This is a genomic window from Marinomonas pollencensis, assembly GCF_003387375.1.
GTDB classification, from domain to species: domain Bacteria; phylum Pseudomonadota; class Gammaproteobacteria; order Pseudomonadales; family Marinomonadaceae; genus Marinomonas; species Marinomonas pollencensis.
Window position 1 is genome coordinate 1 of the sequence record NZ_QUNG01000005.1, and the last position, 57,303, is coordinate 57,303.

Sequence of the window (57,303 nt, forward strand, 5' to 3'; positions counted from 1 at the left end):
GCGGTAAACATAAGTCTTTCGTTCCAATTCAGAGAGAGCAAGAGACTTTATGGTGTTTGGTGGAGATTTCTATGTGGGGGTTAGCCGACGCTTACAAGAAAAGCGGCAGTCAAAACTAAAGCTAGAACAGTATCGAAATTTGAGAGGGTGATAATTTTCATCTGACCCTAAATATCCACAAGGGCTTGGCAATAGCTTTGTCAAAGCGTCCTGTTCGAATATTGAGTGACTTTTAAAGCCGAAAAACCATAAACGCCTATCACAGAAACTTATGGGGGATAATAATTTAAATCGGCACCTAAATATCATGCAATTTTAGAGAATAATAAAAAATAAAACCTCCCCCTCTTTAAAAAGAGGGGGTATAATCAAAAGGGAAAATCAGGAAATCTCTTGAATATATCCACCTTCATCAACTATTTTTCTTATAGCATCACCCAACTCACTCAATGGTTCTAAATTACAATATCTGGCTAACTTAAACTTGAACCCGTCATTATGAGGATAATTAGCACCTTTGTAACCCAAGTAATCCCTTAGCGCTTTTAGAAGATAGTCTTTTCCTGATACTGCATATAGAGGATCCCCTAACCCCTCAATAGATTCAGATACCTTACTATAAATTTCATCAAAACCGTCTTCACCAATGGCTTCGATAATCTGGTTTTTTATCTCAAGAATGAGATCCGAAACTTTATTTTCGCAAGGCACACTGCCCCTACGATTACTGATTTTTTTACAGAGTTCATGATAACTATTAGAAACAGTAGTAATATTAGGTAAAACCTTCCAAGAAACAGCATAAATTTTAAACAATTCTAGCAAATCACGTTCTAATTGCCTTTTGAAATCCAACCACTCTAATTGAGCATAAGCATCTTCTTTTAAAATATTACCAAGTGAGTCTTGTAATAACTCAGCACTTGCATCCTCACAAAACAAATAATTTTCTATGCAATATAACCTATGTTGAAACAATCCATTATGTGGAGCTTCTCTTTCTCCAAGCAACAGATCTAAATCACCATCAATCACGAATAATGCGGGGAACTCTTCACTATATTCCTTACACTTATTCACAACTTTACTTCGCCCACCTAATGGAATTATTTTTTTTATTCTTACTTCATCATTTACAACTCTGGAAAAAAGTTTTGTATAGAACGCTTCAGACCCTAAATCTTCTACATAAATCTCAATGTCCTGCAACTTTCTATAATGAAGGCCTATACTGTCTAATGCTGGTTCTGACCATACAGGAAGCTGATACATCTTCATTTACGCTCTCCATCAAGTGGAACGTACATGTGATTTCGCCCTCCAATAATTGCAGGAGAATGTGTTGCTAATATTAGTTGCAAGCCTGAGTTTGCTTCTTGAACTGCTGAAACGTACATATCTTGCCAAGAAATATGCAAAGACAACTCAGGCTCATCGACTATAAAAATTCCGCTCCTCAATGTTTTATCTAAAATAAGGTGTGTAAACATTATTAATATTTGCCGCTCGCCAGAAGATAAAATTGACAAGTTTTTTTTATTATTGTTTATGTATACACTTATATCTCCAAATTGATCAATGTTTATTTTTTTCTCTGTCTCAGAAAGAAATTTATTAATAATATTTGTTAGCTTATCTAGCTTTCTATAAAATGTTGTTTTTGAATATTGATATTCTTCGACCAACTCAAAAATTCTATTAATTCTATTTAATTGATTCTGATTAACAAACCAAGCAACCATATCTTCCTGCTGTTCAGGCGTTAATTTAGAGTTTCCTTTAAACTCTTTGTCCATTGCTTTTGCTAAGTTTTCAAATTTTGTAAAAAAATCATTAAACTTTGTTTCAAACCCATCTATAGATAATTCTAAGTTTTTTAACGTATCTATAATTGTTGATTGTTTTTTCTTTAACAAAGCTAAAGCATCAACATTCGGAAGTTGAGCACTTTCACTTGCATCAGTAAAAGACAATGAATCAAGTATTATTTTATCTCTTAATGTATTTTCTGCTCTAGACTGACGCACCCTTGCTACTCTAAACTCTTCAGATACGAGTTTTAAGACCTCATCTATACTAGTGTCACCAGTTTTTCTTTGAAATCTATCTCTTTCTCTAGATGATGCCGAATTAAAAGCGCTTGACCACCAATCTTCTTTATTTTTCTCTTGAGATGTTTTTATAAATCGACGATCAAGACTTAGAAACATGGGGGATGTTATTTTACGTATTTTACTAATAACAGAACTTGCACTTTCATTAGATTCATCAGCAAATTCCATTTCATTATGTTCAAGTCTAATTTTATCACTCTCATTCAAGAGACAAGAGAAAAATTCGCCATCTATATCAAGATAAAGACAAATTGTTTTTTTATCTTTATCTTTTTTATATGCAATTGATATTTTTTTATTCTTTTCCTCCAGAATAATGGTTGCACTTTCAAAACCTATAGACCTTATTTCTTTAATATCTGGGGATATCATGGAAACAATCAATTTTAAGACTGTTGTTTTTCCACTACCATTTAATCCAGCAAAAAAATTTACATCATCTCTAAATGAGACATCAAAATCTAAATATCCATGAACCTTAGATGCTTTAAAACTTATTAACTTCATAATAAAAAACTATCCTTTAAACTGCGACATAGCAGCATCATTTAATGCCATCTTTAGGAGATCAAGAGTCAGTGAGAGACCTTTGGATTTGATGGATTCTTTGGCTTTGCTCCAGATAGTGTCGTTCCTAGAAGCATCTAAAAAATCATGCCCTGAGAAAGTTAAACTTTTTATAGACCACTTAGTACCATCCGCGAGAGTAGAAGAACTTTTGCTTTCTACAAGGCCTGCTTGATCTAGTAACTGAATATGATAATTAATCTGTTTTTTATCGTAATTTTCTATGGCTGGTACGAAAGGAATGACATGATCATCCTTTTCTTCGACGGCTAGTAAGATTTTCCTAGCCAAATCCATATCTCGCTTCATATCCCTTATTTCCCTATAGCTATACTGAAAATTATTTTACTATGTTTTATTTGTCTTGAATTGTCACCATTTGAAAACATTTTTATTGTCTTCTTTTTCTGGCCATCTGATCGCTCCAGTGTTGGCAAATCCTACACTGGAGCGATCAAAACTACACAGGCGCACATCACCGTCGCGTCGCGGTTTGCGTCGAAGGTCACACTCCTTTATCTATCCAGATGCTTAACGGCTTTGTCTTTTCTCTAGGCGGTTTATCCGATCGCTAAACACAATAACTGACTCATCTATCTTCTGATTCAATCAATGCCCGAGTACACTTTCACACACGACTTCAACATGAATTGCGGAAATGGAAATACCACAACACCAAATAAACCACTTATTTCGTTAGCCAAAGCTTCTGAGCTGCGTTCACAAGGGAATATGGGTATGTTCAATAAGAATGTGGAATTTGACTTAAAACGGCGACACAAAGCTTGAGAGACAACGGTGAGCCATCAAAAAAGAGGTCTGAGAGCTTTAGGTAGTAAGAAGTTAACAAAATACTGAGGATGGTGCCCAGAGACGGAATCGAACCGCCGACACGAGGATTTTCAATCCTCTGCTCTACCGACTGAGCTATCTGGGCAAATCAAGAATTCATGGTTTTTTGGGAATAAACCATTTTTGCCAAAAAAAAGGCCACCTACTAATAGATGGCCTTTCTTTTTAATCATGGTGCCCAGAGACGGAATCGAACCGCCGACACGAGGATTTTCAATCCTCTGCTCTACCGACTGAGCTATCTGGGCAAGTGCGGCGTATTATAGAGGAGTCACTTTGTTCGTCAATAGTTTTTTTAATTTTTTTAACAAAAACTTAGAAAAGCGCTGAGGTCTGTTATTATCTCCTGATATCAAGGAGATAATAAATGCTTCATATTGTTTTATACCAACCAGAGATTCCACCTAATACAGGTAACGTCATTCGCCTTTGTGCCAACACTGGCTACCAGCTTCATTTGATCGAACCATTAGGTTTCGATTTAGAAGACAAGAAGCTGCGCCGCGCAGGGCTGGATTACCATGAGTTCGCTAATCTGAAACGCTACCCTGATTTTCAGGCATTTGTGGAACAGAATGATATCGGCACAGTGTACGCACTCACCACCAAAGGTAGCCGCCCTCACAGTGAGGCTGAGTTCAAAGAGAACGATGTTCTCGTATTTGGTCCAGAAACTCGAGGCTTACCTGCGGAGTTTATTGAAGCACTGCCTAAAGAGCAGCGCTTGCGCTTACCTATGCAGGCTAATTCACGCAGCTTAAATCTGTCTAATACGGTTGCCGTTATGGTCTATGAATCATGGCGTCAGCTTGGCTATAAAATGCCGAATGGCGACCAATAATAAAGCAGGGACAAGATGAATTCGCTTGGCATACTTTTAAGACGCAATAAAAAAAATAACCGTTATCGGTATCGTAGCGAGGTTTATCTTCACGATAAACAAGACTTAAAAAAGCGCTTCTTGTTGCTGTTACTTGTTATTGGTATGCATTCTGTCGCGATGGTGTTCTTTGAAGACCTGAACTGGTGGCAAGCGTTTTGGCTGACCATGACCTCCACCAGCACCACGGGCTATGGCGACATATCTGCCGCTACCTTTTGGGGACAACTGTCCACCATCGTACTCATCTACTGCATGGGCATTACTCTGTTAGCCCAAATAGCCAGTGATTACATTGAACTGCGGATAACACGCAAAGAAATGCGCATTAAAGGCCGCATGGAGTGGAATGCTATGCAAGATCACTTACTCATCATTAATACGCCAAAATACGATGCCGAAAGGTACCTTGATTTACTCATAACACAGGTGACTAACACACCTGAGTTAGCCGATATTCCGATTCAAATTCTCACCCCTGACTTTCCAGAAGGTTTGCCATTAAAGCTGCGTTCTTTAGGTGTCGTTCACCAGACCGGCGATGCGACCACAAACGGTATGCTGTTGTCTGCTGGAGCGGATAAAGCCAAATACATTATTCTCCTTTGCCCAGATTATCAGGCGCCACACTTCGACAGTGTGTTGTTTGATACGCTGCATAGAATCCAAGCGCTGAATTCCTCGGCCTTTGTTCTCGCAGAAGCCATCGATGACAGCAACAGAGGGCGTTTCAAAGCCGTTGGCGCCAATGCGGTCATTCGCCCAGTACGCGCTTATCCAGAGATGCTAGTGCGCTCACTGATCGCGCCAGGGACAGAACAAGTATTAGAGAATTTGTTTCGTTATGAGGGCGACCACACGATCCGTGTCACGATCCAATTGGAAGGGTTCTCTTGGGCGGATATTGTCACTAAGCTGATCCAAAATAACATAGGAACTGCCTTAGGGTTTGAGAACCCCGATGGGGACATAGTTACTCACCCCGAGCCAACGGAGAAGGTCTCAGTGCGTTCGTTGATCTTGCTGGTAGGGGACAAACAAGTGCTGCCCAGCCAAGCCGTCATTCAGGGATTTTTTAAGCCCTGCTAATAAGCAAAAAAAACGAGGCAAATGCCTCGCTTTTTTTAACGGCTATGGGAATTACAACTGACCGGTCAATACTAGGTATTTTTCCATCAATTGCTCTTCTGTTTCTTTGTGATTTGGGTCTAATGGAATGCAATCCACAGGGCAAACCTGTTGACACTGCGGCTCATCATAATGACCAATACATTCAGTACATTTAGATGGCTCGATCACATAAATCTCTTCGCCTTGAGAAATGGCCTCATTCGGACATTCCGGCTCACAAACATCACAGTTAATACATTCATCGGTAATGATTAGAGACATCACTCACTCCTAACGATCAGCAAGCGCAACCTTGCTAGATCCAAATAACTTAATTTCGTTTTAACGCGTTATAGTGCTCTCTTAGAACACTTGCCACTTCAGGGTTCACAAACTGACCAAAGTCACCTTCTAAAGACGCTATTTCTCGTACCAAGGTAGACGAAATATAGGAATGCTTTTCAGAAGGCGTCAGGAAGATGCTTTCTACGTCTGGCGCAATCGCACGGTTCATATTGGCCAGTTGGAACTCGTATTCAAAATCTGAAACAGCACGCAGCCCACGAACCACAACCTGCCCGTTAACTGAACGGGTAAATTCAGTGAGCAAATTATCAAACCCAACCACTTCCACATTAGGCAAATGCCCTAATACTTTTTTTGCCAAAGCAATACGCACTTCGTGTGAAAGAGCAGGCTTCTTTTTAGGGCTCGCCGCTACAGCCACGATAACCTGTTTAAACAGTTTTGACGCACGTTCAACCAAATCAGTATGGCCATTGGTAATGGGGTCAAAGGTACCCGGATAAACCGCAATCGTACTCATAGCTTTCATCCAAACAATTATTAAAGAGAGAATAACTCGGCAAGCTGATTATTTACTGTCCACTTTGTATTCCCATTGAGGGGTCGCATCATATAGGAATACGCCCCCTTTCTCAATTCACTGATCACATTACTAACATGCGCAATATGTATACAGCTAATTGAGTTTTGTTATATTGCATATGGTGCTAAAAATTGCTTCACCAATGAAATCGCCAAAAAGAGAAAAATAGGCGATAAATCCAGCCCACCTAAAGTCGGAATAACACGATGACAGGCTTTATATAAGGGCGCGGTAATCTGCCCTACCAACATTGCGCCAGGGTGAGTAGCTCCCGGCGCGACCCAACTCAAAATCACCGAGATTAGCAACGCCCAGAAGTACAAATCCAATAGATGGTATAAGGTGCCGACTACCGTGAATATCGCATAATGAGCCGGTGTCGCACTAAACCCTGCCATCATGAAAATCAGTGTCGTCGTTAATAATTGTACTGCCAATGCTAACACCAGGCATGACGTATCTAAGCGGCCAATAGGCGGAATAACCTTACGTAAAGGCAACAACAAAGGACTCGTTGCCTTTACTATACCTTGGCTAATCGGGTTGTAAAAATCCGCTCGACTAAACTGCAATACCAAACGCAGTAAGACGATAAACAAATACAAGTTGGCAATGGTTTTGATCAAGAACACAAATGGATCGGACGTCATGGAAAAGTTCCTTGTTAATCTATTGGCCAGAGAACTGGCTAGCAAGCTGTTTCGAACGATTGGCGCACGCAGTCATCGCATCGTCCACTACTTTATCAATATTAGCGTCTTCAAATGACAACAAGGCTTGTTCCGTTGTGCCATTTGGTGAGGTAATGTTTTTGCGTAACTGACTGATTGGCGTGTCCAATTCCGTGACCATCTTAGCCGCGCCTAACATGGTATAAGACGCCAAACGACGACATGCCTCTTCGTTTAATCCCTGTTCTTGGCCACTTTTAATCATCGCCTCTAAGAAACGGAAAAAGTAAGCTGGTGCACTGCCAGACAACGCAGTTACTGTGTGCATATGCGCTTCATCATCGACCCAAACCGAGTCTCCGATACTGGCAAAGACACTCGAAACCCATGCTTTTTGTTCATCACTGGTACGCGCGTTTGCGATCAAACCAGACATACCTGAACCCACTTGTGATGGTGTATTTGGCATACTACGGACCACGGCAACAGGTTGATTTAGCCATTTTTCAAGCGCGGCTAACTCCACCCCTGCTGCCACAGAAAGGAAGATTTGGTCGGCGCGTATATGGTCAGAAAAGTCTTCAATAACCCCTTGAATTTGAGCGGGTTTTACACATAAAACAACCGCATCGGCCTGGTCCAATGCCGCGTTATTATTGTCCAACATTTCGATACCATACATGGCGCTGTAAGCGGCTCGTTTCTCTGCAGTGCGTGATGTTCCCATGATCTTAGCCGCTGGATAGCCAGCTTCGATCATACCGCCAATAATGGCACTCGCCATATTCCCAACGCCAATAAAGGCAATACTTGGTTTCATTTCATATCCTAATTAATGATTACAGAACCAGTTACGCAAGCGCACCGACCTCAGTGTAAAATAACGTAATTCATACTCAAATTATGCTGTCGCATAGTCGCGAGCGCCAAAAATAGCCGTACCAACACGAACCATGGTACTGCCAGAGGCAATCGCTGCAGATAAGTCGCCAGACATACCAATCGACAATGTGTCTATCATGCTATCAGTCGCTGCTAATTCAAGGAAGGTTTGATGCAAAGGGGCATAAACCTCTTTTTGTGCTTGTTCGCTTTCTTGTGGCGCAGGGATGGCCATTAAGCCACGCAAACGCAACTGTTTAAGTGACTGAATCACTCTCACCATCGCTGGCACTTCGTCCAATCGAATGCCCGACTTACTGTGTTCACCACTGATATTTACCTGAATGCAAACATTCAATGGCGGCATATCGTCGGGGCGTTGCTCGTTTAAACGCCGTGCAATTTTTTCGCGGTCTATGGTGTGCACCCAATCCATATTCTGGGCAATTAAACGTGACTTATTAGACTGAATGGGGCCAATAAAATGCCACTCGATATCCTCTAAATGCGCCAATGCTTGGCGTTTGTCGACCGCCTCTTGCACATAGTTCTCACCAAATAAACGCTGCCCAGCTTGATAAGCCTCTTGCAATGCTTGCAACGGTTTAGTTTTGCTCACCGCAAGCAAACGCACGCTGTTATCAGGGCGCTGATGACGGTGACTCAAGTCGGTAATTTGCTGATTAACGTGAGATAGCTTGGCTTCTATGCTCATAGCAGCTGACGCTCCTTTGTTATCGATAACGGGAATGGTCGTCCAAAGACTTTTCACCAGACAGTAAAAAGCCGCGAGAAATTATACCACTCTTATTAGTTTGTAAATAACCGACTAAAAGGTATAGAACTCTGCGCTGCTGGTATAAAGAGCACCATGAAACTCTATCCGATAACCTGACCGCTCTGCGACAGAATTAGTTGCATATCCGGACGCACGATATAGATCGTCTAACGTCGAGTGCTCTGGGTAATAGGCGATACCTATGCGAACTCCCTCTTTGGTAAGACGGTTAGGCGTTTCGCTGGAAGCGGTTAGAACATCAATCAACTTGCTCGCGATGACTTCTGCATCCTGCATATGACGAATACAAACCCCCATGACAAACTCACCTTCCCCGTAATACGCCACTAGGTCGTTATCACGAATGGCGGTTTGTATCTTGGCCGCAACGTCTTTTAGTAGCGCATCATCATTCGAACCTACGGCGCTACGCAATTTAAGCGAAATCAATGCCACACGCATAAAGTGACGACGCGAGTCTTTTAGCACGATGGAGAAATTATGTTGGAAGCTAAACGCTCTCAACAAGCCTGTTTGTGGGTCAAAGTGACTTGCTTCTAACAGCAGACGGTCCGCCTGCTCGCGCAGTGCAGCCGCTTCTATCAAGTGCGTACACCTTGTCAAACACTGCGTCGTTGCAGCATCAAGAGACGCGATGCCGCGCCCAAATAGCAACATCAAATAGGCCCCATCGTATGGTTCATTGATATTAACCAAGACCACATCGCTGAAGTGATTCGCAGATAAAAAAGCATGCCACATTGACCAATCAGCAGACTGGTGAATATTTGCCTCATGACGCATGGAGCAAGACGGACTTTGCGTGAAGGTCTGCACCGCAGGCGGCAGTGTCATCTCACTGCTGTTGGGCGTTAGTAATTGAATATTGGTGTCATCATGACGTACTAGGTGCCATTCTTGGTCTTGTTCCGCTTGCGCCAACAAGGTTACATACGCATTCGGTAAATCGCGCTTGCAATCGTCCAGTACTTGATCCCAAAAGAAGGAAATAGATTTCCCTTCTGCAATAGAACGCAAGTGCTGAGCCATCTCAGCGTTCTGGCGCGCCAATAACTCTCGTTCTTTTTCCGTTTGGAGAAGTCGAGTTTGTAATTCTTGAATATCAAGCGGTAAAGCATCAAACGCCATGTAAATGAACCAAAATTAGGAAGACTTGATTATCAGATTAACCAGTCAATTACAAAAGTAAAGGCTAAATAGGCAAATAGGACAAAGCCTTAAAGGGATTTACGCTTTGTCCTATTAATTCGCAGATAAGGTCGTATTACACCAGTTGGTAAACCCGTTGCCCTGAAATAAAGGTCGCCATAACCCGGCCGGTGAAATGGTCGTCTAAATAAGGGGAGTTTTGCCCTTTGGTCTTGCGGTTTTCAAGCGTCCATTCCCACTGTGCCGTGCTGTCAAACAACACAAAGTCAGCAAAACTACCAACGGATAGGGTTCCCGCTTCTAGGCCAAAGCAAGAAGCTGGCCCGGCGGTGAGGCAGGACAACACAGTAGCCAGATCCAGATCCCCTTCATCCATTAGCTGCATAGCAAGTGGTAACAACACTTCCACATTCGCCATGCCGGGCTCTGTCGCCGCAAAAGGCGCAACTTTTGCCATTTTTTCATGGGGCTGATGATCGGAGCAAATGGCACTAATCACCCCTGCTTTGATGCCTTCAATCAGGGTTAAACGATCCCCTTCGCTGCGCAACGGCGGCAACACATGATAGTGGCCGTTGAATTGGTTAAGCACCTGATCACTCAACAACAAGTTGTGTACTGCCACATCGGCGCTCACATCCAAACCCGATGCTCTAGCATCGGCGATCATTTCCACAGATTTAGCACAGGACAGGCGAGCAAAATGGGCGCGTACGCCCGTTTTTTCAACCAACAGCAAATCACGCATCAGAGCGACGGTTTCTGCCGTTTCTGGGATGCCAGCCAAACCATGCATGGTCGACATCAACCCTTCATGAGCGCAGCCACCTTCCGACAAACTGCCTTCATCTGGCTGAAAAACCACCAGTAAATCATGGGTTGCTGCGTACTCTAACGCGCGTGACAGCACCTTGGTGCTGGCCATTGGGCGACGATGATTTGATAAGGCAACACAACCGGCGTCTGTTAATGACACCATGTTACTCAAATGCGCGCCATTTAACCCTTGAGTCAAGGCGCCCAGCGGAAACACATTGGCCATGCCTGCTTCATCAGCCTTGTCTTGAATCAAAGCGGCAACAGCGGGGGTATCCACAATAGGGTTAGTATCCGGCGGACACACTAATGTGGTCACACCACCAGACACAGCCGCGCGCCCTTCTGTGGCAATACTGCCTTTCTGGGTATAACCCGGTTCACGCAATGCTACCGCTAAATCCACTAAGCCTGGCAACACCCAAAGCCCTTGAGCATCGACCACCTCGGCCTCTTCGAACCCGGCTGGCGCCTCACCTATTGCAGCGATTTTTTGATTCTCTATGTACAGATCCGTCACACGGTCTAATGCTTGGCTAGGGTCGATCACACGACCATTTTGCACTCGTAATTTCATTATTTTATTCATCCCCTGCCGTTTGCACTTCACTGCTCTGCAGCTGACCACTCATCGCCATGGACAATACTGCCATGCGCACCGCAATACCATTAGTGACTTGATTCAAAATAACAGAGCGCTCGCCATCCGCCACTTCTGAGGAGATTTCCACACCGCGATTAATAGGACCTGGGTGCATGACTATGGCATCGGGTTTCGCCCAAGAGAGGGACTCCTCGGTTAACCCGTATAGACGGTAGAACTCTCCTTCACTTGGCAGCAAAGCCCCTTTCATACGCTCTTTTTGTAGGCGTAACATGACAACGACATCCACATCTTTTAAACCCGCTTCTAGGTCATGGCAAATGGTCGCGCCCATTTCTGTAAAGAATTCTGGCACCAAGGTCTTTGGCCCAACTAGTCGCACTTCGTCGACCCCCAAAGTAGTCAAGGCATGAAGCTGAGAACGTGCGACTCGAGAGTGCAATATGTCGCCTACAATGGCGACTTTCAAGCCATCAAACGTACCTTTGTGACGGCGAATCGTTAGCATATCCAACATCGCTTGCGTTGGGTGTGCATGACGACCATCCCCAGCGTTAATAATGGCGACATTCGGCGTACAATGTTCCGCAATAAAATGCGGCGCACCACTGTCTGAATGACGCACAATAAACATATCACTCTGCATCGCTTCTAAGTTCTTTAGAGTGTCTAGCAACGACTCTCCCTTCGAAGTAGCAGAGGTTTCAATATTGAGGTTGATCACATCAGCAGATAGGCGTTTGGCCGCCAATTCGAACGTGGTGCGGGTACGAGTGGAGTTTTCAAAAAATAGATTAACAACGGTTTTACCGCGGAGCAAAGGCACTTTCTTAACCGATTGCTCGCCCATCGAGAGGAAGGATTCCGCTCGATCTAAGATTTCTGTCAAAATGGTTTTATCTAAACCATCCAAGGTTAAAAAGTGCTTTAGCTGACCGTGTTCATTTAATTGTAATGCCCGAGGGTCGGATCGCATCATGGTTTGCTTTCCTCAAACTGCAAAGACAGTATCGTCTTTCTCTGTGTAAGATAGGAAAATGCCCAGTAAGGAGGTGTCCGTAACTGGGCATGTGTGACGCTAAACGCTCACTTCGCGAGAAAACTCTATTGTGATTTCAAGCGTTTCAAGCGCGTTTGCTAACCACCTTATCCATCTGCTAATTGTCGTACGAGTAGACTAAAAAATAAAGTGAGATAAGCACTTTAATGAGCTTCAATCACAGAAACCGTAAGGGGTGACGGCCCAGACAGCTTAACCCTTTGGTCAGGATTAAGTGTTAACCGCTCACCAATCACATCTGCCTGAATCGGTAGCTCGTGTTTCCCCAAATCATACAAAATCGCCAAGCTAATACTGGCAGGTCGACCAAAGTCGAAAATCTCGTTCATCGCAGCTCGGATCGTTCGTCCTGACATCAACACATCATCTACCAAAATAACGTGACGATCTTCAATGCTAGGCAGCGAGGTTTGATTTACTTTGGGATTGAGTCCAGCTCGGGTAAAGTCATCACGATAGAAGGTGATATCAAGCGTGGCTAATGGTGCATCGGTTGCGACCACCGACATCAATTGCTCTGCGACCCAAACCCCGCCAGTGTGAATACCCACGACAATCGGGTTAGTAATGCCCTTTTGCAAACAATACGCGGTGAGTTGTGTTTTCATCGACGCGAGTGATTGCTCTAAATCTAACTTCATTTCTACTCCACTATGAATTGATATCAATAAACGATGAACACTCAGTTCGTTGCTGATTATGCGGTTGATTCCATAAACCAGGTTTCTAAAATCATTTGTGCGGCCAACCCATCGACTGAATTTTCTTTAAAGTTTCGATGGCCACCCCGTGCAATCACCTGACCTTTAGCCTCGTAGGACGATAATCGTTCGTCCATCATATGATAAGGGCGGTTAAAACGCCCATGAAGGCGTTTGGCAAATTTTCGCGCACGTTGACACATTTCATTTTCTGAACCATCCATGTCCAGAGGCAAGCCCACAACAAACGCATCGGGCTTCCATTCATCAACCAGTTTTTGTATCTGATCCCAATTCGGAATGCCTTCTTTCGCTTTGAGTGGCGCTAACGGCGTTGCACTGCCGGTGATAGATTGCCCAATAGCCACTCCCATTCGAGTGGTACCAAAATCAAAGCCCAATACCGTATTAACAGTATTGGGCTTTGATTTATCGCTTTGTGACGGTGTGACTGTCATCAACCATGCCCTATATCCGGTGAAAGTCTTGCCATGTCAATTCCCAGCACCTTAGTGGCGGCGGTAAATTGCATGTCACTTGGAGTATGGAATAATACGTCTAAATCAGCCTCACATACCAGCCAATCATTATTCGCAATCTCAGACTCTAACTTTCCAGCATCCCAGCCCGCACACCCTAGCGTAATACGGAACGCTTCTGGGCCATTGCCCTCAAAAATATGTTCTAAGCATTCGAGCGACGCCGATAACGATACTTCGTTGGTGATCTTTAATGTATTGCTCCAGGATTTGTCGGCAGTATGCAAAATAAAACCACGCTCTGCCTCGACAGGACCACCATTATAAATCGGCTCAGACGTTAGCCATGGACAGGCAATCTGTATGCCTAAATGGTCTGCTAGCTCAGTAAAATCGATATTCGATGGACGATTTATGATAATTCCCATCGCACCATCTTCGGTGTGTTCGCAAAGATAAACCACGGTGTGCTGAAAATGCGGATCATCAAGATGTGGCATTGAAATTAGAAAGTGATCTTTAAACGAATCGAAAAATGAATTCATACTAATTTGCCCTCTTTTGTTGTGGAAACGCAGGGAACTCATGTCATTGAAGCACCTCAGAACAAGGCTGTTTTACATAGAAAAAATCGGCTAAAAAAGACATACCGACCTTTGCAGTATAGGCCATGCTCTGCATTTGCCCAGTAAGAACGCATAATTAATCTCACTTTCACTTCAAAACATCCTGACCAAACGGTAGACTATTCACTTTGAGGCGCTCATTTGGGCCTCTAATCAGCACACCATTCACCCATTTAAGGAATGACAACCATGTCTTTTCAATCCTCGTCTACCAGGTTAAGCACACCGACATATGTCGCTGCGTTTGGCGGCGCGATGGATTTGGCTGATTGGCAACGTCACTACCGTGCGGAGTCCATCGACTTACGTCTCTTTTTCCACAGCGGTTGGTCTTCTTAACTCCCTGCTTCGTTGCATTATCCTATTCTTAGCAAGTAACAACCCTCGTTGTTGTACTTGTCATATTGCCTTTGCTCGCCTCGTCGCGAGCATAACGACATGGCCTTTAGCCAACAGGAAAGTATTATGAAATTAGAAGCCGTAGATTACACCAGCGCCACTGCACAAGAAGATTTTGTTAAGTCCCTTCACGACACCGGCTTTGGCGTTTTGAAGAATCACCCAATCCAAAAATCCCTAGTCAGTGCCATTTACCAAGAATGGCAAGGCTTTTTTGATAGCGAAGAAAAATACGATTATCGTTACAACAAAGGCACTCAGGACGGCTACTTTCCACCGGATGTGTCGGAAACGGCCAAAGGACACACTAAAAAAGACATCAAGGAATACTTTCATTATTACCCTTGGGGTCAGTGCCCAGAAGATAAAAAAGCCTTGTTGGCTCAGTACTACTCAGAAGCAAACAGTTTAGCGGCGGAGCTATTAGCATGGGTCGAAAAACACACCCCAGCTGACATTGCTCAACACTACTCACAATCGCTTTCAAGCATGGTTGATCACAGTGATCAGACTTTGCTGCGCGTTCTACATTACCCGCCACTAAAAGGGGATGAAGAACTTGGCGCCATTCGCGCCGGTGCTCATGAAGACATAAACTTATTAACAGTACTGCCTTCTGCTAATGAGCCTGGTTTGCAAGTGAAAGCAAAGGATGGCAGTTGGATGGACGTGCCTTGCGACTTTGGCACCTTGGTGGTGAACATTGGCGATATGCTACAAGAAGCCTCTGGCGGCTACTTTCCATCGACATCACACCGAGTGATAAACCCAGAAGGGGCGGACAAAACCAAATCGCGCATTTCATTGCCGCTCTTCTTACACCCAAAACCAGAAGTCGTACTGTCTGAGCGCCATACGGCAAAAACTTACTTACATGAACGCTTGGTTGAATTAGGCGTTATTTGATTCTTTGCTTTTAAGACAAAAAAGGCGCGCTAAATAGTATTTAGCGCGCCTTTTTTATCACCATGATAAAGGCATCTTCTTACAACAAAGCTCGTTATTCTATGCCGCTGTAACCGAAATCTACCTCAGTACGCGTATAGAAGATCTTAACCTGATCTTTTGCTAAACGCTCAAATAACTCTGCCTCTTGCTCAAGGGTAACAATGAAAGTCACTTGCATCGGCTCATCCGAATCATCTAACCAGGTTTTATTATGGGCTTCACCATGATGCCCTATGCCCATCAAACCACTGGACATGGTTGCCCCTGGCAGCGATAACTCAGTGGCTAACGCCATTAAGTACTCTGGCACATTACGATTATCATAAACACGTCCGTAATAAGTATAAAACGTAATCTGAGAACCTTTCATAAACCACCTCTAAAAATAACACCATTGTATTTAACGTTGAGCTAATCCGTTTTATTGGTCGGTATGAATCACTGGGCGAACCGACATACCTACACGCAGTTTACTTAGCGCCTCTTGGCCTGGCGTCAAGTGGATACGTACTGGCAAACGCTGAGTGATTTTAGTGAAGTTACCAGTCGCATTGTGCGGTGCAATAGGGGAATAGCTCACCAAACTTGCCGGAGCAAGATGCGCTACTGTGCCTCTTAGCGTTACCCCTGGTAGGGCATCTACTTTAACAGTCACTGGCTGACCTTCTTCGACATTTGCAAGCTGAGTCTCAAGGTATTGCGCTTCAATATACACCTTGTCGATAGGCACAATCGTCAGCAATGGTTGACCTACATTTACATGGCCACCTTTACGTGCTTTTACTTGCGCTACTAGGCCTGAGATAGGAGCCGTCAATTTCGCGTAGGATTGTTGCAAAATAGCCCCATTCAACTTAGCTTGCGCAGACTCAAACTTCGCTTTAGCTTGTTGTAGTTGCGCCATTAAGATGCCAACTTCTTGTTTCGCTGACGCTAGCATCGCCTCATCACGCGCTTGAATCGCTTGTTGTGTTTTCAAATCAGCATCGGCTTGTTGCTTCGCTAATACCGTACCGGCACCATCTCGTGCTAGGTTTTTAAAGCGCTTTTGGTTGGTTTGAGCCAATGACAATTTCGCTTTATCTAGCTGCAGCGTTGCTTCTGCTTGCTTGATTAAAGAGGCTTGGCGAGCCAATTGCGCATCTAGAGTGGTAACAGCAGCTTTGGCCGTCATCATGTCGGCTTGCGCTTCTTTATGAGCAATCGCCAAATCACGCTCATCAATATTTACCAATGGCTCTCCGGCTTTAACCGGGGTGTAATCAGACACAAACACTTGCTCAACAACACCACTAACACGCGGTGAAATAACGGTTAAGTCGGCATCGACATAAGCGTCGTCGGTGGCCTGATTCGCATCATCAGATGCATGCTTGTTTAAATGCCAAACACCGCCGCCCACAACAACAGCAACCAATGCAATGACAGCGGAGTAACGAATATTCTTAATCATGTCTAACCTATTTAATAACTTAATTAGTAGAGGCACAAAGGCCGAATTTTTTCACTTATTGCTGTGGATCAAGCAGGTTTCACCACTTTTGGTGCTGGGATATATACCAAGCACATCACTAACGGAATCATCACAAAGGCTGCAACGCCAAGTATGGTAAAAATATCCTCTCCCGTGAGTATCCCCGCTTGCTTAGTCAGCTCGCTCGCCCACTCAGCGGTAGTGCTGGTTTGCGTTTCATAAATGGATGCAGTGTTCCAATGGGCTAATAAATCCTCAAAGTGGAATTGATTACGAACCACCATAATTTGACCAATCAACACACCACCCACCATAGTGCCCAGCGCTCTTAAAGTATTAATGATGCCGGACACAAACGGTCCTTCCATCGGCTGCACCACACTGGTTGCCAAAAACAACAAGCACACAACCGCCATTGGCTGACCGATTGCTTGCAGTACTTGAGCGGTAACGAATTGCGCTGTCATCCACTCACTGGTTACATTAGAAGCCAACAAACAGGCACTACCAATACACGCCAAACCAATGGAAAACAGCACCCGAGCATCCACCCAAGATTGGTACAGCAAGAAAGCGACTACTGAGCCCAAAACAATCTGAGGTAAACCAACCCACAACCCGATAGAGGCCAATTGCTCCATACGGAATCCCTGAGTTTGTCCCAACAATTGCAATGGAAACGAAACACCACTTGCTAACACGATCAACAACACAAAGAACAAGGTGAAACCCAAACCTAGGTTACGTCGCGACAATAGCTGCAAGCGCATAAAAGGTGTTGGATGATGGTATTCCGACCATAGGAACAAGACCAACAAGCCACTGGCAATCATCATGGTGCCGCGAATAAAGTTAGAATCTAACCAATCTAGGCGTATCCCTTGAGTTAAGGTAATCGTCAACGCAATAATGCCGAAGATTGCACACACAGCACCGAAGTAGTTCGCTTCTTTCAAGCGTGATCGCATTTGTGGCAACTTAGGAATGCCGTAATAAACAAAGCTGATCGACACCAGACCTAAAGGAATGACATGCCAGTACAACCAACGCCAGTCATGCATTCTGTCCAAGAAGACAGCCGCTAACCACACCGCTACGTTCGGCGCCAGTGTTGCCGTCATCGCATACAAGGCTAAGCCGTGTAAACGAATCGACAATGGCAAAAAACGCAACGCCGACATCATCAAAATAGGCACTAGTGAGCCAGCGAAATAACCTTGAACAAAACGCAGCCCCATGAACAATTCAGCGTTTTGGATAAAAGGTAGAAACACGGCAATAGTTATCACGCCGATTTGCGCAATAATCTGGAAACGACGTAACGAAAAGGTAACCGACAGCCAACAAGCAAACGGCATTGCCATCAACTCGCCAGCCTGATACCAAGTGGTGATCCAAGACCCTTGGTCTTTACTGAAGCCCATGGCGCCGAGAAAGTCTGCTTGACCTAAAGAAGGCAAACGACTGTTCAAACCGGACATCATCGCGGCCAACAAGACACCCAGCAAACCAATCGCAAGACGTACTCCAAAAGGCTGACCTGGTGGTGGCGCAGGTTTAGCCACTTTTGGCGCACTGTCCTCAGCTGGACTTTGCACTACTGCGGTCATTTTGCCACCTTCTCACCAGTGAAAGGCTGCTTCACATCACCACTCCAGTCACCACCTAAGGAGCGATAAAGGGCGACCATTGCCAGAGCCTGATTCACTTTACCATCCATTAATGAGCGTTTAGCTGACACTAATGATTGTTTCGCGTCTAGCACATCGCCGCGGTCTGCCGCCCCTTCTTGGAAGGATCTTGTTGCGGCATGTAACGCCACTTCACGTTGCGCTTGTGCGGCACTTAAACGGCGTACACTTTCACTTTCAGAGCTCCAAGCACCCAGTGAATTTTCCACTTCATGCCATGCTGACAACACGGTTTTGCGGTAGGTAACAGCGGCGGCTTTTTGACGTGCTTCCGATAAGGCTAAAGTCTGACGTAACTTACCACCTTCAAAGAGTGGCAAATGGAAAGATGGGCCAACGGAATATTGACGAGAATCCCAGCTGCCTAGATCGGATAAGTCATTCGACAAAGCCCCTACCGATGCGGTCAAGCGAATACGAGGGTAAAAATCGGCGTTCGCTGCGCTTACTTGGGCAATAGTTGCTTTCAACTTCGCGCCAGCCATTAAGATATCTGGACGGTTACGCGCTAAGTCAGACGGCACCCCAACAGCTAATACCGTTGGCAAAGTAGGTGCTTTAGGCTGGCCGCTTAGCTCTACATCAAGGGCATGTGGCGACATACCTAGCAGCATAGCTAGCGCATTTTTCAACACGGCTTCTTGATGTTCTAAGGAAGGCAATTTGGCTTTCACATTAGACAACTCTGCTTTCATAGATTGCGTCTGGTAGTTAGTGCCAACACCATTTTGTTCGCGATTTTGCGCCAATTCATAGCGATGTTCCGCGATCTCAATCTGTTCTTTAAGATAATGCTGCTGTGCTTGAACACCGCGCAACTTCCAATAGTTACGCGCTATGTCCGCACTAAGTGACACCTGCACCATGTCATTTTCAAACGCGGTCGCTTGTAGCTGCTCTTTCGCGGCCTTCTCTTTGTCGCTTAAGTAACCCCAGAAATCCATTTCCCAGCTTGCGCCAGTACTTAAGGTCCAAGTATCAATACGTGACGTCGGAGCGCCAACAGAAGCAAGCGGAGCGTCTTCACTTAAACCAATGCTACTAAACCCGCCATCAACAGATAACTGAATGTTTTTCTGAGAAGACACCAATCCCAATTGAGCACGGCTTTCTTGCCAGCGTATCGCAGCCAATTGCAAATCTAAGTTATTTCTCGCAGCACGATTTTCCAGAGATGTTAGCACCTCATCATGAAACAACGACCACCAACGAACCGGCTTAGCCACCGAATCCGTTGTTTTCATTGTTTGCCAGTTAACACTTACCTCAGGCTTGCTGTCCTGCTCAGACAAGGTACTGTCCGGTATCAAAGCGCAGCCTGTCATTAGCCCTAAGGCAGTAATTACCAAACCACCTTGGAGCCAACGAGAATATTTCAAACCCTTCGTCATATCGTATATCATCTCTATAAAGTAAACCGATTAGTTTAGCTTTGAAAAACTCAATGAACAGAGTAAACCCTATTAAAAAGCGACAAAACCTAAAAATCGAGCCGATCAGCACAGTCGAATTTCGTGTATTTTAAACCGATCGGTACACCTTGTGTCAAGAATAGAATGCGAATACAATCTATTTCCTCAAAAAACGAAAATTGGTGAAGAATTGTGACCTCAGAACAGCAACAACCACAGGACCCAAAAGCAATACTTGTACTTGAGGCTGCGACTAAAATATTTTTGCAATATGGTTTCTCGGCATCCACCACTGACATGATTCAAAAGGAAGCTGGCGTTTCGAAAGCCACTGTTTATAACCGCTATCCAAACAAAGAGGCGCTCTTTTTTGCCGTGGTTAAACAGGGTTGCTGGCAGACCACATCACAGTTAAAAAGAATTCAAACGCAGTCCGTAAGTCTAGAGCGTGTGCTCACGGAATTTGGCAACACTTATCTCACTATGACCCTATCGGCTCATAACCTCGCCTTGTTCCGCACCGCGGCAGCAGAAGCATTACGTTTTCCTAATATTGCCAATACTTTCTATAACTCTGGACCTAAGGCAACCATAGAAATCGTCAGCGAATACCTTGAACGGGCAGCAGATCATAATGAAATCAACATACAATCCATTGGAGTAGAGCCAGCAGCGGCGCTCTTTATCAGCATGCTAAGAGGCGAAGGCCATATGATTGGTGTGATGTTCCCAGAAGCCGTGCCTTCTAAGATTCAAATCGAACAGTGGACTAAGAACGCGGTACAAACCTTTATGAAAGCGTTTGCCGTCTAATGATATTGGCGCTTAGCTGTGCGCCAAATAACACCCAAAAAGCAACTAAAAACTCACCGCCTCCGAGGTTGCATTGTGTAAATCATAAGCAATCTGCTTGCTTACTGCTGCGCCTTGGTTTTAATCTTGAGCGCTATCCCCATACATATCTGGATACCTTTTTCGTTTCTATTTGGAAAATACAATGAAAGATCAAATCGATATTCAATTTGTCTCCGACATCATGTGTCCATGGTGCGTAGTCGGCTTAGGAAATCTGAATCAGGCCCTAGCAGAACTCGAGCAACAGGTTTCTGCCACGGTGACTTTTCAACCGTTTGAACTTAATCCAGACATGCCCCAAGAAGGGCAAGATTTTGATCAGCACATCCAGCAGAAATACGGTATCTCTAAGGAACAGTCAGACCAAAATCGTCAAGCCATTAAAGAACGTGGCCAGGATGTCGGTTTTGACTTTAGCTTCAAACCAGAGAGTCGCATGTGGAACTCATTTGATGCGCACCGTTTGCTGCACTGGGCAGAGCATGAAGAAAAACAGGCTGAACTCAAACAGGCGTTGTTCAAAGCCCATTTTACTCACGCTCAAAATGTGGCTGATCATGAGGTGTTAGCTGGTGTTGCGGCAGCGGCTGGCTTAGACCCAAAAGCGGCTAAAGGCATTTTAGAAAGCGGCCAGTTTGCAGAAGAAGTTCGACAAAAAGAGGCCTTTTGGCAGCAAAATGCCATTACTTCTGTGCCTACTGTCATCATCAACAATAAATACGCGATTTCAGGTGCTCAGCCAGCTGACGTGTTTAAAGAAGCACTAGAAGAGATTATCAGCAAAGAAAAAGACGGCTTAACGGAAGATTAACGCCGCTTGAGAATGATGCGCCGCTTGCCTACGTCAGTAACTGAGTAGGCAGCCCTCTAGTCTATGTTGAGCAGCCCTTGCTGCTGCTTTATGATATGCCCCAAGCTGGGTAATATTGCACGATCTGTATGAGCATCGCTCGACCACACCCGACCTTTAATCAAGGCTTTAGGGCAATGAAAGTAGGCACTCTGAAGGGTTATTTTTATTACTAATTTCGCGGGCTTTTCACCATCTGGACAGCAGGCCAACAACTCAGGGTCATCATAAACCGACGCCTGTCCCTTTAAGCGCAGCACTTCGTTGATCCCAGGAATAACAAACAAGATACCTATGTTTGGGTTAACCAGTATATTCCTAATGCTATCCAGTCGATTGTTCCCTGGGCTATCCGGAATTAATAACTGGGTGTCGTTTAGCACCTTAATAAAACCGGGTTCTCCACCACGCGGCGACACATCCAACAAACCGTCTGTATTCTGGGTCGATAGCACCACAAAAGGACTATGAGCAACAAAGGTTTTAAGGTGAGTATCTAGCGCGTATACCGCTTTATTTTGTGTAATTGGATGAGGCGTCGCATACAAGGCATCGAGTTGTTCCAAACACGTAATCTGACCCATTCTACCGCCACCTTTGCTCTACTATTGATGCAGCTGCTTCGCATGCATGAGTAAAAACACTCACAAATTCAAATGAGAAGCATTATTAATATTGATTTTATATGCTATTGTATGTTGCAAATTCATCCAGTACAACAAGCCTATGTTTCAACTCAATAATGCCGCTTTCGCAGTATCGACTCATACCATTTTACAGCCCACAAATATCCTCTTTAAAAAAGGGGTAGTTACAACATTATTGGGTCATAACGGCTGCGGTAAATCCACCTTGATGAAGCTATTAAGTCGCCAAAACCTCCCCTCTCAAGGTCAGGTGTTACTCGATGACCAAGAGGTGACGCAACTTAAGCAGAAAGACTTTGCGCTTAAGGTCGCGTACTTGCCGCAACATCCGCCAATCACCGAGGGTGTCACAGTAACAGAATTGGTGCGTTTTGGTCGTTACCCTTGGAAAGGAGCATTCGGCCGTTATACCGACCATGACCATAGCTTGGTTGCTCAAGCTATTGCTAAGGTTGGCCTAGAGGGATACCAAGAACGCTTTGTTGCCACCTTATCAGGGGGAGAGCGTCAGCGTGCTTGGGTCGCCATGTTATTGGCACAACAAAGTGAATGCATTTTATTGGACGAGCCAACCTCAGCACTCGACATTTCTCATCAGCACGAGCTATTAGCTCTGATTCGTGAACTCAATGAAAGTCTAGGTTTGACTGTCATCATGGTGCTCCATGACATCAATATGGCTGCTAAATTTAGCGACCACTTAATTGCTCTGCACAGTGGCAAAGTCATCGCTCAAGGCGCTCCAGAAGACATTATGAAAGTTGATGTTCTGAAACAAATCTACGGCATGGACTTGGCACTTTTCCCACATCCTATTACCGGTCATCCGATCAGCTATATTCCTTAACGAGGCTATTTTGAAATATTTATTTGTTTGTTTATCACTTCTTTTTTCTGGCATAGCGGCGGCTGAGCAAGCCCATGAACTGACCGACAGTGACTTTACTACGCCTCCAAAACGCATCATTTCCATTGAATGGGCGACCACAGAAACCCTACTAAGTTTAGGCGTCACTCCAGTAGGTATGGCGGATATGGACGGTTATAAACAGTGGGTCATCAAACCGGCACTGCCCGCAGGCATTGCCGATGTGGGTGCTCGAAACGAACCTAACCTAGAACTTATTTCAGAGCTTAAGCCAGACCTTATTTTAATCAGTAAGCGGCTTGCACCGGCGTACGATAAGCTTAGCCAAATCGCCCCGACGATTATGTTTAATGTGTACAACGACGAAAAAACACCACTTAAGAATGTACAAACCTTAACGCTAAAATTGGGTAAAGTGTTAGGCAAAAGCCAAACCGCCGCCAACCTGATTGCTCGTACGCAAACCCTGTTAAGAAAGAACGGCGACAAGATTCGTGCGGCTCATCCTGCCATCGACCCGTTACTCTTTGTGCGAATTGTGGATAACAGTACCTTGCACTTCCAAGGCAAAGGCTCATTGATCCACGATACGATACATGCCATGGGGCTGAAAAATGAGTGGCATGGAAAAACCAATTTTTGGGGTTTTTCCAGCGTAGAAATAGCCAAAGTTGCCGAGCATCAACAAGCCAACATTTTTCTCTTACAGTCCGTCAAGAAAGCCGAAAAACAAAAGCTCCTCAACTCGCCATTATGGCAAGCCATGGCGTTTAGTCAGCAACACAAGGTCTATGAGCTACCGCCTATCTGGAGCTATGGTGGACTTTTAGCCGCTCAACGGTTCAGCAACCAATTGGTCAACTTACTCACCAAACAGCCATAACGGTCTTTCTACTGTATGAACAATCCTTTTCGTCTCACTCTGTCATTTGGCCTTTTATTTAGCCTGTTTATGATTGCGTTATTAATCCAATACACCGTGCCTTATGCCGGTGGCTGGTCGCTGATTCAAAACACGCTATTTGCTTATGACACCAGCAACTATAAAGAGTTGATTGTTCATCTAACTTATCTTCCTAGACTCGCCATTGCACTTATTTGTGGTTTTTCTTTAGCGATTGCAGGCTGTGTTATGCAGTTTATTCTACGTAACCCGATTGCCGCACCAACCACCTTAGGGGTGGCATCTGGAGCACAATTAGGCATGGTTGCAGGGGTATTGTTGTTGCCCGCAGATGTCGCCTTACCCAGCTTTATACCTGCTTTTGTCGGTGCCGCTTTCGCCAGTCTATTGGTGTTTTGGATTGCCGCCAAAAAAGGCTTAGCGCCAATTCATTTGGTTCTCTCTGGGATGGTTATCAGTTTGTTTATCGGGGCCATCAACACCATGCTGATGTTGGTTTACGAGCGCTATTTAAGCAGTGTATTCATTTGGGGAGCGGGCACTTTAAATCAAAATAGTTGGGAATCAGTAGAGCGGCTATTACCCTTACTTTGTCTGCCAATCATGGGGCTCTTTTTACTACAGCGCCCTCTTTCGGCACTGATCTTAGGCGATCAGGCATCCAATACCATTGGCATTAATGTGAAACGCATTAAACTGATCACTCTTAGCTTGGTGATTTTTGTCACTGCTGTGGTGGTCAGTGAAGTCGGTATTATTGGCTTTGTTGGCATAGTTGCGCCAGGTATCACGCGCTTATTAGGCGTACGTCATCTTAGTAAACAAATCTTAATCAGTGGTGTCATTGGCTCCTTAATGCTTCTGCTGGCTGACCTGCTGACTCAACCTATTGCGGCAGCCACAGGGGATTTACTCCCCACCGGCGCGATGACAGCACTGCTTGGCGCACCATTTCTATTATGGCTGCTCAACCGCCAGACCTGGCCTTCACAACTGCGTGCCACTGAAGACACTGCCCCTAATTTTCGTCAGCGACAGTTTTTACCTTTGTGCTTCGCCCTGCTGGTTGCACTGTTTGTGGTTTCGCTAGCAGCCTTATGGATAGGCAAGGACAGTCAAGGTTGGCACCTGCTCATCAACGAGAATATGCTTCAATTGCGCCTGCCGCGTATCTTAGGCGCCTTATTTGCAGGTGCCGGCTTAGCCACCGCCGGCACTTTAGTACAACGCCTTACAAACAACCCTATGGCAAGCCCCGAAGTGTTAGGTATCAGTTCTGGTGCTGCTCTCGCCTTAGTTATCTGCGCTTTATTAGGTCTTAGCATTAACCGTTATGAACAAATTGCCTTCGGAACTCTGGGTGCATTAAGCGTGACAGGGGTTATTTGGTGGTTAGGGAAAAAACATCGTTTTGCACCGGCACAGCTTCTGCTGACCGGCATCGCACTAAGCGCGGGGCTTGACGCCGTGATGCGGATTGTCATGTCATCCGGACACGAAGACGTCAGCACACTACTCACTTGGCTCTCTGGCTCAACCTACTTGGTAACGTATCAAGATGCCATATTACTAGGTAGCGGAGTATTGATCTTTAGCACTCTGGCGATTTTATTACATCGCTGGTTAGACTTAATCGCGCTGGGTGAGGTCTCTGCCAACAGTGTCGGATTAAATAGCCTCCTAGTGCGTCGTGTCTTAATCTTGTTGATTGCAGCGCTCACCACCTTGTGCACCGCTGTGATTGGGCCACTGACCTTTATTGGCCTACTGGCTCCTCATATGGCACGCTCGCTCCACCAGAACAGTGCGAAGAAACAGCTTGTCACGGCCTGTTTATTGGGCGCTTTGGTGATGGTCATTGCAGATTGGGTAGGGCGCGTTTTGTGGTTTCCATGGCAATTCCCAGCTGGGTTATTATCATCTCTGCTCGGTGGAGCCTACTTCCTTTACCTGATGAGAAAATAAACTTACCCCTGGTTACTCAGTTTGAGCTGCTGACGAATACGACTAAGCGCGACTGGCGTAATGCCTATATAAGAAGCGATATATTGCTGTGAAATGCGCTCTTTTAACGTTGGATACGCCTGACAAAAATTGAGGTATCGACGCTCCGCCGAATCTTTCACAAATGTGCTCTCTCGCTCCTCTTTCGCAATAAATATGCTCTCTAGAAAATGCAAATAGCACTCTAGAAAAGCATTGTCATGACGCATTTGTTGATAAAATTCAGCCCAATCATAGGAGCTAATCACACAGTCTTCCAGAGCTTGAATACCAAATAACACGGGAGAACCCGTGACCATAGCACGGGTAGATCCGATGATTCTTGGGGCTTGCGCAAATGTCTGAGTAAACTCTTTTCCTTGGTCTGATACGCTAACATAGCGCACCAATCCCGAATGCAAAAAATACAAACGCTTGGCGCTGTCACCTTGCTGAAAGAGATACTGCCCCTTCTCGGTGACATGCACATCAAGCGGCGTGGTCAATGCACGCCAGTCAATCTCACCCCCTAAGTCGTTAAAATAGGAAAAAATATTATTTGCTAGCTGTGCTCGTTCCATCAAGGCGACTTCTCTGTTTAATGCGTTCATCAATTAAAGCCAACGCAAACAAGAGTAGCAAGACAGCCAATAAAAAATCGCCATTTAATAGCACGGAAAAGTGGGATTCTGAAAACGCGGTATAACCAGCAACCCAAACAGGAATAGTATAAGACATTGCCAGCAATCGACTCGCGCCAACACGGGTAACCAAACGCTGCTGCAATACAAAGGTCAACAGTGTCGTAAAGACTGTGAGATACAAAATATTCACCCAAAAACCACTGCTTGACCACATTACATGGCTAAGCTCACCCCAAAGTAAAGTGACAGGTAACAGCCATATTGAGCCGAACAACATGATCATAAAGGCCCCTGGCAAAGCGCCCAGAGCACGCCCCCAGTTTTGTACCGCCACCACATGCAATGCCAATAAGACACATGCGCCAAGAAAGATGGCGTCCCCTGAATACCATTGCAAACTTGCCCCCCGCTGGGTTGCCAACAACACACTCACTGCGCCTATTGTGCCTAACACAAAGCCCAGCACCCGTAATTGTGAGGTATGCTCTTTCAGCCATATCTTGGCAATCAGCACCCCCAATAAAGGAACCAGGGTATAAAGCACCGATGTGTGTAATGGCGTGGTGAGTGGCAAGGCCGCAAATAAACCAACAAAAAAGCCGACTAGCGCGCCACTAATCAACAAATATTGCCTTACTCTTTGCCACGAGTGGAACAGCTTTCGCCACTGCTCTCGCGGCTTCAGTTGAGCTCGTTGCCAACTCACCAATAACAACAACGTCATCACCACAAGCGCTAATAAAAAACGCAAGCCAGACGTGGCTAACGGGCTGGCATAGGCTGACATATTTCCAGACACCACAAAGGACGAAGCCATTAACCAAGCCCAAAGCAGTAAGCTACATAGATGACTCATAACTCCAGCCTGTTTTCGACGGCCAGTTTAGGAGCAATAAAGCGTTCAAAAAGACGCGCTACCGCAGCCTCTTCCAAAGTAATCGAGAACCTCTCCAGCAAATGCCGCTGCAACAATTCGGCAGACGTTATCCGATAAACTCGAGTGACACCTTGAGTGGTTACTCTCATTTCGTCATTTTGCAAAGAAACCGTGCTTTGCGCGCTTTTTATACTCACCATTAAGTTATTCACAAACACGGCATTGGCATGCTTATGTGAATAAAAATGCGCCAGTTCACAATCTGCGTCAGAGTAACAAGCTAAGTCAAAACGATAGAGGGTAAATAACGTCTGTTGCTGCTCAATTTGTAATGCATATTCATCCCCATGCGCAGTTTGGTAAGCCACTATTTGATAACTATCTTGTCCGGCAACTTGGCGCACATTAGGAGTTAATTGTAAGGGAGCAATCGGCCCATTAGCACCAAATCCGCTATCTAATAAATAGCGCTTACCTTCTAATCTCAGCACACTGACTCTATGCGTTCGCGGGGCACTGATATCTCGATTATTCAACACCCGAGCTAAGACAAGTTGAACGTCATAACCTAGCGCTTTGAGCAGCTCAAACATGAGTTTATTATGTTCGAAACAATACCCCCCTAAACCACGCTTGACGAACTTATTGCTGAGCGCGTCAATATCTAGCGGCAAGTCGTCTTCGAGGGCTACCGAGAGGCTATTAAAACTATGCTGGGCTACATGGCGTGCTTGTAATTCATCAACAAACGCTAGGCAAGGAAAGTCTGGCGGTGTCAGTCCTAAATCAAGCAAATACGCTTGTAACGGCGGTGTCAGTCTTCTCATATTGAGCTCCTCTATAACGACCTTATGAGTGCCAAGATTAAAAGAAACAAACACAAATAAAATTAACCTAGGTTAATTCTGTCCGCCTCTTTATTCGGCTAGGCTTTGTGGTGATAACAAGATAAAGAGTAGAGGGAAAAAGAAGTAAGACAAAGAATGGATAACTCGGTTTGCTATGCTCGCCGCTCTAGAGTCTCTGATGGGCGCTCACCAAAAAGACAACGGTAGTCCTTCGCAAATTGACTTAGGTGCCAAAAACCCCAGCGTACCGCAATCTCACTGACGGCGGAATTATGACCCGCGTTAATTAAGGCGCGGCGCACGCCATTCAAGCGACTAATACGCAAATACTGAATCGGACTCATGTCCAAAATGCTTTCGAAACTGTACTGCAAGGTACGGCGACTGACGTTGGTAATGTCACACAACTGAGTGATGGTGACAGGCTCATCTAAATGATGATCCAAAAAATGTCGAGCACAATCCACGACATTTTTCCGGTGTGCGTAACTCTGTATTTTTACCGGCTGTGGCGTTTCTGCTTTGAGCACCTCCAATAAGGCCATCATCACAATATCATATTGTAACCTACGCGGCGCTCTCCCCTTATCGCCTGATAGCAGTCGCGCTAATAAGAAACGCACTTCTCTCAACGTTTTCTCAGGTATCGCTAAACGCCCATGTTCTGTTAGCTCTTGCCAATGCAAATTAACGCCATGGGTGTTGGCCAATGCGATCAAGGCTTGCTGGTCCACTACTAAACCATATAAATCGTACTCTTGTGGCGTCGTCAGCTCAAAATGACAGCCACCAGGCCGACACATGATGGCATTGGACTGTACGGCTAAACCATTGATCCGACTTTCTGCTTGCGCCGCCAGCGGAATACCTAACCACACAGAATTAGGCCAAACAACGCATTTCTGTTGCAATGCCTGATTGGTATGTTCACGAAATACCTGCAAACCTTCAAATGGTAACTCCACAATACGACCGTAAAAGCGCCCTCGACTTGTTTGATCGTATTCCTGCTGCCAATTGGTCAAATTGCTCGCGTGTAAATCGGCATCCCTCGCTTCACTCACGCTAATTAAAGCGCCCTCATTTGGTGCACTCATACATTTATCAAACATAACGGATTCCTAATGAATGACGGAATTGTGCAAAATACTACTCAATAAAAACCATAAACCACTGATAAATATAGTTTTTTAATTTTTGCCAATATTCGATAACCACACACAGTGGTATTTATTAAGCTCTATATACGCAACATTTATACCTGTTTTGATTCTCCTTAGCTGATCCTATTAGTACTGAGTCAAAACAAAATAACAACGAGATTTTGTTTATGAACCACCCTAATTCTGCTTTTCAATTTCGTCATACGGTAGGTGAACGCACATTTGGCTTTACCAACCTTGCCGATTTAATGGCCAAAGCAACTCCGGCTCGATCTGGCGATCGGTTGGCGGGTGTCGCCGCTCACACAGCTGAAGAAAGAGCCATCGCACAAATGACATTAGCCGATGTACCTCTGTCCCTGTTCTTAGAAGAATTACTGGTTCCCTATGAAGAAGATGAAATCACGCGCTTAATCATAGACGATCACGATAAGCTTGCTTTTGCGCCTGTTTCGCACCTGACCGTTGGCGGCTTCCGCGATTGGCTACTGAGTGACTTAGCCACAACATCGGCCCTAGAAAGCATTCGCGCGGGGATCACGCCAGAAATGGCGGCGGCTGTTAGTAAGATTATGCGTAACCAAGATCTCATCCTAGTCGCTAAGAAATGTCAGATAAAAAGCGCCTTTAGAAACACCATTGGCTTACCTGGGCATCTCTCAACACGCTTGCAACCGAATCACCCTACTGATGACTTAACAGGGATTGCGGCCAGTATGCTCGATGGACTGCTGTACGCTAACGGCGATGCGGTTATTGGTATTAACCCTGCGACAGATAACGTACAACAAGCCTCACGCCTGATCCGCATGATGGATGAAGTGATTCAGCACTATGAGATCCCAACACAATCCTGCGTATTGACGCATGTCACCAATACGATTGAATGCATTGATCAAGGTGCGCCAGTTGATCTGGTGTTCCAATCCATCGGCGGTACACAAGCAACCAATGACAGTTTCGGCTTTAACCTCAACACATTGGCAGAAGCCCAAGACGCCGCACTGTCGTTGCAACGTGGCACCGTTGGCAATAACGTCATGTACTTCGAGACCGGCCAAGGCAGCGCCTTGTCCGCCAATGCTCATCATGGTTTAGATCAACAAACATGTGAGGCTCGGGCCTACGCCGTAGCACGCAAGTTTGACCCTCTGTTGGTTAATACTGTGGTGGGATTTATTGGCCCTGAATATTTATATGATGGCAAAGAAATCACCCGTGCCGGATTAGAAGACCATTTCTGCGGCAAATTACTCGGCTTACCGATGGGGTGTGACGTTTGCTACACCAACCACGCTGAAGCCGATCAAAACGACATGGACAACTTGCTCACACTGCTCGGCGTTGCTGGCTGCACTTTTATCATGGGCATCCCAGGCTCTGACGACATCATGTTGAACTACCAGACGACCTCATTTCACGATGCACTCTATGCCCGTCGAGTATTAGGTTTAAAACCAGCGCCAGAATTCGATGCTTGGTTAGCCAAAATGGAAATAGCTAAAAATAATGAGCAATTCACACTCAATCATCAGCTGCCAGACGCCTTTCAGCAATCACTCAAGCGTATGATTGGAGGCCAGTGATGGATAAATCAAACAAGAACACGCCACAGCTTAGCCCAACCCAGCCACACCATGATGCCCAACAACCGGTAACGGCGAACCCTTGGCGTAAGTTGAACGCTTTTACTGACGCCCGTGTGGGATTAGGACGAGCAGGAATCAGCCTACCGACCAAACACCTGCTGGACTTTCAATTAGCCCATGCGCAAGCAATCGACGCTGTACACACCCCCTTAGATCTGTCCGATTTAAGCCGTCACCTGGTCAGCCAAAATTGGGCGCCAGATTGCGCTCCGCTACTGCTGCATAGCCGTGCAATAGACAGGTCTGCTTATTTGCAACGCCCTGACTTCGGACGTTTATTAGACGCCTCTTCTGCCAATCAACTGGACTGTCATAAAACCAACTATCCAGAGGGCTACGATCTGGCGATTGCCATCGTCGATGGTTTATCCGCTCTGGCCGTGCAACAGAACACGCTACCTTTTTTGAACGCCTTGTTTGAACTGTTGCCACTTAGCCATAACGATGATGCTGCTCTTGCAGAAGAAACATCATCAGAAGCTAAAAAACCTTGGACACTGGCGCCCATTTGCCTAGTCGAGCAGGGGCGAGTCGCTATCGGTGATGATATTTGTCAGCGTTTAAACGCCAAATGCGTGTTGGTTTTGGTGGGTGAACGCCCCGGTTTAAGCTCACCCGACAGCTTGGGGCTCTATCTTACTTGGGAGGGAAAAGTGGGCCACACGGACGCTTATCGTAATTGCATTTCCAATGTCCGTCCTGCCGGTTTGAAATACCAAGAGGCGGCAAAAAAAGCCTATTACCTACTCACTGAAGCCAGACGGCGGCAGCAATCGGGGGTGACCTTAAAAGACCGCTCCGATGATGAGGTCGCACTCGCAAACAATACCACTACAAATTTTCTCGTGTCCCAATAGAAGGCAGTGAATGCTGCCTTCGCCATGCAAAAAACCATAAAAAAATAAACGCGTACAGCGTTAGAAAATCACAAATGACTTTTAAACTATCAATAAAGGAACACTTATGTCTGAACAATTAGATAAAGAGTATTTGGCAAAACGCCAATTAAAAAGAGGGTCGGCTGGCTGGGTCTTGCTCGCTGGGTTAGGCGTTTCATACGTTATTTCCGGTGATTTTGCTGGCTGGAACTTTGGTATTGCTGAAGCCGGTTGGGGTGGTTTTGCAATTGCCGCCTCACTCATGGCCGTCATGTATTTCACCTTGGTGTTATCCTTGGCAGAAATGTCTGCGGCCATTCCTGCTGCGGGCGGAGGTTACAGTTTTGCGCGTCAAGCAATGGGGCCCACCGGCGGCTTCTTAACTGGCCTAGCCGTACTGATTGAATATGCGCTTGCCCCTGCTGCCATTGTTATTTTTATTGGCTCTGCGGTTGAGGCTTTGATTGGCGTCAATGGTCCTTGGGTTTATGCCGCATTTTACCTTGTCTTCATTGGCATTCACTTAGCCGGTGCCGGCGAAGCGTTAAAAGTTATGATGGTCATCAGTGGCTTGGCTGTGATTGCGATCCTCGCTACTGCTATTGCGTTAATCGGTGACTTTGATACCAGTCGATTATTCGATGTGGCGGTTAGTGATGCCGCAGGAGCAACAGAGTTTTTACCAATGGGTTGGTACGGTGTTTGGGCTGCACTGCCTTTTGGTATGTGGCTATTTCTAGCGGTAGAAGGGGTTCCATTAGCGGCGGAAGAAGCCAAAGACCCAGCAAAAGATGTCCCTAAAGGTATCATTGGTGCAATGATCTTCTTATTGTTCACCGCCTTGTTAGTTGTCTTCTTACTGGCAGGCGCTGCAGGTGCAGATGCGATAGGAAAAAGTGCTGTTCCTTTAGTCGATGCACTCAATGTCGCGGGTCATGAAACACTAGGCACGGTAGTGAACGTACTTGGTCTTGCTGGCTTGATTGCCTCTTTCTTCTCTATCATCTATGGTTACAGCCGCTTGGTGTTTGCCTTATCTCGTGCGGGCTATATTCCTCAGAATTTATCCGTCACAAATAAACGCAAAGTTCCGGCACGCGCGTTGATCGTTCCTGGTATTTTAGGCTTTTTTGCCTCTTTAACTGGTGAAGGCGATTTGATGCTTGCGATGGCGGTAGTGGGTGCGACTGTTTCTTATGCCTTAATGGCGCTGAGCCATATTCTTTTGAGAATCAAGCAGCCTGATATGCCTCGCCCCTATAAAACACCTGGCGGCATCGTTACCTCATCCATTGCCTTTATTTTGTCCTTGCTAGCCCTTTCTGGTGTCTACGCTTACGACCCTAGAGCCTTTAACTACACCTTGGTCTTGTTCGTAATCGGCGCCGCTTACTACTTTTTATATAGCAAAAAACATTTGGTTGCGAAAACGCCTGAGGAAGAATTCACCATGCTCGCTGCAGCTGAAGCTGACCTCAGCGCCTCATAATAAATTAACCAAGGCGCCTGCAAACTTGCCTTTAGCAGCTGAGGCAAGAAGCGTTGCTTGCTCCTTCCTTACCTTCCCGTTTTACCAAAAGCCTATTGATACACTTCAATAGGCTTTTTTGTTGTTGATATTATGGTCATTCCCGTATTTTTTCTGTTAAGTTACATTTAGTACACAGTAATTTTATTTATTGACACAAATATGAAACAGTAATGATCTATCATTGGTTTTAGCTCGTATTAATCTATATTTCAGCTAATAAACTAGGGGGGGCCAATATGATGAAGATGAAAGGTCAGATCGAAAGTATTTATCCTATTAAAGAGCATAAGCTAAAACATAAAGCTGCCAAAAAAGCGAAGAAGAAAGGCAAAAAGGCCGAACAAGCATTAGCAGTTAAAAGAGCTGAACTTAAACAGCAAGAAACGATAAAAAAAGCGACACAAGAAGACACGCAACAAACTCGAGCATCTAAAAATTCTCAGCCGCTTGATAATCAAGAAAAGAAAAAAACTATGAAGAACATCATCAGTCGTATGATGGCTGGTGAACTCTCCCAAGGGGAAGCATTAAAGATGCTACGCATTCAAGTACTTGGGTTAAAACAAGAAGATTATGCACAACTGGTTGGTGTATCACGTAAAACATTGTCAGAAAATGAAAATAACAAAGGTAACTACAGCGCAGATGTGGTGAATAAAGTCTTTCAGCCTTTTGGCTTGAAAGTCGGCCTCGTGACCATTTCCTAATAACGAGCTCATCAATATAGACAGCGGCAAAGGCCTTCCTTCGCCGCAAGATAGTATTTGCTCAACCCCATGCCCTTAACCGGCAAAACGATCCATACGTTTCGCTAAATCAAAATCCTTTTCTGAGACGCCACCTGCTTCATGAGTCGTCAGTTGCACTTTGACTTTATTGTATAAGTTAGACCATTCAGGATGGTGATTTTTCTTCTCTACGTACAAAGCGCTCATGGTCATAAAACCAAACGCATGCTGAAAATCTTTAAACTGGAAAAGCTTGGTAAGCTTATTGTCTTCAATCGTCCAGGGAGATACGGTTTCATTATTTAACGCTTTCAACGCATTGGAGATACCGAGTTCACTAAGTTTTTCTACTCGCATGGTGCACCCCTATTTATCCGCTCAATAAATAAAGGGTAGTTCAACGGCAAATATCAGGCAAAGGCCAATTTGCGTCTTAGAGTAAAGAAATAATAACGAAGGTAACAAGCACTGACATAGGCAACAACAAGGCTTGCTATCAGTAGCTCAACCATGCCTACTCCCTTTAATAGCAAGATCATAAATTCATTTCCCTGCCAAAGAATATAGTGTTGCTGGGCCTTTAGTAACGCGATGGCAGAAATAACCAATGGGAAAGTAAAAGAGGCATAACTTGGACTAAACGGCAAACGTATTAAATAAATAGAAAAACCATAAACGACGCTCGTCTTGATCAATGCCATGATTAATAACAAAGCAACAATCTGTTCAGAAGGAAGCTCACTGATGGTCAAATACCCCGTCAAACAAACACTGGCGGGGGCTGCCAACACAGCGAGTGTTGGCTTGGCATCCTCCCTTAAGGCTCCACCATAAAGCAAACGATACAGCATCAAGGGAACGAGTAATAAATAGCCAACAAAAGCAAACCACCAAATACCTTCTGCTAGCCGCTGGAAACCAACAGGAAAGCTGGCGGCGGCCAGTGCAATACCAGCAAAAGGCACAAACCAGCTCGGGGCCATATCAAGCATATGAAAATGCTTCACACGATGGTAAACAAAACTGCCCAGTAGCACACAATGCAATAGCACAGCAGAACCCCAAACCACCACTCCAACATCAGGAAGTAGATCGTCAAGTGACAGGCTAACCACCATTAATGCCATCGCGAAAGTCGGTGCGCTGCTGCCTTGAATCGGGTCTCGTAAGTCTGCTCCCAGTAACGCGGGGTGTAAGACAAATTTTAGCAGTACGATCAATAATAATAAGGACGCAATCAGCGCCGCTGCATATTGCACTAACATAGTATTGTTTAGAAACAAGCTCCAGAGTCGCCCTAAGCCCCCTATGCCAAGGGCTAACCCTGCCATTGAACTTGGCACAATAGACGCTAGGTCACGAACTCTCTTTAACATGCTGATTCTCTAGAAGTACTAAATCGCGAGATATTTAACGGCTAACAAGGCACTGAGCAGACGCTTTCAATGAAAAAGCGTCCGCTCTTTTTGCTAACCGTTCACTTGGTCGCACAATAGAAACCAGCCGCTTCAAAAGTCCCTCGGTACAATGGCTTCATCGGCTAAACGTTGCGGGTCGACTGACTGCCCTTGGGCAATCAAGCGCTTACTGATCATGAACTCTTGTGGTCGGTTAATACAATCTGCACAGATCAACTTACCTTCACGCAAATAAAACACCGCAAAGCTTCGGCTTGTCTTATGATCGCCTCGAATGACAACTTGATCATGCCCTTGGCTAAGCCCAGCAATTTGCAACTTCACCTTATATTGGTCCGACCAAAACCAAGGCAATGCATTATACACCAGCGTTTTACCACACAAACTTGCCGCGGCGGACTTTGCTTGCTCCGTTGCATTCGGCACAGACTCTAATCGTAATGAATGGCTATAGATTAAATTAGGGTGGTGGGTGACATCGCCTGCAGCGACGATATCTGGGTCCGACGTTTGGGCAAATTGATCCACCACTATGCCATTGTCCACGACCAAGCCCGCGGCTTCTGCAAGTTCCACATTCGGCACCACGCCAATCCCAATAATAACCAGATCTGCGGGCAATTCTTCGCCATCCGCACAGAGCACTTGTTTGACATGCCCTTCGCGACCTTGAAAGCCTGTAACACTAGCCATGGTTTTGATCGACACACCTTCTTCGCGATGCAAACGCCGATAAAAAGCGGATAATTCTGGCGCGGTCACTCGTGCCAATACGCGAGGCGCCATTTCTACCACAGTCACCTTCATGCCCTGACTACTAAGCATGGCTGCGGTTTCTAAACCGATATAACCACCACCAACAATCACTGCTCTATTGCCAGCGATAACACGGCTTTTTATCCGCTCTACATCGGCAATGTTTCTTAAGTAGTAAATTCCTTTCAGGTCGACACCTGGCAGGTCCACTTGGCGTGGCCGCGCACCAGTACAGAAGGCTAATTTCGAATACTCTAAACATTCTCCATTCACCAGGGTCACGGTTTTATTGGCGCGGTCAATACTTTCAACTCGCATTCCCAAGCGCACTTCGATATCAAACTTTTCATAAACAGCAGCGGGACGAATCAACATGCTTTCAACATCTTGTTCGCCACTAAGAAATGTCTTCGACAGTGGCGGTCGATGGTAAGGTAAATGCGGCTCCTCTCCTATCAGGATAATTTTCCCTTGCCAGCCTTGTTGCCTTAAGCTGGGAGCAAGTTGCGCAGCAGCATGACTGGCGCCAATAATAATGCAGGTCTTGTCTTCCATATTAAAACTGCTCTTCAGGTAGTCGCACAATCAAGCCATCTAAATCATCAGAAACAATAATTTGGCAGCCTAAACGGCTCGTTTCGGTTGGCTCTGGGACCGCATCTAGTAACTCGCTTTCTTGCTCACTCGGACTGCCTGTTTTACTAACCCAAGCATCATCGACCATGACATGACAGGTGGCGCAATTACAGCACCCGCCGCAATCCCCTAAAATACCTTCTATTAAATTATCAACGGCCCCTTGCATCAGCGTTTTACCATTTTCTACATGGATTTTATGCGTTTCTCCAGAGTGCTCGATATAAGTAATAGTTGCCATGTTGCTACCCCTCTTTGTCTTTATTATTGTTGGTTTAGTGACAGAGGCGAAGCTTCGCCTCTGTGTTTTACTGCACTGTTCGGCAAGATACGAACAAGCCCCTTTGCCTCAGCGTGTGGATAAAAGCTTACTGTTCACAGCGAGCATCAAATCTGAATAGTGAGCCTATTGATCGGATGCTTAACAAAGAATACAAGCTGCTAAACCATACCCTTGGGATGAGGCGACTGATTCGCCCCGCCCTTAGTTATTCTTTTCGGCTTGCTCTGCTGCTTTGACCTTTTGCGCCGCTTTTTGCTGTTTGCGCATGTACACGGTCTGAATGCCTTTTTCGAGGTTTGGCCCAGGCCCAAATGCTTCACAAAAAACCGCATCTTCTAATGCTTCTACTTGATGAATCACGTTAGAAGGCACGGTTAAAATGTCGCCCGGACCCATTTCGCAGTAGACTTCCTCACCTTGTGGTCCACTGCGAGCGCGCAAGCGGCCACTAATCACAGCAACCGTTTGTTCATCTTCATGACGGTGCAATGGAGAAGCGTAACCTTCTTTCATTTCCACCCAGGTCATAGCAACCGTTTTCATATTCAGCCGACGCAGATCAATTCCTTCGCCGAATTTTTGAATAGGAATGTCTTGATATTTGTTTACTACGGCGTCAATTCTTGCGTTTTCCATGTGTGCCTCCTCAGCCCAATACATTTTGAAAGTCCACTTTTTCTTATACTTCAATGACTTTCATGTTCTGCAGCTCGTTCAGGCTCGAGCAAGATCACTTCATTGAGAAGCTTGTCTTGCGCACAAAAGCATCCTCTCCTAAGCCGCATATTCAATATAAATAAAACCCTTTTTGCTCACAATACAGGCAAAAGTGCTCTGTCTGTTCGCGTTTCGCAAACAATAAAAAGATCTTATTTATCAATAATTAAGCGCACCACCATCAACGTTGACACACTGCCCTGTGAGAAAATCACTGTCTTCACTGCTGAGAAAATATAAGGTTCCTAGCAGATCATCAGGAACCATCGGACGCTTAATAATACGCGCCGCTAGCGTGCCCTCTTTTGCGGCTCCCAACATCTGCTGATGGTTCACAACCCCTTCACTTTCCGTTAGACCAACAACAATACAATTCGCTTGGATATTGTCTTTACCGACTTCAGTGGCAATGGCTCGCGTTTGCCCAACCACAGCTCCCTTGGAAGAAACATAGTGGCAAAACATGGGAGCGCCTCTTAGAAAAGTGCCAGAAGATATGTTGATCACCTTGCCTCGACCATTACGTCGCATACTCGGCAAGACCGCTTTGGTCGCTTGAAAAGGGCCTCGCACATTCACTCTCATAACCTGATCCCATTCATCTTCGTCAATTTCGGTAAATGGTTTCAGGGTCAAAGCGGAAAAAAGCGCAGCGTTGTTAACCAGTATTTCGATCGGACCAAAGGTCGCCTCCGCTTGCGCAACCATCGCCTGCAGTGAGGCGTTATCTGTTACATCGACCTGACAACTAATGGCCTTGCCACCGGTTTCACGGATCTCATTGACCAACTGTGAGCAGTCAGACCGAGCGGCAATCACCACTTGTGCACCCTGTGCTGCCATACCTCTGGCAAAAGCGGCACCAATGCCTTGCGAACCGCCCGTAATTACTGCGACTTTACCTGCTAATCTTTTCATTATTTTTCTCCAAAGCAAGGCGTGACGAGGCCGTGGCCTTGAGTTTTCACTCAATAACCCAACCACTTCTTCACGTATCCGATTGCTTGTTAGTAGGTTAAATGGCGACTGAGGGTGTGGGCTTAGCGCTCAGTCTATTGATTTTTTTCTGCTCCTATCTGGCCCATCTTGCATAAAATCTGCACAGATACTTGTTTATCAGGGATACCCATTCGATAAACACTCAGTTAAGATAATTAAAAGCCGACGAGCTCACAATATAATAAAAAGAGACCGCTATGTTCGTATTTTGCTTACAATATCTGCCTAGTCATGAATGAGCTGGAATGCATTCGCACCTTTGTCAAAGTGGTCGAAGCTGGCAGTTTTACGGAAGCTGCACGCCAAACTGGCACGGTTAAATCCGTTATAACTAAACGCATCAATCAGCTCGAAGAACATCTTGAGTTGCAGCTGCTATTGCGCTCGACCAGACGCTTAACCGTGACTGACGGGGGGGCTGATTTTTACCAGAGAAGCTTGCATTTATTGGCCGAGTTAGACAGCGCTAAAGCGGCCGTTAGTTCAGTCGAGTGGGGGCTAACAGGGAATTTTAGGGTGAGTTGTATTTCTTCCTTCAATTCGGCTTACTTAGCCGATGACCTGTGCGAATTTCAGCAAGAACACCCAGATCTTAAAATTGAACTACAGCAGAATGATCATTTTTGTGACCCAGTCCAAGAAGGCTATGATGTTTGTTTGCAGGCTCCCGGTGGAACAACCAGCATCTTAGAAAAAGTGGATATTTTACCTTTACGACGCTTAATCGTAGCGACGCCTGACTACCTTGAAAAGCACGGTATCCCCCAACAAGCTAACGAGCTTTCTGCACATCGTTTTGCCCATAACAATCATATCGACCCTGACTGCGTTATCCGTTTCATGGCACAGGACCATCCTCAAGAAGTCACCATTAGTCCTGATATCTTAACCAACACCATTTGGATGCTGCGCGCCGCTGTATTAAAAGGCGAACACATGGCCATGATGCCAGCCTTTTTTATTGAAAATGAACTGCAATCAGAACAATTAGTACCTGTCCTGCCACACCTAAAGGTGCAAAGCTCGCAACTTTCCGCTTACTACCGGCGCTCATCATTCGTGCCTATGAAAGTCAGAATTTTTGTGAACTTTCTACAAAGAAAGTATGGTCAACACCCTTCTTGGGAGAAGAGAATATTGGCAAAACACCCTAATTTAATGCTTGCACTTAGACCCAGTAACCACCCATAAACCATGAAAATCACCCTGCAACAAATCCGCGTTTTTGCAGCCATCGCGCGCCACGGTAATTTAACCAGCGCCGCCAACAGCTTGTTCCTTAGTAAAGGCGCCGTGTCTCAATCGTTACAACAACTTGAAAACCATTTAGAGACGGCATTATTCGATCGTGTACATCCTAAACTAAAGTTAAATCAGCAAGGCAAACAACTGCTGCCAATGGCCGATGAGTTAATCGCCAGAGCCGAAGATATTGAACTGACGTTTGGCAAAAATGCGGACACATTAGGAGAGTTACACATTGGTGCCAGCCAAACAATTGGCAACTATTTGCTGCCTTCATTATTAGCCGAACAAGGCTTGATGCAACACCAAGAAATCAAGGTCACCATCACGAATAGCGACACTCTCTGCCAGATGTTGCTTAACTTTGATTTAGATATGGCAATGATCGAAGGGCAGCAATCCCGTCCAGAATTACAAACCACACCGTGGATCAAAGATCATATGATACTGATATGCGCTCCCAATCACCCACTCACACAAAGAAGCAAACTCACGCTAAACGAACTCCATCAAGAAATGTGGATATTGCGTGAGCCGGCATCCGGCAGCCGCCAACAGTTTGAACGTTGGATCCGACCTGCGATTCAAGGTGATCAGCGGTCGGTATTGGAACTAAGCAGCATAGAGTCGGTATTATTGGCCGTCGAAAAAGGTCTAGGTATCAGCTTTATTTCTAATTTAGCGGCACAAGAAAAGCTCTCAACTGGCAAGATCTGCATGTTAGAGGTCGACCAAACATTCCCTCGCCAATTGCATCTCGTCTGGCATAAGCAAAAGTATTTACCCAGCCGTTTGGCGCACTTCAGCCAGTTTCTAACCTCTTGGGGTGACCAATATCGGCCGCGTTAAACCGTTTGCTAGTGAGGCGCGGCAACCACTGGGCAATTGAGTACAACCTGGGTTCGTTTGATGGTCACCAAACCTTGGTCCTGCGCCTCAAAAATGGCTTCCTCAGAAGTTAATTCATAAGCCTGAGAAGGCTCAGCCCAAGTCACTACATACATTAGCCACAATGGTGAATAATGACGATCTTCGCTTTGATACCCCAATGGCGCGGGTACTGAGGCAAACACGCTGCGTTGCTGCTCCCCATGGGGAAATGCATAAACACGTTCAAGGGCTGTTTTTACCCTTGGTGGCTTCGGGTAGTTAGGAACAGCATCACTTAATCGCGGCGCATAATTGGCATTTTTTTGTTTTGCGATCTCCCGATCCGAGGCATCGGTAGTAATATAAAAAACCTTCTCTCCATCGTGCCAGCCTGTTAATAAAGGCAAACTAACCTGATCGGTGCGCACTGTTTGCTGGCTACAAGCCGACAACAGAAGCGTCAATGCCAATCCCATTAACAGTTTATATGTCATAATCAAGCCCGCTCCATTCTGCCTTGGAAAGCCACTACACTATTTGAGCTTCCCGTATTTGTACACTGTATTACGGCTCACACCTGCTACTTTGGCGGTTTGTGAGACATTTCCTTTGTATTCATTTAATAACCGAGGAATCAGATCCTCTAACGGCTCATTCGTTCCATCTGCTGGGTTTTCCAGTGCGGTGTCTGCTGAACGCTTGTGATGCAGGTCTTCAAAGAAATCGTCCGGTAAATGCCATTCCTCCAGTACTTCTTCATCTGCCATTGCCATTCCCACTTTTAAGACATGGGCGAGCTGACGCATATTGCCAGGCCAAGGGTGTTGTACTAACAGAGCTAACATAGCCTTCGATAGCTCAGGGCCTGGTTCTTCTTGACGTAAACGCTGATGCAAATATTGAATCAATTTGGCCTTATCTTTGCGCTGACGTAATGGCGGCAATTCAATGTTCAAACCTGATATCCGATAATATAAATCCTGTCGAAATCGCCCCGCGTCGACTTCTTTTTTAAGCGCCCGATTAGTTGCAGAAACCAGTTTAATATCAACCGGATAGGTCTCTGTAGAGCCTAATGGGGTGACCACTCGCTCCTGCAGCACGCGCAGCAATCTCGACTGCACCGCCATTGGCATTTCACCAATTTCATCCAAAAACAATGTGCCAAGATGGGCACGTCGAATCAGCCCAATAGAGCCTTTATTTTGTGCCCCAGTAAATGCACCTTTTTCGTAACCAAATAGTTCAGACTCAACCAACTCAGAAGGAATAGCAGCGCAATTTACCGCCACCAGCATATTGCTCGCTCGTGAACTATGGTAATGCAAACTGCGTACAAAAATTTCCTTCCCAGCACCGGTTTCCCCATGAATAAGAATCGGAATATCCTTTTCCATGATCTTATGGGCTTGTCGGACCAGACGCTCTACTTGCTCGTCTCCATGCTGTAACTCGTCTAGAGGAATCACATTGTCAGGAATCGTCTTATTCACCTTTTCAGAAATTTTAGTATTTTCTTTCAATGAGTTAGATGGTGGCACATAGTCCGCACGCTGGCGAAAATCTGGCACCCGCATGATTTGTTGTAGCGGCGGAATCACTTTGACATAAAATTGATAACGCCCTAATGCTCGTAGCTTAATCGGCATGCTTGGGGGGTGATGACGTATCTCGCGCATTTCGATATCAAATACTTGGTTGATATTTAACAGCGCCAAATCTCTGGCTAAGACAACTTCTGCGCGACGGTTAGCCGACACCACAGTGCCACTTTCGTCCAATACCAAAATACCCGACCAATGACTGTCTAAACTGACCACATTAGTGTTAAAACTCAGAATAAAATGATCCTGTTGAAAGGCCGAAAATATCAACCTGTTTTCCACACTGAGTGACATCAGCTTGACCATGCCAAAGGTATGATCTTGGGGCAGATAAGCGTCGGAAGAAATGTCCAATACGCCCACTAAATCGTTTTTCGTGTTGTAGATTGGCGAGGCGGAACCCACCATAAACCGGTTGGCCCGTAAATAATGCTCATCACGACCAACTTGTATCGCTTCACCTGTGGTCAATGCGGTGCCTATCGCATTGGTGCCTACTCCCATTTCGGTCCATTGATTGCCACCGATTAAGCCGTGATCAGCTGCACGGCCAAAACGCGGCTGCCCCCAAGTATTGAGCACATGGCCTTGGCGGTCTGCGAGCACAATCATACACGCCGAGTTACTTAAAATGTTCTCGTAATAAGGCAAGACTTCATTTTCGGTGGTTTCCAATAAACTCCGATGCTGATCCATCAGATCATTCAGTGAACCTTTCGGCAGGGTTGCAAAATCAGGCCGGCTATTGTGATCCAAGCCAAATTGCTCACACCGATACCAAGAGTCTTGTATACGCTCTTTATGACTTTGTTTTTGCTCATCAAGCGGCTTGACCACCTTATTGTCTAAGGCGCTCTTTGACTGTTGTTTTTGTTGTTCCTTGTTGTCCACCACAGGCTCCAAAGCATATTCAAGCAAGAAATTAAGTCCCCACTTGATAATCCGTCTGACACTTTTATCACACTAAAATACGTCTTTATAAAACCGCACATTGTGCATTAAGTGTTCATTATTTTTACCCACTGTAAACACTTTGAACAGTCATGAACAGTTATTTTTCGCAACAGAACACTTTGATTTTTTTCGAACATATTTAAATTTATTCAACATTATCAACTAGATAAACAAAACAAAGAGGTATTTAAAAATCATGGCATGGGATTTGTAAGAAGAGACTAACGATGTGATGTTCGGTTTTGCACCTGTTCATTTTGTTAACACTGAACAGGTTGAACAGTCTGTATTTTTCAGCGCAGAAAAAACCTGCAATCACACCAGAACATAAAGCGATATAACAAACAACAATAACAAAAAAGGGTACCTACAATGTCTTTGACGCTGCAAAATGTGTCACGCGTTGTTGACGGTGAAACTTGGATCGATAACGTCGACTTGACGCTTGAGCCAGGCTCCTTCAACGTTCTGCTTGGCCGAACACTGTCAGGTAAGACAACGCTGATGCGATTGATGGCGGGTCTTGATAGACCCAGCACAGGAAAAATTCTGATGAATGGCGTCGATGTGACCGGCATGGCAGTGCGTGAGCGCAATATCTCCATGGTCTATCAGCAGTTCATCAATTATCCCAACCTCTCCGTCTACGAAAACATCGCGTCGCCACTACGGTTGGCCAAAATCGACAAGGCAGAAATCGACAAGCGCGTTCGTGAAACTGCCGAAATGCTGCGTATCGATGAATTCCTAGATCGCTTACCGCTACAACTTTCTGGTGGCCAACAACAACGTACCGCCATGGCGCGTGCTCTGGTGAAAGACTCACAAATCATTCTGTTTGACGAACCTCTGGTTAACCTAGATTACAAATTACGCGAAGAATTACGCCAAGAGCTGCGCGCCTTATTTAAAGCCCGCAATTGCATCGCCGTTTACGCTACCACCGAGCCCAATGAAGCGTTAGCTCTGGGTGGTAACACAGCCGTCATGCACGAAGGCAAACTATTACAAATGGGGCCAACCGCCGAGGTTTACCACCAGCCAAAAGACATCATTACCGCCGAGATGTTCTCTGAACCACCGATCAATGTCGTCCCTGGCCGCGTCAGTGATAATGAAGTCACCTTTGATGAAACCGTTCATTTCCAACTTAACAGTGATTTGCGCGCACTCACTCCAGGGGCCTATCAGTTTGGTGTGCGCGCCTCACACATCGGCTTAGTACCCCATTCTGACGACGATTTAGAGCTACCGGTTAAGGTCGACTTGGCCGAAATCAGTGGCTCCGAAACCTTCTTACACGTTCACAACCCACACTTTGATCTGGTGCTCCATTTATCTGGTGTACACGAATACCAAGTTGATCAAGAGATCAAGGTGTACTTCCCCACGCACAAACTCTATGCCTTCGATAGCCAAGGCATGATGGTGCATTCACCAGCGCGAATGAGGGATTAAGATTATGGCTGAAATCACACTCAATGCACTCGCTCACAGCTACAGCGAGAACCCAAGCAAAGCAGAAGACTACGCCATTCGCGAAATGTCTCACGTCTGGGAACAAGGGGGCGCCTTTGCGCTGCTTGGCCCATCTGGCTGTGGTAAATCCACCTTGCTGAATATAATTTCTGGCTTACTAGAGCCATCCGATGGTGAGGTGTTATTTGACGGCAAACGGGTCAATGAACTGAAACCAGAAGAACGCAATATTGCTCAGGTATTCCAGTTTCCCGTGGTGTACGACACCATGACTGTGTTCGACAATCTCGCCTTTCCGCTACGAAATATTGGTGTGCCAGAGCATAAAGTCACCTCAAAAGTTCATGAAGTTGCTGAGATCCTAGAGCTGTCTGACCAACTGAAACGCAAAGCCAAAGGTTTATCTGCGGATCAGAAACAAAAAGTCTCAATGGGGCGTGGTTTAGTCCGTGATGATGTGTCGGCGATTCTATTCGATGAACCCTTAACCGTGATCGACCCGCAGCTAAAATGGAAACTGCGCCGCAAGCTCAAGCAGATCCATGAGCAATTCAATATCACCATGGTGTATGTCACCCATGACCAATTAGAAGCCTCTACTTTTGCCGATAAAATTGCCGTTATGTACAACGGCCAAATTGTCCAATTTGGCACTCCTAGAGAATTATTTGAAAACCCAGCTCACACCTTTGTCGGGTATTTCATTGGTAGCCCAGGGATGAACTTCTTTGACGCGCACCTCACTCCCGACAGCCAAGGAAACCCTAGATTGATGTTTGGTGATCTCCAAATTTCGATTCGAGATGACGTATTACTTGCGCTCAAAAACATGGATGCCGCTAAAGTGACGCTGGGCATTCGCCCTGAATTTGTTCACGTTTGGGATGGCAAAAACGACGACGCCTATCAAGTGGAAGTCGATTATGTAGAGGACCTAGGAACATACAAAATACTGTCCTTCCTATTTAATGGCCAGATGATGAAAGCACGTCTGAGTGAAGACCAAAAAGTCCCCTCTGGGCAGGTCTTCGTCAGCTTTCCAGAACAGTGGACCAAGGTCTATGTGAATGAGTATTTGGTCGACCCCAATGGCCCCATGTCAGTCACGGTTGATCAGGAGGTAGAGCATGCAAACTAAAGTCGAAAACAACAAGGCCTGGTTCCTTGTCTTACCGGTTTTTATCATTGTCGCCTTTTCCGCCATCATCCCTTTAATGACGGTGGTGAACTATTCGGTACAAGATATTTTTGATCAAAACACCAGCTATTTTGTGGGGGCAGAATGGTTCAAGCAAGTGATGCTAGACAGTCGTTTGCATGATGCCTTGATTCGCCAGTTTCTGTTTTCATTGACGATTTTGTTGATTGAGATTCCGTTGGGCATTGGCGTTGCCTTGATGATGCCAACCAAAGGGAAAAGTGCTTCTCTGTGCTTAATTCTGGTGGCGATTCCCTTGCTCATTCCTTGGAACGTAGTCGGTACTATCTGGCAAATTTTTGGCCGCGAAGACATCGGCTTATTCGGTGCGTTCATGAGCACCATAGGTGTCGATTATAACTACGCGTCTGACCCTTTTGATGCTTGGGCAACCGTGGTCTTAATGGATGTTTGGCACTGGACTCCGCTGGTCGCCTTGTTGTGCTATTCCGGACTTCGAGCGATTCCAGAAGTTTACTATCAAGCGGCACGTATCGACCAAGCGTCGCGCTGGGCAGTGTTTCGCTATATCCAGCTGCCGAAACTCACCAACGTCCTGATTATCGGTGTGTTATTGCGCTTTATGGATTCCTTCATGATTTACACCGAACCTTTTGTGCTCACTGGTGGCGGCCCGGGTAGCTCGACGACCTTCTTAAGCCAAGCCTTAGTACAACAAGCCATTGGCCAATTTGACCTAGGCCCAGCGGCGGCGTTCTCTTTGGTGTATTTCCTTATCATCTTGTTGGTGTGTTGGGTGTTCTACACCACCATCATGAACATGCAAAAAGACAAGTAGGAGCGGATCATGACGCAATCATCTACGACACACGACAGCAAACCGTCCGCCGCAAAATACGGCACTGCCGAGACTATACAAGCGCCGGTATACAGCCATGCAGAGCGCAAGGCCCGCAACGCAACACGCCGCAGCCGCCTAGGCATGGTGCTGTATTTAGTCTTGTTGCTGCTGCCTATTTACTGGCTGCTCAATATGTCCTTTAAAACGAACACCGAGATCCTCAGTGGTTTGTCTTTCTTCCCTGAGAATTTCACCTTGGAAAACTACGCTAAGATCTTTGGCGACCCAACCTGGTACATGGGCTATATCAACTCCACATTATATGTGGTGATGAACATGGTGATCAGCTTGTTAGTGGCCTTGCCAGCGGCTTACGCCTTTAGCCGTTACCGCTTTGTGGGTGATAAACACATGTTTTTCTGGTTGTTGTCGAACCGTATGGCGCCACCAGCTGTGTTCTTATTGCCTTTCTTCCAGCTCTACTCATCTGTCGGCTTGTTTGATACTCACATTGCCGTGGCGCTGGCGCATTGTTTGTTCAACGTGCCACTGGCGGTTTGGATATTAGAAGGCTTTATGAGTGGGGTGCCTCGCGAAATAGACGAAACCGCCTATATTGATGGCTACAGCTTTCCGAAGTTCTTTGTGCGCATCTTCATTCCGTTGATTCGCTCAGGGATAGGTGTAACGGCGTTTTTCTGTTTTATGTTTTCTTGGGTCGAATTACTACTAGCGCGGACCTTAACCTCAGTCGAGGCAAAACCGATTGCCGCTATTATGACGCGTACCGTTTCCGCGTCAGGGATGGACTGGGGGCTCCTCGCCGCCGCGGGTGTGCTCACCATCATCCCAGGCATGCTGGTCATTTACTTTGTTCGTAACCATGTGGCGAAGGGCTTTGCCCTTGGCCGAGTGTAAGGAGAATTATTATGGCTTGGATGTCTTGGACATTACCAACCGCGCTCTTTTTTATTGGCATTGGGGTCATCCTAGTGGGCATGACCGCGTGGCAAATTGCATCTCCTTGTGTGGAACGTCGAGGCTTTTTACCACTTGATACCACACGCGGTGATCGTTTGTTTATTGGCCTGCTTAGCAGTGCCTTTATTCACTTGGCATTCGTTGCACTAACGGATGCAAACCTTATGGTGGCGACTGTTCTTTGCGCTATTTGGATGATTATCCTAATGCGCTGGGGCTAAACCATCCGTTCGACCAGGACGATACGGCACGGATGCCATCAGGAAATTAAACTATGTTGAGGTACATCATGCACTACAATAAGAAAAAAATTGCACTGGCAGCCTTACCCATCGCGGTGATGCTTCATTCTGCCTCGCTGTGGGCTGACCAATACTCAGATGCCGCAGAAAAATGGGTAGACAACGAGTTTACTGTTTCGACGCTCAGCAAACAGCAACAGCTCGAGGAATTGCACTGGTTTACTGAGGCCGCCAAAAGCTTCCGAGGTATGGAGATCAACGTTGCGTCAGAAACACTGACGACGCACAAATACGAATCTCAAGTATTGGCGAAAGCCTTTACTGAAATTACCGGTATTAAACTTCACCATGACTTGATCCAAGAAGGCGATGTGATTGAAAAGCTGCAAACGCAAATGCAGTCAGGACGTAACATTTATGACGCCTACATCAATGACTCGGATCTAATTGGTACTCACTTCCGTTACGGTAAAGTGGTGCCTATTTCCGATATGATGGCCGGTGACGGTAAAGACTACACCTCGCCAACCTTGGATCTAGATGATTTCATTGGATTATCCTTTACCACAGGACCGGATGGTAAGTTGTATCAACTTCCTGACCAACAGTTTGCCAACCTTTATTGGTTCCGTGCCGATTGGTTTGCTCGTCCTGATCTAAAAGCAAAATTTAAATCCATTTACGGCTACGATTTAGGGGTGCCAGTCAACTGGTCTGCGTACCAAGATATTGCTGAGTTCTTCACCGATAAAGTGAAAAACTTGGATGGCAAGCGCGTATATGGCCATATGGATTACGGCAAAAAAGACCCTTCACTTGGCTGGCGTTTCACCGATGCTTGGTTCTCTATGGCAGGCGCTGGTGATAAAGGTTTGCCGAATGGCTTACCGGTAGACGAATGGGGTATCCGTGTTGAAAACTGCCAGCCTGTCGGCTCGAGCGTGTCTCGCGGTGGTGCGACCAATGGCCCAGCAGCCGTGTATGCGACACAAAAATACGTCGATTGGTTAAGCAGCTACGCGCCACCAGAAGCACAAGGCATGACCTTCTCTGAGTCTGGCCCGGTTCCTGCTCAAGGTAACGTTGCCCAGCAAATTTTCTGGTACACCGCCTTTACCGCTGACATGACGAAAAAAGGTCTGCCAGTTGTGAATGAAGACGGCACGCCAAAATGGCGCATGGCTCCATCTCCAGTTGGGCCATACTGGGAACAAGGCATGAAAAAAGGCTATCAGGACGTAGGCTCTTGGACCTTTATGAAGTCGACTCCAGAAAAGCGCCGTCTTGCGGCTTGGTTGTACGCTCAGTTTACAACCTCTAAAACCGTGTCTTTGAAAAAGACCCTAGTAGGCCTAACACCGATCCGCGAATCCGACATCAATTCACAAGCGATGACAGACGCGGCGCCAAATCTAGGTGGTTTGGTTGAGTTCTATCGTAGCCCAGCACGTACCGAATGGAGCCCAACCGGTACTAACGTGCCAGATTACCCAAAACTGGCGCAACTTTGGTGGCAATATGTGTCGCAAGCCGCTAGTGGTGAAGCCACACCTCAAGAAGCGTTGAACGGCCTTGCAGCTGCCCAAGACAAAGTAATGGGTCGCCTAGAGCGCGCTAAAGTACAGCCGAATTGTGGTCCTAAGCTCAACGAACCACGTGATGAGGCTTACTGGTTAGCACAACCTGGAGCACCAAAAGCCAAATTAGCGAATGAGAAACCTCAAGGGGTGACCGTCGCTTATGATGAGCTACTAAAATCTTGGCAACAAAAGTAAACCGATGAGATTAGGGGAAAGCCACAGCTAAACTTCCCTTCTCATAATAAAAAGGCGTGATTCTGACTATCAGGATCACGCCTTTAATTCTTTTTACGCCGACAAGACGCTAATTTAGTGCACCAAACTAAAGATCGTATTTTCTTTCTAAGTCTTCCACTAGAGACTCACTAATATTTTCCGCATCTATGTGTTCGTCTTTTTCATCCCATTGATGAATTGCACGTTCGATATTGACGTAAACCGCCTTAAAATAACCGTATAGCGGTGTGTAATTCTTCTGCGTTAACTTTGCTATTTTTTGATTACCTTGAGAAATAATAACTTGGTGCGATACCAACGGCCGACTCAGGGCTCGACCACCTATTTTATAACGCCGTAAATAATCAATAGTGATATCTAACTCGGCCACATTAGGGCCCGGCATCGATGCGTAGATACCTGCTTCGACTAGGTTTTTATGGATCGAATAGGCGAAATCTTTGCTCAGTTTACTTTCAGAGGCAAATTGTTTACTGCCCGGAATGGCTTCAACCGACTCTGACAAATTGACCGTCAGCTGTTTTATATAAAACGCCTTAATCTGTTCTTTATCGGGTGCTTTCTCTACCGAACTGGCACAGCCAACTAATACAAGAGCCACACACCAGATAATATTCCTTAAGCGCATTTTATATTCCTATCCAAACCATTTTTTGCTAAAAAAGTATGACTATAAAACTCATTTTTATTAATAATAAGCATCCTTAACGCACCACTATCCATTCATTTTCAATCACTCAAAATTGCTCTGAATAGTGTAAAGTTTGTGTATGTTATGCATTTATTCACTATTTTAAAAGCCTTGGTTATCAAGTGTTTTAGCAAAATAAATATCGGCTCAGTTTTTCCCTTTACAAACCGAGGGTGATTGCTTTTTTTGATGTTTAATTCACTCATAAAATGCGAATCATTCTTAACCTTACAAAGGTCTGATCAAACCAAGGTTCATTCGAAGGAAGGCGCGCACATTCATTCAACCAGTCACTCACGGAACAAAAATCCACTACCCAGAAAGCAAGCGGGATAAAAAGTGGCCTATTGTCATGTTTGTTTAACAAGGTAATAAATACGAATGTTTCGCCCTTTGTGCCTTTTTTTCATCTTTTTTCAGCTCATAATTCTTTATACTATGGCTGATAACTTATCTTTAGATTAAGAGAGACGATGTGAAAATATTAGTAACCGGAGCCGCAGGGTTCATTGGCCATGGTTTAATTAAACCGCTCTTGGTTCGAGGAGATGAGATCGTCGGCATTGATAACCTCAATGACTATTACGATCCAGCCTTAAAAACAGCACGCCTTGATGACGTGTCACGCTTTGCGGATGAGCATCAAGCTGAAAATCGTTTTCGTTTTATTAAAATGGACTTAGCCGATCAAGCCGCCATGGCTGCCCTCTTTGATGAAGAGCAATTTGATGTCGTCGTCAACTTAGCGGCTCAAGCTGGTGTGCGCTACTCTATTGAAAACCCACAAGCTTATATTGATTCAAACCTTGTGGGTTTCGCCAATGTTCTTGAAGGCTGCCGCCAAACCAAGGTTAAGCACCTAGTCTATGCTTCTTCCAGCTCGGTGTATGGGATGAATAAAAAACAGCCCTTTAGCACAGAAGACCAGGTTGATTATCCTATTAGCCTTTATGCGGCCACCAAAAAGTCGAACGAGCTCATGGCTCACTCCTACAGCCATCTTTATGACATTCCAACCACAGGGCTTCGCTTCTTTACTGTATATGGTCCTTGGGGGCGCCCCGATATGGCGGCTTACAAATTTGTCAAAGCCATCTTCGAAGATCGCCCAATTGATGTTTATAATCACGGTAAAATGCAGCGTGATTTTACTTATATTGATGATATCGTTGAGGGTATTGTACGTGTTATTGACACTGTCCCTGCACCAATGCAGAGCGATATTACTGCCGCTAAGGCACCTTATAAGGTGTTTAATATTGGTAATAATCAACCGATTGAGTTGCGCCGTTTCATTGATGCAATAGAAAGCGCCTGTGGTAAGAAAGCCAAAGAGAATTCTCTACCAATGCAAGCAGGAGATGTGCCTTTGACGTTTGCCGATATAGACGAATTAGTGGCAAGTACAGGCTTTAAACCCGCCACCAGCATTGAAAACGGCATGCAGAATTTTGTCGACTGGTATCGTGAATTCTATCGACTAACGAATTAAATAGACTGAAGATTTAGGGAATTATTTTGACCACTAAAAAATACAATATTGCTGTCGCAGGAACAGGCTATGTCGGCTTGTCCATCTCCATGCTGCTGGCTCAACACCATAAAGTCACTGCAGTGGATATCGTTGCAGAACGAGTCACCCTGCTAAATCAAGGCCAATCGCCTATCAGTGATACTGAGATCGAAGACTTTCTGGCCACTAAGAGCCTCGATTTTGTGGCTACCGAAGACAAACAACAAGCGTATCAAAATGCAGAATTTGTCATCATCGCGACACCTACCGACTATGACCCTGAAACCAATTACTTTAATACCAGCTCAGTAGAAAGCGTTATTGCAGATGTCTTAGCAATAAACCCAAATGCTGTTATGGTGATCAAATCGACCATCCCTGTTGGCTACACAGCAGAAGTAAAAGCAAAGTTTGGTACTGACAATATTCTGTTCTCCCCTGAGTTTTTACGGGAAGGTAAGGCGCTTTACGACAATCTGCATCCGTCGCGTATTATTGTTGGGGAAAATTCTGAACGTGCCAAAGTGTTTGCCGGGTTATTGCAAGAAGGGGCGATCAAACAAGACGTGCCGACTCTGTTTACCGATGCCACTGAAGCCGAAGCGGTTAAGCTTTTCTCCAATACTTATTTGGCTATGCGGGTAGCGTACTTTAACGAGCTGGATTCTTACTGTGAAGCTTTCGGGCTCAGCTCGCAGCAAGTTATTGAAGGCGTTGGCTTAGACCCTCGTATTGGTGATCACTACAATAACCCATCATTCGGTTACGGCGGTTACTGCCTACCAAAAGACACCAAACAGCTGTTGGCCAACTATGACAACGTTCCTAACAACCTGATTCGTGCCATCGTAGACTCCAACACCACTCGTAAAGACTTTATTGCCGATGCCATCATCAAGCGTAACCCTAAAATTGTGGGTGTGTTCCGCTTAGTAATGAAGACCGGCTCAGACAATTTCCGCGCCTCTGCGATCCAAGGCGTGATGAAACGCTTAAAGGCTAAAGGCATTGAAGTCATTGTGTTTGAGCCAGAATTAAACGATGAGCATTTCTTCCACTCAAAAGTCTACCGTGATCTTGCTCAGTTTAAAGAGGCTGCGGATGTCATTATGAGCAATCGAATGACCGAAGAGCTGCAAGACGTGGCAGATAAAGTCTATACCCGCGACCTGTTTGGTAAAGACTAACAAGGCCCATCAGGCCGATTAAGGTGTTAACAATAAAAACCTAACATACTCAGTATGTTAGGTTTTTTTATGTCGTCCCGCTACTACCCAGATGCCGCCAGCTTGGCTAAAAAAGTCAATCTTTGACAAACAACAGGCTAAAATCTGTTAAAGTCGCAAGCTGAATCGCCAGTGATTCACCCTGATTGTACTGGACACCTAACACTAGGACTCTATTTTGACCAATAATGATATCTTACGCCGCCTTCGCTACACTTTTGACCTTAAAGATTCTTATGTAAAAGAAATCTTTGCGGCGGCCGACCATGCTGTAAACCGAGAGCAAATTATCGCGTGGATGAAAAAAGAAGAGGAAGAAGGCTACGCTTCTATGGTCGATATAGAGATGGCAAGATTTCTAAATGGCTTTATCAATGTGCGCCGCGGCAAGCGTGAAGGTGAACAGCCAGCACCTGAAAAACGTTTAAACAATAACATGATCTTTATGAAGCTGCGTATTGCCCTCAATCTGAAGGCAGAAGAGATTCTTGAGATCATGCAATTGGCTGAATTTAACATGAGCAAACACGAGCTTAGTGCCTTCTTCCGTAAGCCTGACAACAAACATTACCGCGATTGCAAAGACCAGATCCTACGCAACTTTATTATGGGTCTACAGTTAAAATTCCGCCCAAGAACAGACGTTTAATGCGGTCATTTTAGACAAAAAACGCCCCGCAGGGCGTTTTTTAACAAAGCCTCTCATTCGCTTACGCGACACCTACTGCAAGCGGTTCCAGGCGATTTTCTTCCACCGCATGGCATGCAATAAAATGCCCTTCTTCTGCCTTATTCAAGACCGGCGTTTCACTGCGACAACGATCGTTCGCGTAAGAACAACGACCATGAAATGCACACCCAGACGGTGGATTCAGTGGCGATGGCAACTCACCTTCCAACTTAATCCGCTGACGGCGTTTATCTGGAGACAGCTGCGGAGTACTAGAGAGCAAGGCTAAGGTATAAGGGTGCTTGGGGTTGTCAAACAGCTGTTGGCGAGATCCCTGCTCCACCACCTTACCTAGATACATCACTATCACGTCATCTGCAATGTGCTCAACCACAGAGAGGTCGTGGGAAATAAACACATAGCTCAAGCCAAACTCTTGCTGTAAATCCATCATCAAGTTAAGCACTTGAGCTTGCACCGAGACATCCAATGCGGACACAGGTTCGTCTGCCACAATCACATTAGGATCAAGCATCAAGCCTCGCGCGATAGCGATACGCTGGCGCTGGCCACCAGAAAACATATGCGGATAGCGCTCATAATGTTCTTCTTTCAAACCCACTTTTGCCATCATGGCGAGGGCTTTTTCTTTGCGCTGCCCTTTAGAAAGCTTGGTATTGATCACCAGGGGTTCTTCTAGAATCGAGCCAATTTTCTTACGTGGGTTCAAGGAGCCATAAGGGTTTTGAAAAATGATTTGAATCTTTTGACGCAAGCTTGCCTGCTCATCTTTAGACAGAGTTAACAAGTCCTGTCCAAGATGCGCTAGCTGACCTTGCGTTGGTGTTTCGATCATGGTCAACATACGACCCAAGGTCGATTTACCACAACCAGATTCGCCAACCACCGCCAACGTTTTGCCTTTTTCCAAAGTAAAGCTAACCCCATCCACCGCTTTGACCACGGCGTCGGGTTTAAAAATCCCCTGCTTCACATGGTAATGCTGCTTTAAATTTTCCGCATTGAGGATCAATGCATTGTCTTGTGATCTGCTCATGCGGCCGGTCTCCCTTCACTGTCTAATGGAGTATGGCATTTTACTTGGCGGTCTAAGGGACCTTGATTATCAGGTTCCACCTTATGGCATTGCTCTTGAGCGTAAGGGCAACGAGGGCTTAATAAACAGCCTTGTGGGCGGTCATATTGGCCAGGTACAACACCTGGCAAGGCCTCCAAACGTGCTTTGCCAGACGACGACTCTGGTAACGAAGCCAACAGGGCTTGAGTGTATGGGTGCTTCGGAGTTCGAAATACCTCGGCCGCTGGACCAGATTCTACAATTTGGCCGGCGTACATCACGATCACCCGATGAGCAACCTCGGCCACCAGTGCCAGATCGTGGGTGATCAATACCAAGCCCATTTTTTTCTTACGCTGTAACTCGATCAGCAAGTCAATGATTTGCGCCTGAATAGTCACATCCAAAGCAGTTGTTGGCTCATCGGCAATCAATAAACGAGGGTTACAAGCAATCGCCATGGCGATCATCACCCGCTGACTCATACCACCCGAAAGTTGATGAGGGTAGTTATTCAAACGCGATTCAGGCGCCGGTATACCAACTTGAGTTAACAATTCAATGGCACGCTGCTTTAACGCTTTTTTACTACCACCTTGGTGGGTTTTGAGTGCTTCAATGATCTGATAACCCACTGAGAAACACGGATTCAAACTAGTCATTGGGTCTTGAAAAATCATCGCGATGTCCGAGCCCGTCAATTTACGACGTTGCTTTTCTGGCATTGCTTGTAGGTCTTGCCCAGCAAAAGTTAATTGGTTTGCACCAACCTTGCCGGGAAAGTCAATCAAGCCCATCACAGACAAGGAGCTGACACTCTTACCAGAGCCCGACTCGCCAACGATACCGAGAACTTCCCCTTCCTCGAGCTTATAACTGATGTTATCCACGGCGCGGAAATTGCCGAAGGTAACGCTTAAATTTTCCAGCTGTAGCAGTGACATCACAACCTCCTACTGTTTCAACTTGGGATCAAGAGCGTCGCGTAAGCCATCGCCCATGAGGTTAAATGCCAACACTGTGATCAAGATCATTAATCCGGGGAAGGTCACCACCCACCACGCGCGTTGTACAAATTGCAAAGCATCGGCCAACATCGAACCCCATTCTGGCGTCGGTGGCTGAGCCCCTAATCCTAGGAAGCCCAATGCTGCCATGTCCAAGATAGCGCTCGAAAAGCCCAATGTGGCTTGCACTATCAGTGGCGCCAAACAGTTTGGCAGGATACAAACGAACATCAAACGCAACGGACTGGCGCCCAACACACGTGACGAGGTGACATAATCTCGTGACATTTCTGTCATGGTCGCGGCTCGCGTTAATCGCACATAGTTTGGTAGTGACACTAAGGAAATCGCCAGTGCGGCGTTAAAAATGCTTGGCCCCAAAATAGCGACGATTGCGATCGCTAACAACAGGCTCGGCATGGCTAACATGATGTCGACAAGACGCATGATGCAAATATCCACTACACCTTTAAAATAGCCAGCCACCAAGCCAAGCAAAATACCGACCACTAACGAGATAGTTACCGCAAACGCGCCAACCGACAGCGACAGTCGCGCCCCATAAATAA

General features: G+C 45.7%; 59 protein-coding genes and 2 tRNA genes (1 of these 61 only partly in view). 24 read left to right on the forward strand and 37 right to left on the reverse strand.

Translation table 11 applies throughout. The annotated features are described in order from the left end of the window. Positions 1-381: 381 nt before the first annotated feature. The 5 genes from DFP81_RS08395 to DFP81_RS08415 all read right to left on the reverse strand — a co-directional run bounded on the left by DFP81_RS08395 (position 382) and on the right by DFP81_RS08415 (position 3,781). A complete protein-coding gene (locus DFP81_RS08395; RefSeq protein ID WP_220342889.1) occupies positions 382-1,278 on the reverse strand; it encodes a DUF4435 domain-containing protein in 897 nt (298 codons plus the stop codon). After that, the gene (locus tag DFP81_RS08400) at positions 1,275-2,621 is read right to left on the reverse strand and encodes an AAA family ATPase (RefSeq protein ID WP_115897336.1); all 1,347 of its coding nucleotides are present in this window, start codon (positions 2,619-2,621) and stop codon (positions 1,275-1,277) included. The genes DFP81_RS08395 and DFP81_RS08400 overlap by 4 nt, the downstream gene beginning before the upstream one ends. Before the next feature lie 9 nt (positions 2,622-2,630). After that, a complete protein-coding gene (locus DFP81_RS08405; protein WP_115897337.1) occupies positions 2,631-2,990 on the reverse strand; it encodes a DUF2513 domain-containing protein in 360 nt (119 codons plus the stop codon). 552 nt (positions 2,991-3,542) lie between these two features. After that, positions 3,543-3,618: transfer RNA gene (locus DFP81_RS08410), tRNA-Phe, on the reverse strand. A gap of 87 nt (positions 3,619-3,705) precedes the next feature. After that, a tRNA-Phe gene (locus tag DFP81_RS08415) sits at positions 3,706-3,781 on the reverse strand. A 119-nt stretch (positions 3,782-3,900) separates the two neighbouring features. On the opposite strand from DFP81_RS08415, the gene trmL reads away from it, so the two are divergent. Both trmL and DFP81_RS08425 read left to right on the forward strand, forming a co-directional pair. Then, complete coding sequence (gene trmL, locus DFP81_RS08420; protein WP_115897338.1) at positions 3,901-4,374, forward strand: tRNA (uridine(34)/cytosine(34)/5-carboxymethylaminomethyluridine(34)-2'-O)-methyltransferase TrmL; 474 nt, start codon at positions 3,901-3,903, stop codon at positions 4,372-4,374. Between the two features lie 15 nt (positions 4,375-4,389). Beyond that, on the forward strand, positions 4,390-5,502 hold the full coding sequence (locus DFP81_RS08425) for a potassium channel family protein (protein WP_115897339.1): 1,113 nt from the start codon (positions 4,390-4,392) through the stop codon (positions 5,500-5,502). A 51-nt stretch (positions 5,503-5,553) separates the two neighbouring features. Here the strand turns inward: DFP81_RS08425 and DFP81_RS08430 are convergent, their stop codons facing one another. The 11 genes from DFP81_RS08430 to DFP81_RS08480 all read right to left on the reverse strand — a co-directional run bounded on the left by DFP81_RS08430 (position 5,554) and on the right by DFP81_RS08480 (position 14,118). Then, positions 5,554-5,805 carry a YfhL family 4Fe-4S dicluster ferredoxin gene (locus DFP81_RS08430; protein WP_115897340.1) on the reverse strand — a complete coding sequence of 84 codons (252 nt, stop codon included), beginning with the start codon at positions 5,803-5,805 and terminating at the stop codon, positions 5,554-5,556. Positions 5,806-5,854: 49 nt separating this feature from the next. Next, entirely contained in the window at positions 5,855-6,349 is a 495-nt protein-coding gene (gene coaD / locus DFP81_RS08435) for a pantetheine-phosphate adenylyltransferase (RefSeq protein ID WP_115897341.1), read from the reverse strand. A 170-nt stretch (positions 6,350-6,519) separates the two neighbouring features. After that, positions 6,520-7,062 (reverse strand): YggT family protein, encoded by a 543-nt coding sequence (locus tag DFP81_RS08440; protein ID WP_115897342.1) that lies wholly within the window; start codon positions 7,060-7,062, stop codon positions 6,520-6,522. Positions 7,063-7,081: 19 nt separating this feature from the next. Beyond that, positions 7,082-7,903, reverse strand: coding sequence for a pyrroline-5-carboxylate reductase (proC, locus tag DFP81_RS08445; RefSeq protein ID WP_115897343.1), 822 nt, complete (start codon positions 7,901-7,903; stop codon positions 7,082-7,084). A gap of 81 nt (positions 7,904-7,984) precedes the next feature. Beyond that, entirely contained in the window at positions 7,985-8,680 is a 696-nt protein-coding gene (locus DFP81_RS08450) for a YggS family pyridoxal phosphate-dependent enzyme (RefSeq protein ID WP_115897344.1), read from the reverse strand. Between the two features lie 114 nt (positions 8,681-8,794). Beyond that, complete coding sequence (locus tag DFP81_RS08455) at positions 8,795-9,892, reverse strand: GGDEF domain-containing protein (RefSeq protein WP_115897345.1); 1,098 nt, start codon at positions 9,890-9,892, stop codon at positions 8,795-8,797. A gap of 136 nt (positions 9,893-10,028) precedes the next feature. Further along, the gene (locus DFP81_RS08460; RefSeq protein ID WP_115897346.1) at positions 10,029-11,306 is read right to left on the reverse strand and encodes a dihydroorotase; all 1,278 of its coding nucleotides are present in this window, start codon (positions 11,304-11,306) and stop codon (positions 10,029-10,031) included. A 4-nt stretch (positions 11,307-11,310) separates the two neighbouring features. Continuing rightward, complete coding sequence (locus DFP81_RS08465; RefSeq protein WP_115897347.1) at positions 11,311-12,312, reverse strand: aspartate carbamoyltransferase catalytic subunit; 1,002 nt, start codon at positions 12,310-12,312, stop codon at positions 11,311-11,313. Between the two features lie 224 nt (positions 12,313-12,536). Then, positions 12,537-13,034: a bifunctional pyr operon transcriptional regulator/uracil phosphoribosyltransferase PyrR gene (gene pyrR / locus DFP81_RS08470; protein WP_115897348.1), complete on the reverse strand. Its 498-nt coding sequence runs from the start codon at positions 13,032-13,034 to the stop codon at positions 12,537-12,539. Positions 13,035-13,090: 56 nt separating this feature from the next. Then, positions 13,091-13,552, reverse strand: coding sequence for a Holliday junction resolvase RuvX (gene ruvX / locus DFP81_RS08475; RefSeq protein ID WP_115897349.1), 462 nt, complete (start codon positions 13,550-13,552; stop codon positions 13,091-13,093). Next, positions 13,552-14,118 (reverse strand): YqgE/AlgH family protein, encoded by a 567-nt coding sequence (locus DFP81_RS08480; protein ID WP_115897350.1) that lies wholly within the window; start codon positions 14,116-14,118, stop codon positions 13,552-13,554. The genes ruvX and DFP81_RS08480 overlap by 1 nt, the downstream gene beginning before the upstream one ends. Before the next feature lie 270 nt (positions 14,119-14,388). On the opposite strand from DFP81_RS08480, the gene DFP81_RS18215 reads away from it, so the two are divergent. Next, complete coding sequence (locus tag DFP81_RS18215) at positions 14,389-14,538, forward strand: hypothetical protein (protein WP_181903061.1); 150 nt, start codon at positions 14,389-14,391, stop codon at positions 14,536-14,538. 126 nt (positions 14,539-14,664) lie between these two features. Further along, positions 14,665-15,504 (forward strand): 2OG-Fe(II) oxygenase family protein, encoded by an 840-nt coding sequence (locus tag DFP81_RS08485; protein WP_115897351.1) that lies wholly within the window; start codon positions 14,665-14,667, stop codon positions 15,502-15,504. A gap of 94 nt (positions 15,505-15,598) precedes the next feature. Here DFP81_RS08485 and DFP81_RS08490 read toward each other — a convergent pair whose 3' ends face one another. From DFP81_RS08490 to DFP81_RS08505, 4 genes are all read right to left on the reverse strand, one after another. Beyond that, positions 15,599-15,916: a DUF190 domain-containing protein gene (locus DFP81_RS08490; RefSeq protein WP_115897352.1), complete on the reverse strand. Its 318-nt coding sequence runs from the start codon at positions 15,914-15,916 to the stop codon at positions 15,599-15,601. Between the two features lie 51 nt (positions 15,917-15,967). Then, a complete protein-coding gene (locus tag DFP81_RS08495) occupies positions 15,968-16,999 on the reverse strand; it encodes an HlyD family secretion protein (protein ID WP_115897353.1) in 1,032 nt (343 codons plus the stop codon). A 68-nt stretch (positions 17,000-17,067) separates the two neighbouring features. Next, on the reverse strand, positions 17,068-18,630 hold the full coding sequence (locus DFP81_RS08500) for an MFS transporter (protein WP_115897354.1): 1,563 nt from the start codon (positions 18,628-18,630) through the stop codon (positions 17,068-17,070). Beyond that, positions 18,627-20,102: an efflux transporter outer membrane subunit gene (locus DFP81_RS08505; RefSeq protein ID WP_181903062.1), complete on the reverse strand. Its 1,476-nt coding sequence runs from the start codon at positions 20,100-20,102 to the stop codon at positions 18,627-18,629. The genes DFP81_RS08500 and DFP81_RS08505 overlap by 4 nt, the downstream gene beginning before the upstream one ends. Positions 20,103-20,315: 213 nt before the next feature. On the opposite strand from DFP81_RS08505, the gene DFP81_RS08510 reads away from it, so the two are divergent. Both DFP81_RS08510 and DFP81_RS08515 read left to right on the forward strand, forming a co-directional pair. Further along, positions 20,316-20,936: a TetR/AcrR family transcriptional regulator gene (locus DFP81_RS08510; RefSeq protein WP_181903063.1), complete on the forward strand. Its 621-nt coding sequence runs from the start codon at positions 20,316-20,318 to the stop codon at positions 20,934-20,936. Positions 20,937-21,120: 184 nt separating this feature from the next. Further along, complete coding sequence (locus DFP81_RS08515; RefSeq protein WP_115897357.1) at positions 21,121-21,789, forward strand: DsbA family oxidoreductase; 669 nt, start codon at positions 21,121-21,123, stop codon at positions 21,787-21,789. 56 nt (positions 21,790-21,845) lie between these two features. Here DFP81_RS08515 and DFP81_RS08520 read toward each other — a convergent pair whose 3' ends face one another. Next, complete coding sequence (locus DFP81_RS08520; protein WP_115897358.1) at positions 21,846-22,412, reverse strand: MSMEG_1061 family FMN-dependent PPOX-type flavoprotein; 567 nt, start codon at positions 22,410-22,412, stop codon at positions 21,846-21,848. A 142-nt stretch (positions 22,413-22,554) separates the two neighbouring features. On the opposite strand from DFP81_RS08520, the gene DFP81_RS08525 reads away from it, so the two are divergent. The 3 genes from DFP81_RS08525 to fhuB are packed head-to-tail and all read left to right on the forward strand — an operon-like array spanning position 22,555 to position 26,212. Then, positions 22,555-23,322 carry an ABC transporter ATP-binding protein gene (locus DFP81_RS08525; protein ID WP_115897615.1) on the forward strand — a complete coding sequence of 256 codons (768 nt, stop codon included), beginning with the start codon at positions 22,555-22,557 and terminating at the stop codon, positions 23,320-23,322. 10 nt (positions 23,323-23,332) lie between these two features. Then, positions 23,333-24,226, forward strand: coding sequence for an ABC transporter substrate-binding protein (locus DFP81_RS08530; protein ID WP_181903064.1), 894 nt, complete (start codon positions 23,333-23,335; stop codon positions 24,224-24,226). A gap of 15 nt (positions 24,227-24,241) precedes the next feature. After that, on the forward strand, positions 24,242-26,212 hold the full coding sequence (gene fhuB, locus DFP81_RS08535) for a Fe(3+)-hydroxamate ABC transporter permease FhuB (protein WP_220342891.1): 1,971 nt from the start codon (positions 24,242-24,244) through the stop codon (positions 26,210-26,212). 2 nt (positions 26,213-26,214) lie between these two features. Here the strand turns inward: fhuB and DFP81_RS08540 are convergent, their stop codons facing one another. The 4 genes from DFP81_RS08540 to DFP81_RS08555 all read right to left on the reverse strand — a co-directional run bounded on the left by DFP81_RS08540 (position 26,215) and on the right by DFP81_RS08555 (position 29,711). After that, on the reverse strand, positions 26,215-26,841 hold the full coding sequence (locus tag DFP81_RS08540) for a Crp/Fnr family transcriptional regulator (protein ID WP_245959122.1): 627 nt from the start codon (positions 26,839-26,841) through the stop codon (positions 26,215-26,217). Then, positions 26,786-27,730 carry a DMT family transporter gene (locus DFP81_RS08545; protein WP_115897361.1) on the reverse strand — a complete coding sequence of 315 codons (945 nt, stop codon included), beginning with the start codon at positions 27,728-27,730 and terminating at the stop codon, positions 26,786-26,788. Before DFP81_RS08545 ends, DFP81_RS08540 begins: the two co-directional genes overlap by 56 nt. Then, positions 27,727-28,578, reverse strand: a complete 852-nt coding sequence (locus DFP81_RS08550) for an arylamine N-acetyltransferase family protein (RefSeq protein WP_115897362.1) — start codon at positions 28,576-28,578, stop codon at positions 27,727-27,729. Before DFP81_RS08550 ends, DFP81_RS08545 begins: the two co-directional genes overlap by 4 nt. A 173-nt stretch (positions 28,579-28,751) precedes the next feature. After that, complete coding sequence (locus DFP81_RS08555) at positions 28,752-29,711, reverse strand: helix-turn-helix domain-containing protein (protein ID WP_115897363.1); 960 nt, start codon at positions 29,709-29,711, stop codon at positions 28,752-28,754. Positions 29,712-29,929: 218 nt separating this feature from the next. Between DFP81_RS08555 and DFP81_RS08560 the strand changes: the two genes are divergently transcribed. The 4 genes from DFP81_RS08560 to DFP81_RS18330 all read left to right on the forward strand — a co-directional run bounded on the left by DFP81_RS08560 (position 29,930) and on the right by DFP81_RS18330 (position 34,527). Beyond that, positions 29,930-31,348: an ethanolamine ammonia-lyase subunit EutB gene (locus tag DFP81_RS08560; protein WP_115897364.1), complete on the forward strand. Its 1,419-nt coding sequence runs from the start codon at positions 29,930-29,932 to the stop codon at positions 31,346-31,348. Continuing rightward, complete coding sequence (gene eutC, locus DFP81_RS08565) at positions 31,348-32,268, forward strand: ethanolamine ammonia-lyase subunit EutC (RefSeq protein ID WP_115897365.1); 921 nt, start codon at positions 31,348-31,350, stop codon at positions 32,266-32,268. Before DFP81_RS08560 ends, eutC begins: the two co-directional genes overlap by 1 nt. A 106-nt stretch (positions 32,269-32,374) precedes the next feature. Further along, a complete protein-coding gene (gene eat, locus DFP81_RS08570; protein ID WP_115897366.1) occupies positions 32,375-33,778 on the forward strand; it encodes an ethanolamine permease in 1,404 nt (467 codons plus the stop codon). A 278-nt stretch (positions 33,779-34,056) separates the two neighbouring features. Further along, positions 34,057-34,527: a helix-turn-helix transcriptional regulator gene (locus DFP81_RS18330; RefSeq protein ID WP_220342893.1), complete on the forward strand. Its 471-nt coding sequence runs from the start codon at positions 34,057-34,059 to the stop codon at positions 34,525-34,527. Positions 34,528-34,602: 75 nt separating this feature from the next. On the opposite strand, the gene DFP81_RS08580 is transcribed toward DFP81_RS18330, so the two are convergent. The 6 genes from DFP81_RS08580 to DFP81_RS08605 form a co-directional block, all read right to left on the reverse strand. Beyond that, positions 34,603-34,905: a 4a-hydroxytetrahydrobiopterin dehydratase gene (locus DFP81_RS08580; RefSeq protein WP_115897367.1), complete on the reverse strand. Its 303-nt coding sequence runs from the start codon at positions 34,903-34,905 to the stop codon at positions 34,603-34,605. A gap of 53 nt (positions 34,906-34,958) precedes the next feature. Further along, positions 34,959-35,924 (reverse strand): TDT family transporter, encoded by a 966-nt coding sequence (locus DFP81_RS08585; RefSeq protein WP_115897368.1) that lies wholly within the window; start codon positions 35,922-35,924, stop codon positions 34,959-34,961. A gap of 132 nt (positions 35,925-36,056) precedes the next feature. Continuing rightward, on the reverse strand, positions 36,057-37,277 hold the full coding sequence (locus tag DFP81_RS08590) for an NAD(P)/FAD-dependent oxidoreductase (protein WP_115897369.1): 1,221 nt from the start codon (positions 37,275-37,277) through the stop codon (positions 36,057-36,059). A 1-nt stretch (position 37,278) separates the two neighbouring features. Continuing rightward, entirely contained in the window at positions 37,279-37,599 is a 321-nt protein-coding gene (locus tag DFP81_RS08595; RefSeq protein ID WP_115897370.1) for a 2Fe-2S iron-sulfur cluster-binding protein, read from the reverse strand. A gap of 243 nt (positions 37,600-37,842) precedes the next feature. Then, positions 37,843-38,277, reverse strand: a complete 435-nt coding sequence (locus DFP81_RS08600; RefSeq protein ID WP_181903065.1) for a cupin domain-containing protein — start codon at positions 38,275-38,277, stop codon at positions 37,843-37,845. Positions 38,278-38,517: 240 nt separating this feature from the next. After that, on the reverse strand, positions 38,518-39,276 hold the full coding sequence (locus tag DFP81_RS08605; protein ID WP_115897372.1) for an SDR family NAD(P)-dependent oxidoreductase: 759 nt from the start codon (positions 39,274-39,276) through the stop codon (positions 38,518-38,520). Positions 39,277-39,588: 312 nt separating this feature from the next. Here DFP81_RS08605 and DFP81_RS08610 point away from each other — a divergent pair, with 312 nt between their 5' ends. Beyond that, positions 39,589-40,548: a LysR family transcriptional regulator gene (locus tag DFP81_RS08610; RefSeq protein ID WP_115897373.1), complete on the forward strand. Its 960-nt coding sequence runs from the start codon at positions 39,589-39,591 to the stop codon at positions 40,546-40,548. Between the two features lie 3 nt (positions 40,549-40,551). Continuing rightward, positions 40,552-41,451 (forward strand): LysR family transcriptional regulator, encoded by a 900-nt coding sequence (locus tag DFP81_RS08615; RefSeq protein WP_115897374.1) that lies wholly within the window; start codon positions 40,552-40,554, stop codon positions 41,449-41,451. An 8-nt stretch (positions 41,452-41,459) separates the two neighbouring features. Here the strand turns inward: DFP81_RS08615 and DFP81_RS08620 are convergent, their stop codons facing one another. Both DFP81_RS08620 and DFP81_RS08625 read right to left on the reverse strand, forming a co-directional pair. Then, positions 41,460-41,966, reverse strand: coding sequence for a DUF7482 domain-containing protein (locus tag DFP81_RS08620; RefSeq protein WP_115897375.1), 507 nt, complete (start codon positions 41,964-41,966; stop codon positions 41,460-41,462). 39 nt (positions 41,967-42,005) lie between these two features. After that, a complete protein-coding gene (locus DFP81_RS08625) occupies positions 42,006-43,913 on the reverse strand; it encodes a sigma-54-dependent Fis family transcriptional regulator (RefSeq protein WP_425453665.1) in 1,908 nt (635 codons plus the stop codon). A gap of 489 nt (positions 43,914-44,402) precedes the next feature. Between DFP81_RS08625 and DFP81_RS08630 the strand changes: the two genes are divergently transcribed. From DFP81_RS08630 to DFP81_RS08655, 6 genes are all read left to right on the forward strand, one after another. Beyond that, the gene (locus tag DFP81_RS08630) at positions 44,403-45,488 is read left to right on the forward strand and encodes an ABC transporter ATP-binding protein (protein ID WP_115897377.1); all 1,086 of its coding nucleotides are present in this window, start codon (positions 44,403-44,405) and stop codon (positions 45,486-45,488) included. A gap of 4 nt (positions 45,489-45,492) precedes the next feature. Then, on the forward strand, positions 45,493-46,647 hold the full coding sequence (locus tag DFP81_RS08635; protein WP_115897378.1) for an ABC transporter ATP-binding protein: 1,155 nt from the start codon (positions 45,493-45,495) through the stop codon (positions 46,645-46,647). Further along, entirely contained in the window at positions 46,637-47,506 is an 870-nt protein-coding gene (locus DFP81_RS08640; RefSeq protein WP_115897379.1) for a carbohydrate ABC transporter permease, read from the forward strand. Before DFP81_RS08635 ends, DFP81_RS08640 begins: the two co-directional genes overlap by 11 nt. A 9-nt stretch (positions 47,507-47,515) precedes the next feature. Further along, positions 47,516-48,427, forward strand: coding sequence for a carbohydrate ABC transporter permease (locus DFP81_RS08645; protein ID WP_220342895.1), 912 nt, complete (start codon positions 47,516-47,518; stop codon positions 48,425-48,427). Positions 48,428-48,438: 11 nt separating this feature from the next. Next, complete coding sequence (locus DFP81_RS08650) at positions 48,439-48,711, forward strand: DUF2160 domain-containing protein (RefSeq protein ID WP_115897380.1); 273 nt, start codon at positions 48,439-48,441, stop codon at positions 48,709-48,711. Between the two features lie 68 nt (positions 48,712-48,779). Next, positions 48,780-50,507 (forward strand): ABC transporter substrate-binding protein, encoded by a 1,728-nt coding sequence (locus tag DFP81_RS08655; protein WP_115897619.1) that lies wholly within the window; start codon positions 48,780-48,782, stop codon positions 50,505-50,507. Positions 50,508-50,634: 127 nt separating this feature from the next. Here DFP81_RS08655 and DFP81_RS08660 read toward each other — a convergent pair whose 3' ends face one another. After that, positions 50,635-51,177 (reverse strand): hypothetical protein, encoded by a 543-nt coding sequence (locus DFP81_RS08660; protein WP_115897381.1) that lies wholly within the window; start codon positions 51,175-51,177, stop codon positions 50,635-50,637. A gap of 538 nt (positions 51,178-51,715) precedes the next feature. On the opposite strand from DFP81_RS08660, the gene DFP81_RS08665 reads away from it, so the two are divergent. From DFP81_RS08665 to DFP81_RS08675, 3 genes are all read left to right on the forward strand, one after another. Continuing rightward, positions 51,716-52,732, forward strand: a complete 1,017-nt coding sequence (locus DFP81_RS08665; RefSeq protein WP_115897382.1) for an NAD-dependent epimerase — start codon at positions 51,716-51,718, stop codon at positions 52,730-52,732. Positions 52,733-52,758: 26 nt separating this feature from the next. Then, positions 52,759-53,940 (forward strand): nucleotide sugar dehydrogenase, encoded by a 1,182-nt coding sequence (locus DFP81_RS08670; protein WP_281272029.1) that lies wholly within the window; start codon positions 52,759-52,761, stop codon positions 53,938-53,940. Between the two features lie 217 nt (positions 53,941-54,157). Then, complete coding sequence (locus DFP81_RS08675; RefSeq protein WP_115897383.1) at positions 54,158-54,628, forward strand: YehS family protein; 471 nt, start codon at positions 54,158-54,160, stop codon at positions 54,626-54,628. A gap of 61 nt (positions 54,629-54,689) precedes the next feature. Here DFP81_RS08675 and DFP81_RS08680 read toward each other — a convergent pair whose 3' ends face one another. The 3 genes in view from DFP81_RS08680 to dppC are tightly spaced (at most 9 nt apart) and all read right to left on the reverse strand, a layout consistent with a single transcriptional unit that may run on beyond the window. After that, positions 54,690-55,706, reverse strand: a complete 1,017-nt coding sequence (locus tag DFP81_RS08680) for a peptide ABC transporter ATP-binding protein (RefSeq protein WP_115897384.1) — start codon at positions 55,704-55,706, stop codon at positions 54,690-54,692. Then, the gene (gene dppD, locus DFP81_RS08685; RefSeq protein WP_115897385.1) at positions 55,703-56,671 is read right to left on the reverse strand and encodes a dipeptide ABC transporter ATP-binding protein; all 969 of its coding nucleotides are present in this window, start codon (positions 56,669-56,671) and stop codon (positions 55,703-55,705) included. Before dppD ends, DFP81_RS08680 begins: the two co-directional genes overlap by 4 nt. A 9-nt stretch (positions 56,672-56,680) precedes the next feature. Beyond that, positions 56,681-57,303: the 3' portion of a dipeptide ABC transporter permease DppC gene (gene dppC / locus DFP81_RS08690; protein ID WP_115897386.1), read on the reverse strand. It continues 268 nt past the right edge of the window; the window shows 623 of its 891 coding nt (coding positions 269-891); the start codon falls outside the window, past its right edge; it ends in the stop codon at positions 56,681-56,683.

Bases quoted from the DNA above. Each gene is read 5' to 3' on its own strand.
- fhuB (WP_220342891.1), top strand. From the start codon at position 24,242: ATGAACAATCCTTTTCGTCTCACTCTGTCATTTGGCCTTTTATTTAGC.
- DFP81_RS08450 (WP_115897344.1), bottom strand. From the start codon at position 8,680: ATGAGCATAGAAGCCAAGCTATCTCACGTTAATCAGCAAATTACCGAC.
- DFP81_RS08610 (WP_115897373.1), top strand. From the start codon at position 39,589: ATGAATGAGCTGGAATGCATTCGCACCTTTGTCAAAGTGGTCGAAGCT.
- DFP81_RS08465 (WP_115897347.1), bottom strand. From the start codon at position 12,312: ATGATGCGATCCGACCCTCGGGCATTACAATTAAATGAACACGGTCAG.
- DFP81_RS08425 (WP_115897339.1), top strand. From the start codon at position 4,390: ATGAATTCGCTTGGCATACTTTTAAGACGCAATAAAAAAAATAACCGT.
- DFP81_RS08645 (WP_220342895.1), top strand. From the start codon at position 47,516: ATGACGCAATCATCTACGACACACGACAGCAAACCGTCCGCCGCAAAA.
- DFP81_RS08590 (WP_115897369.1), bottom strand. From the start codon at position 37,277: ATGGAAGACAAGACCTGCATTATTATTGGCGCCAGTCATGCTGCTGCG.
- DFP81_RS08495 (WP_115897353.1), bottom strand. From the start codon at position 16,999: ATGATTAAGAATATTCGTTACTCCGCTGTCATTGCATTGGTTGCTGTT.
- DFP81_RS08485 (WP_115897351.1), top strand. From the start codon at position 14,665: ATGAAATTAGAAGCCGTAGATTACACCAGCGCCACTGCACAAGAAGAT.
- DFP81_RS08460 (WP_115897346.1), bottom strand. From the start codon at position 11,306: ATGAAATTACGAGTGCAAAATGGTCGTGTGATCGACCCTAGCCAAGCA.
- DFP81_RS08430 (WP_115897340.1), bottom strand. From the start codon at position 5,805: ATGTCTCTAATCATTACCGATGAATGTATTAACTGTGATGTTTGTGAG.
- DFP81_RS08540 (WP_245959122.1), bottom strand. From the start codon at position 26,841: ATGAACGCATTAAACAGAGAAGTCGCCTTGATGGAACGAGCACAGCTA.
- DFP81_RS08550 (WP_115897362.1), bottom strand. From the start codon at position 28,578: ATGAGAAGACTGACACCGCCGTTACAAGCGTATTTGCTTGATTTAGGA.
- DFP81_RS08515 (WP_115897357.1), top strand. From the start codon at position 21,121: ATGAAAGATCAAATCGATATTCAATTTGTCTCCGACATCATGTGTCCA.
- DFP81_RS08490 (WP_115897352.1), bottom strand. From the start codon at position 15,916: ATGAAAGGTTCTCAGATTACGTTTTATACTTATTACGGACGTGTTTAT.
- DFP81_RS08500 (WP_115897354.1), bottom strand. From the start codon at position 18,630: ATGACCGCAGTAGTGCAAAGTCCAGCTGAGGACAGTGCGCCAAAAGTG.
- DFP81_RS08395 (WP_220342889.1), bottom strand. From the start codon at position 1,278: ATGAAGATGTATCAGCTTCCTGTATGGTCAGAACCAGCATTAGACAGT.
- DFP81_RS08525 (WP_115897615.1), top strand. From the start codon at position 22,555: ATGTTTCAACTCAATAATGCCGCTTTCGCAGTATCGACTCATACCATT.
- ruvX (WP_115897349.1), bottom strand. From the start codon at position 13,552: ATGACAGTCACACCGTCACAAAGCGATAAATCAAAGCCCAATACTGTT.
- DFP81_RS08455 (WP_115897345.1), bottom strand. From the start codon at position 9,892: ATGGCGTTTGATGCTTTACCGCTTGATATTCAAGAATTACAAACTCGA.
- DFP81_RS08440 (WP_115897342.1), bottom strand. From the start codon at position 7,062: ATGACGTCCGATCCATTTGTGTTCTTGATCAAAACCATTGCCAACTTG.
- DFP81_RS08655 (WP_115897619.1), top strand. From the start codon at position 48,780: ATGCACTACAATAAGAAAAAAATTGCACTGGCAGCCTTACCCATCGCG.
- DFP81_RS08555 (WP_115897363.1), bottom strand. From the start codon at position 29,711: ATGTTTGATAAATGTATGAGTGCACCAAATGAGGGCGCTTTAATTAGC.
- DFP81_RS18330 (WP_220342893.1), top strand. From the start codon at position 34,057: ATGATGAAGATGAAAGGTCAGATCGAAAGTATTTATCCTATTAAAGAG.
- DFP81_RS08620 (WP_115897375.1), bottom strand. From the start codon at position 41,966: ATGACATATAAACTGTTAATGGGATTGGCATTGACGCTTCTGTTGTCG.
- eutC (WP_115897365.1), top strand. From the start codon at position 31,348: ATGGATAAATCAAACAAGAACACGCCACAGCTTAGCCCAACCCAGCCA.
- DFP81_RS08505 (WP_181903062.1), bottom strand. From the start codon at position 20,102: ATGACGAAGGGTTTGAAATATTCTCGTTGGCTCCAAGGTGGTTTGGTA.
- dppD (WP_115897385.1), bottom strand. From the start codon at position 56,671: ATGTCACTGCTACAGCTGGAAAATTTAAGCGTTACCTTCGGCAATTTC.
- DFP81_RS08560 (WP_115897364.1), top strand. From the start codon at position 29,930: ATGAACCACCCTAATTCTGCTTTTCAATTTCGTCATACGGTAGGTGAA.
- DFP81_RS08630 (WP_115897377.1), top strand. From the start codon at position 44,403: ATGTCTTTGACGCTGCAAAATGTGTCACGCGTTGTTGACGGTGAAACT.
- DFP81_RS08580 (WP_115897367.1), bottom strand. From the start codon at position 34,905: ATGCGAGTAGAAAAACTTAGTGAACTCGGTATCTCCAATGCGTTGAAA.
- DFP81_RS08400 (WP_115897336.1), bottom strand. From the start codon at position 2,621: ATGAAGTTAATAAGTTTTAAAGCATCTAAGGTTCATGGATATTTAGAT.
- DFP81_RS08650 (WP_115897380.1), top strand. From the start codon at position 48,439: ATGGCTTGGATGTCTTGGACATTACCAACCGCGCTCTTTTTTATTGGC.
- DFP81_RS08520 (WP_115897358.1), bottom strand. From the start codon at position 22,412: ATGGGTCAGATTACGTGTTTGGAACAACTCGATGCCTTGTATGCGACG.
- DFP81_RS08660 (WP_115897381.1), bottom strand. From the start codon at position 51,177: ATGCGCTTAAGGAATATTATCTGGTGTGTGGCTCTTGTATTAGTTGGC.
- DFP81_RS08480 (WP_115897350.1), bottom strand. From the start codon at position 14,118: ATGAATTCATTTTTCGATTCGTTTAAAGATCACTTTCTAATTTCAATG.
- coaD (WP_115897341.1), bottom strand. From the start codon at position 6,349: ATGAGTACGATTGCGGTTTATCCGGGTACCTTTGACCCCATTACCAAT.
- DFP81_RS08405 (WP_115897337.1), bottom strand. From the start codon at position 2,990: ATGAAGCGAGATATGGATTTGGCTAGGAAAATCTTACTAGCCGTCGAA.
- proC (WP_115897343.1), bottom strand. From the start codon at position 7,903: ATGAAACCAAGTATTGCCTTTATTGGCGTTGGGAATATGGCGAGTGCC.
- DFP81_RS08680 (WP_115897384.1), bottom strand. From the start codon at position 55,706: ATGAGCAGATCACAAGACAATGCATTGATCCTCAATGCGGAAAATTTA.
- DFP81_RS18215 (WP_181903061.1), top strand. From the start codon at position 14,389: ATGTCTTTTCAATCCTCGTCTACCAGGTTAAGCACACCGACATATGTC.
- DFP81_RS08640 (WP_115897379.1), top strand. From the start codon at position 46,637: ATGCAAACTAAAGTCGAAAACAACAAGGCCTGGTTCCTTGTCTTACCG.
- trmL (WP_115897338.1), top strand. From the start codon at position 3,901: ATGCTTCATATTGTTTTATACCAACCAGAGATTCCACCTAATACAGGT.
- DFP81_RS08605 (WP_115897372.1), bottom strand. From the start codon at position 39,276: ATGAAAAGATTAGCAGGTAAAGTCGCAGTAATTACGGGCGGTTCGCAA.
- DFP81_RS08635 (WP_115897378.1), top strand. From the start codon at position 45,493: ATGGCTGAAATCACACTCAATGCACTCGCTCACAGCTACAGCGAGAAC.
- DFP81_RS08600 (WP_181903065.1), bottom strand. From the start codon at position 38,277: ATGGAAAACGCAAGAATTGACGCCGTAGTAAACAAATATCAAGACATT.
- pyrR (WP_115897348.1), bottom strand. From the start codon at position 13,034: ATGAAGTTAGATTTAGAGCAATCACTCGCGTCGATGAAAACACAACTC.
- DFP81_RS08545 (WP_115897361.1), bottom strand. From the start codon at position 27,730: ATGAGTCATCTATGTAGCTTACTGCTTTGGGCTTGGTTAATGGCTTCG.
- DFP81_RS08595 (WP_115897370.1), bottom strand. From the start codon at position 37,599: ATGGCAACTATTACTTATATCGAGCACTCTGGAGAAACGCATAAAATC.
- DFP81_RS08585 (WP_115897368.1), bottom strand. From the start codon at position 35,924: ATGTTAAAGAGAGTTCGTGACCTAGCGTCTATTGTGCCAAGTTCAATG.
- DFP81_RS08615 (WP_115897374.1), top strand. From the start codon at position 40,552: ATGAAAATCACCCTGCAACAAATCCGCGTTTTTGCAGCCATCGCGCGC.
- eat (WP_115897366.1), top strand. From the start codon at position 32,375: ATGTCTGAACAATTAGATAAAGAGTATTTGGCAAAACGCCAATTAAAA.